Below are 45,433 nucleotides of genomic sequence, written 5' to 3'. Positions count from 1 at the left end.
GTCCACCACGCGCTTTTCCCACCCCCCCCCCCGAAGGAACCACCATGCCCGCCCAAAGCCCGCCCGGCGCAGCTCCCTCCGTACGGACGGCCTTCGTATCCGGGCCACGTCTGGTGGGATGGGCGGAACGCTTCGGCGCCTCCCACGGCGGCTATGTGCTGCAGGATGGCGATGACGGCCTGCGGCTCGCAGCGGCAGACGGCACTGTGGCGCTCCTGCAGGCGCCATGGCCGGCTGATGGACGTCCGGGCCGCGGCGCAGGACCCCTGGAGCGGCTGGCCGCACTTGCCTCCCAGCCGCGCCGGCTGGGGTTGCTGCTGGTGCGGCGGGGCGGCTACGGGCTGGGAGTGGCAAGTGAAGGAGTGCTCCTGGCGTCCAAGGCAGGCACCCGGTACGTCCAGTCCCGGACTGCTGCCGGCGGCCAGTCCCAGCAGCGTTTCGCCCGCCGCCGGTCCAACCAGGCCGATGCCCTGGTGGCGGCTGTTGCCCAGCAGGCGGCGGACGTGTTCCGCTCAACAGACTTTGAATACCTGGTGCCTGCTGGCGACCGCGCCCTGGCTGACCTGGTCCTCCAGGAACCCGTCCTGCGTGATTACGCGCGCCTGCCTCGCCTGCCCTACCTGGACACGGCCGAGCCCCGGGCCGCCGTGGTGAAGAAAGCCGCCGCAGATGCCTGCTCGGTGCGGATCACGGTGACGGATCCGGCGGCCTAGCCCGCCGTCCTGGATTCTCAGCAGCCGGTGAGGCCCCGCCGCGGGCGTTCCTGCCGGTAAAGGTAGCGGCCGGTTTCGCGGAAGCCGGCCTGGGCGTACAGCTCCTGTGCGCCGTGGTTGGCCGCCGTGACCAGCAGCCAGAAGCCGTCCACTCCCCGCGCGTCGCCGGCCTGAAGCAGGGACTGGAGGATCGCGGAGGCGAAGCCCCGGCGGCGCGCTGCCGGCAGGGTGGCCATGCCGTGCGCGCTGCCTGCGGGAAGGGCAAGGCGCCCGACGGCGGCGGCCCGGCCATCGCCGTCCCGCACCAGGGCGTACAGTGACGGGCAGCCCCGAAGGATCTCGCCGGCGACGGCCAGGGCGTCGTCCCCGCCACGGCCGTCCACCTCCCACCAGACCCGCAGCCATTCCTCCGATGGGTGGGGCAGCACCTCTACCCCCGCCGTCGGAGCGGCCCCCGAACCCCCGTCCGCCGCGCTGCCAGCAAGCACAAGGGACAGGATGAGCGTCTCGGACTGCCGGGTGAAGCCCTCGGCGTCGAGGAAGGCGTTCAGCGGCGCGTAGCCGGCCCCGTCGAATACCTGGAAGATCAGCGGCAGGCGGCGGTCCCGGTACCAGCGCCGGGCCCCGGCCAGGCTCCGGCGCAGCGCCTCCGGGTCCTCCCCCGGTTCCCGGGGCCAGACGGAGTTGGCCCGCTGGGTCACCCCCACGGCCGCCCGAAGTATCCAGTCGCCGGCATCGTGGCGTTCCAGTGCGGGCCAGGCAGCGTCCATCAACGACTCCAGCCGCGGTACAAGCTCCGGCATCCCCGCTCTCCTCCCGGCGGCATCACGGCCACCCCTGACGTCTACTTGCGGAAAAGCAGCAGCGGCTCCCCGGAGACCCGGGAAACCGCTGCTGTTGAGACCCAAAAGCTACTTGGCGCCGTCGTTCTTCGGGGCCTCGGCCTTCTTGGCTTCTGGCTTGAAGTCGACCCCGGCCTCCTTGCGCTGCTGCGGCGTGATGGGCGCCGGCGCGGCGGTCAGCGGGTCATAGCCGTTGCCGGTCTTCGGGAAGGCGATGACGTCGCGGATGGACTCGACACCGGAGAGCAGTGCCACCACGCGGTCCCAGCCGAACGCGATGCCGCCGTGCGGGGGCGCGCCGAACTTGAAGCCCTCGAGCAGGAAGCCGAACTTCTCCTGCGCGTCCTCGTGCGAGAGGCCCATGACCTTGAAGACGCGCTCCTGCACGTCGCCCTGGTGGATACGGATGGAGCCGCCGCCGATTTCGTTGCCGTTGCAGACGATGTCGTAGGCGTAGGCCAGCGCCGTCTCCGGGTCGGTGTCGAACGTGTCCATGAATTCGGGTTTGGGCGAGGTGAACGCGTGGTGCACTGCGGTCCACTGGCCGCCGCCGACGGCGACGTCACCTGAGGCCACGGCGGCCGCGGCGGGCTCGAACATCGGGGCGTCAACCACCCAGCAGAAGGCCCAATCGGCCGGGTTGATCAGGCCGGTGCGGTGGCCGATCTCCACGCGGGCGGCGCCGAGCAGCGCCCGGGACGGGGTCTTCTCGCCGGCGGCGAAGAAGATGCAGTCGCCGGGCTTGGCGCCGACAGCGTCGGCCAAACCGGCCCGTTCGGTCTCGTTGAGGTTCTTGGCCACCGGGCCGGCGAGCTCGCCGTCTTCCTTGAAGAGCACGTAGGCCAGGCCCTTGGCACCGCGCTGCTTGGCCCATTCCTGCCAGCCGTCCAGGGTGCGGCGAGGCTGGGAGGCCCCGCCGGGCATGACGACCGCACCGACGTAAGGGGCCTTGAAGACGCCGAAGCTGGTGTCCTTGAAGAACTCCGTCAGTTCGGTCAGCTCCTGGCCGAAGCGCAGGTCCGGCTTGTCCGAGCCGTAGCGTGCCATCGCGTCGTTGTAGGTGATGCGCTGGATGGGCGTCGGGATCTCGACGTCGATCAGCTTCCAGAGCGCCTTCACGATGCCCTCGCCGAGGCTGATGATGTCTTCCTGCTCGACGAAGCTGGCCTCGATGTCCAGCTGGGTGAACTCCGGCTGGCGGTCCGCGCGGAAGTCCTCGTCACGGTAGCAGCGGGCGATCTGGTAGTACTTCTCGAAGCCGCCGACCTGCAGCAGCTGCTTGAACAGCTGCGGCGACTGCGGCAGCGCGTACCAGGAGCCGGGCGCCAGGCGTGCGGGGACAACGAAGTCGCGGGCGCCTTCCGGCGTGGAACGGGTGAGCGTCGGGGTTTCGATCTCGACGAAGCCTTCACCGTGCAGCAGCTCGCGGGCTACCCGGTTCGCCTCGGAGCGCAGGCGCAGGTTGCGGGCGGGGCCGGGGCGGCGCAGGTCCAGGTAGCGGTGCTTCAGGCGGGCTTCCTCGCCGACCTCGACGTGCTCGTCGATTTGGAACGGCAGGGGGTCGGAGGTGTTCAGGACGGTGACCGTCTCGGCGATGACCTCGATTGCGCCGGTGGCCAGCGCCGGGTTCTCGTTGCCTTCGGGCCGCTTGGACACGGTGCCCGTGACCTGCAGGACGTACTCGTTGCGCAGGCCGTGGAAAACCTCTTCCTCGCGGACGACGACCTGGGCGACGCCGGACGCGTCGCGCAGGTCCACGAATGCGACACCACCGTGGTCACGACGGCGGCCCACCCAGCCGGCCAGGGTTACGGTTTGTCCAATGTGCTCGGAACGAAGTGATCCGAGGTCATGTGTGCGCAGCACAGCACGCCTTTCTGCGGGAAAACAGTGGGAAGTCTAAATATGATCGTTGCGGGAACGATCCCGTCCGAGTTTACCCGTTGGAAAGGTACTGCCACCGCATGAGCGACCCACAGCAGCTGGAGCGCAGGCTGGGAACCTTCGATGCCACCGCGATCGGGCTCGGGTCCATGCTGGGCGCGGGTGTGTTCGTCGTCTTCGCTCCGGCTGCGGCACTGGCGGGGAATCTGCTGGTCCTGTCTGTGCTCATCGCGGGGGTGGTGGCGTACTGCAACGCCGTTGCCTCTGCGGCCCTCGCCGCCACCTACCCCACCAGCGGGGGTACCTACGTGTACGGCCGGAAGCAGCTCGGCGAGTGGCCGGGCTTCCTGGCCGGCTGGGGGTTCGTGACGGGCAAGACGGCGTCCTGCGCGGCCATGGCATTGACGTTCGGCAGCTATGTTGCGAGCGGTTACGCGGTCCCGGTGGCGGTGGCTGCCGTGGTGGCCCTGACCGGCGTCAACCTGCTCGGCATTACCCGCACCGCGCTGCTGACACGGATCCTGCTGTGCATGGTCCTGGCCACGCTGGTGTTCGTTGCCATCGCCGCTGTGCTGGGCCCGCACGCCGGGGCGGCGCAGGCCGGGACGCCGTCGGGCAATCCCGCAGGGGTCCTGCCGGCGGCGGGACTCATGTTCTTCGCCTTTGCCGGCTACGCCCGCATTGCCACGTTGGGCGAAGAGGTCAAGAACCCCACCCAGGCCATTCCCCGGGCCATCCTGGCTGCGCTGGCAGCGGCGTTTGCCATTTACCTGCTGCTGGCCGTGCTCCTGCTGAACCACCTCGGGGAGCGGCTTTCCGCCTCCGGAGCCCCGCTGCTTGACGCAGTGGTGGACTCCCGCCTGGGAGCGGCCGCCCCGCTGGTGCAGGCGGGCGCTGCCGCCGCATGCCTCGGCGCCCTCCTGGCACTGATTACGGGGGTGGGCCGGACCACGCTGGCCATGGCAAGGGAACGCGATCTTCCGGGTCCGTTGGCAAAAGTGGGCGGCGCCCACACGGTTCCTTACGTGGCCGAACTCGCCGTGGCCGGCGTCGTCATCGTGCTCCTGCTGACCACCAACGTGATCACCGTGGTGGGCTTTTCAAGCTTCGGCGTGCTGGTCTACTACGCCGTGGCGAATGCGTCCGCGTTCACCCTGACGGCCCATCCCGGGTACGCCCCCCGCTGGCTGAATGTGGTGGGGTTCCTCGGCTGCGTCTTCCTTGCCTTCACGCTGCCGCCGGCGTCCGTCCTGACCATGGCCGCGGTGCTGGCTGCGGGGATGGCAGGGCGCTGGCTGGTGCTGCGCTTCCGGCGGCACCAGTCCAGGCCCTGACCTCCCGGGGCTTCAGTTCCCGGGCTGGACCGGGGCAGCAGCCGGCGCCGTTGTTTCAACCTGCACCGTGAGGTCCTCGACCGGCGGCATCCAGGTTTCCGGTGCAGCAAGCACCTGCTCACCGGTGCGGATGTCCTTCACCTGGTGCGTGCCGTCGTCGTCGGTGAACCAGACGAACGGGATCCCCCGCCGGTCCGCGAACTTGATCTGCTTGCCGAACTTCTCCGCCTTGGCCGCTACTTCGGTTGGAATTCCGCGGCTGCGCAGCAGGGCGGCAACGTCCTGGGCCGCTCCCCAGCTGTCGTCCTGGTTCAGGGCCACCAGCACCGCGGTGGGAACCGAACGGGAAGCCCTGGCAAGGTCCTGGCTCAGGATGCGGGATACCAGGCGGGTCACGCCGATGGACAGCCCCACGCCGGGGAATTTGCGGTTGCCCTTGGAGGCCAGTGCGTCGTAGCGGCCGCCGGAGCAGATGGACCCAAGCTGTTCGTGGCCCACCAGCACGGTTTCCACCACGGTACCGGTGTAGTAATCCAGGCCGCGGGCAATGCTGAGGTCGGCCAGGACCTTGCCGGGAGCGCGCTGTACGGCGGCATCGATGACCTGCTCCAGCTCGTACAGGCCTTCGTCCAGGAGCTCGTTGCTGACGCCCAGCGCCCGGACCTGCCCCACGAAGGACGTGTCATCGGTGCGGATGGCCGCAAGCTGCAGGGCTTTGGCAGCCTGGTCGTCGGACGCGCCCAGCTCTGACTTCAGCAGCTCGGCCACCTTGGCGGGACCGATCTTCTCGAGTTTATCGATGCTGCGCAGCACCCCGGCGGTGTCATCGAGCCCAATGCCGCGGTAGAAGCCCTCGGCGAGTTTCCGGTTGTTGATCCGGAGGCGGAAATCCGGAATGGGCAGGGCGCTGAGGGCCTCGGCGATGACCAACGCAATCTCCACGTCGTACCGGAACGGCAGATCGCCGTCGCCCACCACATCGATGTCCGCCTGCGTGAACTCGCGGGCACGCCCCTCCTGCGGCCGCTCGCCGCGCCACACTTTCTGGATCTGGTAGCGGCGGAACGGGAAGGCAAGGTAACCGGCGTTTTCAACCACGTAGCGGGCAAACGGCACCGTCAGGTCAAAATGCAGGGCCAGTGCGTTGGGATCGGCCTTGCCGCCCTTGACCGGGTTCTCGCCCTCATCGTCCTGGAGCCGGCTGAGTCCATACACTTCCTTGTCGATCTCCCCCTTGCGGAGCAGCTGTCCCACGGTCTCCACCGCACGGGTTTCGATGGACGCAAATCCATGCAGTTCAAAGACCCTGCGCAGGGTATCGAGCACATGCAGCTCCACCAGCCGCTCCTCGGGAAGCCACTCGGGGAATCCGGACAGGGAGGCGTTGCGTGCCATGGGAAAGGTTCTCCTTAGGGATGGAAGGCGCGGCGCAGTGGCAGCCACACCGTTTAAAGACGGCGTAAGGCAGCAGCACAGCCGGCCATGCATAAACTATGTGCGGCAGCCAGTTTATGCGTCATCCGTGTGCATCTCGAATGCGTCGGACCACTACAGCATGGCCGCCAACTCATGTGCCCGGCGGCCAACCGCGGGGCGCCAGCAGCCCGACGATGAGGAGGACCCTTGCCGGCCAGTCCACGCAGTGCCCGCGAAACGAAACGGCGCATCCAGCAGATGGAAGCCAAGCGTGACCTCCGGCGGGACCAGGAGAAGCGGCGGAAACGCGACAACCTCGTCGCCGCCGGCGCCGGAACTGCCGCCGTGGTGCTCGCCGTCGTCCTCCAGCTCACCGCGTTTGCCGGCAACCCCACCGAGGACGAGTACGCCACCGCGCAGGCAGGACTGACAGAGCCCTCAGCCTCCGCAACGCCCTCCGCCGCCGCAACCAACGGCCCGAACATTCCCGCAGCGGACACCGCCGCGGGCAAGACGTTCACGGGTCAACTGCTCCTGAACGGCAGCCCCCTCGGGGTGGAAGTGGACGGGACGAAAGCCCCGCAGGCCGCCGCCGTCTTCAAGTCCCTGAGCGACGAAGGCTACTTCAACGGGAAGACGTGCCACCGGCTCACCACCGCCGACCAGTTCGGCGTACTGCAGTGCGGCTCACCCAACGGCGACGGCCAGGGCGACCCCAACTACACCTGGGGCCCGCTGGAGAACACCCCCGCGGACAACATGTACCCGGCCGGCACCATCGCCGTGGCCCGAACCGGCAACAACGCCTATGGCAACGGGACACAGTTCTTCATTGTCTACAAGGACACTGCCATCCCGGCGGACTCCGCGGGCGGCTACACGGTGGTGGGCAAGGTGACCTCAGGCCTTGATGTGGTGGCCAACATCGCTGCCGCCGGCATCACCCCAGGCGCCAGCGACACGGACGGCGCACCAAAACAACCAGTCACGATAGACTCGTTTTCTCTGAAGTAGGAGCCGGGCCCGCAAGGCAACGGTGCAGTACGTGAGTATTTCCCTCCAAGCGAAAGACTTTTAGCGGTGACAGACAGTCAGAAATCCGACGAAACAGCAACAGGCGTAACCGAAGAGACGGCTCAGGCCGAGGAGGCGGCCACAACTGCTGACCAGTCCGGGCAGGCACCGGAGAACGCAGAGGCAGTCGCTGCCGAAGAACCGGCCGCAGACCAGGGCACGGCTGAAACGGGCACTGCGGAGGAGCACCCGGCGCAGGACGCAGAAGACCAGGCCGGGACCCCTGCCGCTCCCGCGCCCCGGCCGTCCGCGCCGTCGCCGGCTGCTTTCGCATCCCGTCCCAAGCCTGCTGCCGCTGCCCCCGCCGTGTCGCCGGTTCCCGCCGCGCCCAGCACCTCGGTTGCCGAGGCCTCCAAGTGGGGCCGGGTGGAAGGAGACGGTCACGTCTACCTGACCATCGACGGCGGCGAGCACCCCGTGGGACAGTACCCCGGAGTGAGCGGCGATGAAGCGCTGATCTACTTTGCGCGGAAGTACGACGACGTCGTGGCGCAGGTTGTCCTCCTCGAACAGCGCGTCAGCTCCAAAGCTCCCAGCACCGACATGCAGAAGACGGTCACACACCTGCGTGAACAGCTCGCCGAACGGAACATGGTAGGCGATCTCCGGGCAGCTGAGGCACGGCTGGACACGCTCGCAGGCCAGATCACCGAGCTGGAGAAGGCCGAAAAGGCCGAGCACGACGCCGTCCGCGCCGCCGAGCTTGCAGCGCGCGAGGCCATTGTTGCGGAGGCAGAGCAGATTTCCGGGCAGGACCCCGCCCAGACGCAGTGGAAAACCTCCAGCGCCCGCATGAACGAGCTGTTCGAGAACTGGAAAGCGGCGCAGAAGAGCGGCGTACGCCTTGGCCGCAGTAATGAGGACGCCCTCTGGAAGCGCTTCCGGGCAGCCCGGACGGTCTTCGACCGCCACCGCCGGGCCTACTTCTCCCAGCTCGACAGCAACAACTCTGCTGCCAAGGCGGCCAAGGAAAAGCTGATTGCGGAGGCTGAGGCGCTCTCCACCTCTACGGACTGGGGATACGCCGCCGGAGAGTACCGCCGCCTGATGGACCAGTGGAAAGCGTCCCCACGCGCCAGCCGCAAGGATGATGACGCACTGTGGGCCCGGTTCCGTGCCGCGCAGGATGTCTTCTTTACATCGCGCCAGGCTGCCAACGACGAGATCGACCAAGAATACTCCGCTAACCTCACGGTGAAGGAAGCGCTGCTGGCCGAAGCCAACGGCATCCTGCCGATCAAGGACCTGTCTGCCGCCAAGAAGGCGCTGCAGTCTGTCCGCGACCGCTGGGAAGAGGCCGGCAAGGTACCCCGTGCCGACATGGGCCGGATTGAAGCCGGCCTCCGGAAGGTGGAGGACGCTGTCCGCCACGCCGAGGAAGAGCAGTGGCAGCGCTCCAACCCGGAGCGGAAGGCACGCACCAACAGCGCGTTGTCGCAGCTCGAGTCCGCTATTGCCGGGCTCCAGGAAGACCTTGCCAAGGCTGAGCAGACCGGTGATCAGCGCAAGATCAAGGCCGCCCAGGAGGCTCTTGAGGCCCGCCAGGCCTGGCTTGACCAGATCCAGCGTTCGGCCAGCGAGCTGTCCTGAGTTTCCTGCACTGAGCTTGCTGCCCTGAGGCAGGCAAACAGGCCCGGCCCCGGTTATCCACATAACCAGGGCCGGGCCTGTGCCAGTTAACGGCGGCCCGGGCAGGATGGAGGCATGGCCTCACCATCAACTTCCTCCGCGGCCCGGCCGGGCAGGGACTCCTCCGCCCCGGTACCACGGCAGGGCTGCCCGGTTGCCGGCGCAGAAACGTCCGGCCCACCACGGTTTCCCGAGCTGTACGCGCCGGATAAACCCTTCGCTTGGCCGGAACTCCAATCACTGGCATCCGACGGGGTCCTGGCCCGCCTCCACCACCACGGCTACACCCTTCCCGGATCCCCCGCATCGCCGCAGCTGCGGGCACGGGCAGCTGCCGGTGCTGTGCCGGCAGCCATCAGGCAACGCGTCGTGGCCGGGCGGATGACGGCAGCCTGGATCTACGGCTGCGCCGCGGAACCGGACAGGATGGCGCTCCTGGTGGACGCAAAGCGGCGGGTGTCCGGCCTGCGGAATACGCGTGGCTGCACGCTCCACGAGGTGAAGCTGGGGCCCTTCGACGTCGTCAGTCTGGGCGGGCTGATGGTCTCCAGCCCATTACGGACGGCGCTGGACATCGCCCTGCACGTGGACACCGAGCGAGCCGTGCCGGCCATCGCCGGCCTGCTGGGCCGCCCGCAGCAGGACGTGCAGCTCCGGCTGCTGGTGCGGGCCATTGAAGCAACACCCAGGGTGCCCCACAAAAGGGCCGCCCTGGAGAAGCTGGCCCTGCTAGCTCCGGCGCTTGTTGCCGGTGGTCCGGTAGACGTCGAAGACCCCGTCGATCCGGCGGACGGCACTGAGGACGTGGCTGAGGTACTTGGGGTCGCCCATCTCAAACGCGAACTTTGAGATGGCTACCCGGTCCGTTGAGGTGTGAACGCTGGCTGCAAGGATATTGACGTGGTTGTCGGAGAGGACCCGCGTCACGTCAGAGAGCAATGACTTGCGGTCCAGGGCCTCCACCTGGATTTCCACCAGGAAGACGCTGGACTGGGTGGGCGCCCAGTCGACGTCCACGATCCGGTCCGGCTGGTCCTTCAGGTCCGAGATGTTGGTGCAGTCGGTGCGGTGCACGGAAACGCCGGATCCCCTGGTCACAAAACCCAGGATGGGGTCCGGTGGCACGGGCGTGCAGCAGCGGGCAAGCTTCACCCAAACGTCGCCCACGCCGCGGACCACGACGCCGGAGTCGGAGAATCGGGCCTTGCTGACCTGGCTGGGGATGCTGACCTCTTCGACGTCATCATCGGCGCCTTCGTTGCCGCCCAGGCTTTCGATCAGCTTCTCCATGACCGACTGTGCGGACGTGTGACCGTCTCCCACGCCGGCATAGAGGCCGGAGATATCGGTGTACTTGAATTCCTCCGCCACGGCGGCCAGGGCGTCGTGCGTCATGAGCCGCTGCAGCGGCAGGTTCTGCTTCCGCATGGCGCGGGTCAGGAGTTCCTTGCCGCGGTCGATCGCCTCTTCGCGGCGTTCCTTGCTGAACCACTGGCGGATCTTGTTCCGCGCCCTGGCGCTCTTGACGAAGTGCTGCCAGTCCTGGCTGGGTCCGGCGCCTTCTGCCTTGGAGGTGAAGATTTCCACCCAGTCGCCGTGGTTCAACTCGCTGTTGAGCGGGACCAGTTTGCCGTTGACCCTGGCGCCGATGGTGCGGTGGCCCACTTCAGTGTGGACGGCGTACGCAAAGTCCACGGGGGTGGAGCCGGCGGGCAGCGCCATGACCTCGCCCTTGGGCGTGAACACGAAGACCTCGCGGGCGTTGATCTCAAAACGCAGCGAATCAAGGAACTCCCCGGGATCGGAGGTTTCCTGCTGCCAGTCCACCAGGGAGCGCAGCCAGCCCATGTCGCCGTCGCGGGGGCTTCCGGGGCCCACCGCGGTGCGGTTGGGCTGGTCCTTGTACTTCCAGTGCGCCGCCACGCCGTATTCGGCCCGGCGGTGCATCTCGTGCGTACGGATCTGGATCTCCACCGGTTTGCCGCCCGGACCGATCACGGTGGTGTGCAGTGACTGGTACATGTTGAACTTGGGCATTGCGATGTAGTCCTTGAACCTGCCGGGCAGCGGGTTCCAGCGCGAATGCATGGTGCCCAGGGCGGCGTAGCAGTCCCGGACGGAGTCCACCAGGACACGGACACCCATGAGGTCATTGATGTCGTCGAAATCCTTGTCGCGGACAATCATCTTTTGGTAAATGGAGTAATAGTGCTTGGGCCGGCCGGTGATGGTGGCCTTGATCTTGGCGGCGCGCAGGTCTTCGGTGATCTGGTCGCGGATAACGCCCAGGCTCTTTTCCCGCTCGGGGGTCCGGTCCCCCACCATCCTGACAATCTCTTCGTACACCTTGGGATAGAGGGCGGCGAAGGACAGGTCCTCGAGTTCCCACTTGATGGTGTTCATGCCCAGGCGGTGCGCCAGTGGAGCGAAGATTTCCAGGGTTTCGCGTGCCTTGCGGGCTGAGGACTCGGCCGAGACAAAGCGCCACGTGCGGGCGTTGTGCAGACGGTCGGCGAGCTTGATCATGAGGACCCGGATGTCCTTGGCCATGGCCACGACCATCTTGCGGACGGTTTCGGACTGGGCGGCTTCGCCGAAACTGACCTTGTCCAGTTTGGTCACGCCGTCCACCAGCATGGCCACTTCCGGGCCGAAATCGCGCTTGAGGTCCGCGAGGGTGTAGGGGGTGTCCTCCACGGTGTCGTGGAGCAGGGCCGCCGCGAGGGTGGTGCCGCTGAGGCCCAGCTCCGCGAGGATGGTGGCCACCGCCACCGGATGGGTGATGTAGGGATCACCGCTCTTGCGTTTCTGCCCGCGATGGCTCCGCTCCGCGACGTCGAAGGCGCGCTGGATGAGGTCGAAATCCTCTTTGGGGTTATTGGCCCGGACGGTGCGCAGCAGCGGCTCGAGGATGGGCGAATACGTGGCGCCCCCGCGGCCGGTCAGGCGCGCAAGCCGGGACCGGGTACGTTCCCGCCGGCCGGGAAAGGTTGGCCGCGAACCCGAATTATCAACAGGGACCAGGGAGCCGGGGCGCGCTGGAGATCCCGCACCGGCCTGTACACCGGCAGGACTGATTTCTTCCTGTGCCGTTGGCGCCGACGCCGACCGTTCTTCCAATGAAGCACCCCTCACCACCGTTTAATTACTCCAGTCTATTCCCCCGGGGCGCCAGTTCCGTAACCGGAGCCGGACAGCCAAAAGCCGGGCAACGCAGAGGGTGCGTTGCCCGGCTTTTGAGGGAAATTCGGCTGCCTGTGACCGGCCGGTCAGGCGTTGGCTGGTGATGCCGGGGCCGACCGGTCCGCCGACCCTGCACGGCGCTGCTCCACCCGGCGTGCCTGCTTGACCAGGTCCGGTTCGCCCTGCCGGAGCCACGCGTACATCGGAGCTGCCACGAAGATGGTTGCGGCAGTGCCGATGAGGATCCCGACAAACAACGCCAGGGAAAGGTCGCGCAGGGTGCCGGCGCCCAGGAGACCGGCACCGATGAACAGGATGGCCCCCACGGGAAGGATTGCCACCATCATGGTGTTGATGGAGCGCACCAGGGTCTGGTTGACGGCAAGGTTGACTTCCTCGCCGAACGTCCGGCGCGTGGACGAGTCGATCCCGGTGGTGTTCTCACGGATTTTGTCGAAGACCACCACGGTGTCGTACAGCGAGTAGCTGAGGACGGTCAGGAATCCGATGATGGCCGACGGCGTGACCTCGAAATCACTCAGGGCATACACCCCTGCCGTGATGAACATGGTGACGGCCATGCCGGCCAGTGCCGAAAGGGACATCTTCCAGGTCCGGAAATAGAGGGCCATGAGTACCGCCGCGAGCAGCACGAAGACCACCAGGCCAATCAGCGCCTGCTTGGTTACGTCAGCACCCCACGTGGGGCCCACGAACGTGGAGGTCACCTCATTGTCGGTGACCCCGTAGGCGCCGGTGAGGCCCTGCTTGATGCGGAGGGTCTCGTCGTCGGTGAGCTTGTCCGTCTGTATGCGCATGGTGTTACCGGCCACGTTGGCAACGCGCGGGACGCTGCCGGCCACCACATCCGTCACGGCTTTCTCGCCGATGGAAGCATCCGTGGTCTTGACGTTCGAGACAGTGAACTCGGAGCCGCCGCGGAACTCGATACCGAGGTTGAAGCCGCCCTTGGCCACCGGAATGATGATGGACAGCGCCACCCCCACCGCAGCGATGATGAACCACAGTTTCTTGGCGCCAACGAAGTCGTAGGAGCGCTTGCCGGTGTAGAGCTCGTTGCCGAAAGTAGCGAAGCCTGACATTACTTGTTCTCCTTCGCGGAGGTCTTGGACGAGCCTGCCAGCTGTTCCTGCTTTTCTGCCAGGCGCCGTTCGGCGATGGTCATGCGGCGCTCTGCCTCGGCTGCTGCCCCGGCGTTCTTGCTGCGGACCACCACGGGCTTGTCCTCGGGAGTGCGGACACGGCCGGCCCCGCGGTACAGGGGTACGGCGCCCAGCCGTTCGGGATCCAGGCCGGAGAACTTGTGGCCTTCACCGAAGAAGCGGGTGCGCGCCAGCAGCTGCAGCGTGGGGTGGGTGAACATGAACACGACGATGAGGTCCGCGATGGCAGTCAGGCCCAACGTGAACGCAAAGCCACGGACGTTGCCAACTGCCACGAAGTACAGGACCAATGCGGCCAGGAGGTTGACGGCCTTGGAGGCCAGGACGGTGCGCTTGGCACGCTTCCAGCCGTTTTCGACGGCGGACACCAGGCCGCGCCCTTCACGCAGTTCGTCGCGGATGCGTTCGAAGTACACGATGAAGGAGTCGGCGGTCTGGCCGATGGCCACGATGATGCCTGCAACGCCTGCCAGGGACAGTCGGTAGTTCTCCGTCCAGCCCAGGATGGCGATGGCGAGGTATGTCAGGGCGCCGGCCACCACCAGCGAGGCAATGGTGACGAAGCCCAGGGCGCGGTACTGGAACAGCGAATAGACAACCACAAGGAGAAGCCCGATCAGGCCCGCCAGCAGCCCCATGCGCAGCTGTTCGCCACCGAGCGTGGCGGAAATCTGCTGTTCGCTCTGGATGTCAAAGCTGATGGGAAGGGCACCAAACTTCAACTGGTCTGACAGCGCCTTGGCTGTCTGCTCCGTGAAGCCGCCGGTGATCTGCGGACGCCCATCGGTGATCACAGCCAGTGACCGTGGAGCGGAGATGACCTGGTCGTCCAGCACAATGGCGAACTGGGACTTGGGGTCGGTGCCTGACTCGCCGCCGGCGGCCACGTAGAACTGGTTCAAGCGCTGGGTAACGTCCTTGAACTTGGCCGTGCCCTCGGCGTCGAACTGGATGTTGACCGCCCAGTCATTGGTCACGGCACCCTGGGCGCCCTGCTGCAGCTGGAAGGACGAGGTGACGATGTTGCTGCCCTTCACCTCCACAGGCCCCAGGATGTACTTGATGGCCGGGGACTTGTCGGTGGCAGGCTCGCAGGTGACCAGGGGCTTGGTGGGATCCGACCGCTGGGATTTCTCGGCCGCCGGGCTGTTGCAGTCCAGCGCTTCGAACTGCTTGTAGATCTCCGGGGTGATCCAGTTGGTGTCGCTGCTGTTGGCCGGCTCAGCCGTAGGTTTGGGCAGCTGGTCCTCAGGGGTCTGCGATTCCGGCGGCACTGCGGCGCCGTCGCCGTTGAGGAGGACGGGGCGGAAGTTCATGTCCGCGGATGCCTGGATGAGGTTCCGGGTTTCGGCGGACGGCGTGCCGGGAAGGCTGACCACCACGTTGCGCCCGGACTGGGTGCTGATTTCCGCTTCGGAGACGCCGGAGCCGTCAACGCGCTGGCGGATGATTGCCACGGCCTGGTTGAGCTGCTGTTCGTTAATGTCCGAACCGCCCTCCACCTTCGGCGCCAGGATCATCTGGGTGCCACCCTCAAGGTCCAGGGCAAGTTTCGGAGCCCAGCTGGCCTGCCCGGCGACGGTGCCGCCGGCCAGGACGGCCGTGAGCGCTGCCAGGAGTACGCCAAGCCAGACCAGGACGCGGAGTCCCGGTTTCTTGCGGCCAGTTCGTGCCATTGTCGATCTTTCTCTTATTCGCGGAAGAACCGCCGGCACGGGCTGTGGCCTGCGCCGGCGGTTGTCCGCAGCGGTAGAGGGAGGAAAGCGGCCGCGGGCCTAGCTGTCCTTCTTGCCCTCGTCGTTGAGGCGCTTCAGGGTTTCTTCCGGAGTCTCGGTGCCCATGGCGGTGCTGCCGGCTTCGGTGGCGGTCAGCGAGGATGCGTCATCCGGCACTACCGGCGAAGCGTCGGCGGGCTCGGCAGCGGGTTCCAGGGCAGGCTCTACAACCTTGGTGACCGCCTGGCGGTGAACAGTGGCCAGGTTGCCGGGGGAAAGTTCAAGGGTGACCTTGTTGTCGGCGTCGTCGATGTCCACGATCCGGCCGAAAAGGCCAAAGCTGGTCATGACCTCCACGCCCGGGGCAAACTTCGACTGGAGCTCTGCCTGCTGCTGCTGCGTCTTCTTGTTGCGGCGGAACATCATGAAGATGAAGACGCCGAGCATGACGAACAGGAGAATTGACATTGGATCCAAGGGGGAATTCCGTTCTTTTGCGTGGTGCTGCTGGTTTTCCAGCGACGTCGGCTTCGCTTCAGCCGGGGTGGTGGCGGCGCAGGCAGGAAGCCTGACGTTCCTTCCCCAAGCGGCGGGGGCGTCGGGGCCGCCCGCGAAACAAAGACCCGAACGTGCCGGGCGTCAGACCAGTCTAAAGGGAAAAGCTGGGCGGAGCCTGCTATTGGCTCTCCGGGGCCCAGTCCCCCGCCACTGGGGCGTCCCCGCCGGGCTCAAAAAGGTCCAGTTGCTCCTGGGCAAAAACGCCGGACGGAATGGCGTACCCCAGATGCGTCCAGGCCGGCGCCATGGCAATCCTGCCGCGCGGTGTCCGGCCGAGGAGGCCCTCGCGGACCAGGAAGGGTTCGGCTACGGTTTCGACGGTTTCCGTTTCCTCGCCCACGGCAATGGCCAGGGTGGAAAGGCCTACCGGTCCGCCGCCGAACTTGGTGATAAGGGCATCAAGGACGGCGCGGTCCAGCCGGTCCAGCCCCTTCTTGTCCACCTCATACATATCAAGGGCCGCGGAGGCGGTCCTGGCGTCAATTTGTTCCACGCCGTGCACCAGCGCCCAGTCGCGGACCCTGCGCAGCAGCCGGTTGGCGATACGGGGCGTGCCGCGCGAACGGCCGGCGATCTCGGCGAATCCGGCGGAGTTGACCTTCAGGTCCAGCAGGCCTGCGGAACGCCGCAGGACCAGTTCCAGTTCCGCGACGGAGTAGAACTCGAGATGCCCGGTAAAGCCGAAGCGGTCACGCAGGGGTCCGGGGAGGAGCCCGGCGCGGGTGGTGGCGCCCACCAGTGTGAACGGGGGCAGTTCCAGCGGAATGGCAGTGGCGCCGGCACCCTTGCCCACCACGATGTCAACGCGGAAATCCTCCATGGCCATGTACAGCATTTCCTCGGCCGGGCGGGACATGCGGTGGATCTCGTCGAGGAACAGGACCTCGCCTTCGGACAGCGATGACAGGATGGCGGCAAGGTCGCCGGCGTGCTGGATGGCGGGCCCGCTGCTGAGGCGCAGCGGCGCGTTCATCTCCGCTGCCACGATCATGGCAAGTGTCGTCTTACCCAGGCCCGGCGGCCCGGAGAACAGCACGTGGTCCGCCGTGCGCCCCCGCATCCGGGAGGCCTGCAGCACCAGCGACAGCTGCTTGCGCACCCGGTGCTGGCCAACAAAGTCATCCAGGTTCTTGGGCCGCAGCGCCGCTTCAATAGCGCGTTCCTCCGGCTCCTCCCCTGCTGCGACCAGCGAAGGTTCAGCCACGGGTGCCTACGCGGTTGCCGGCCCGTGCGCCGTCCTGGCCAAGCCACCGCAGCGTGGTCCGCAGGATTTCCGGCACGTTGCCCCGGAAGGAAACTTCCGGATCATCGGCGAGGGCTTTCTCGATGCTGGCGGAGGCATCCTTCTCGGACCAGCCCAGGCTGGTCATCGCCGCCACCACCTGGGGCTTCCAGGCGGCCTCGGCGGGCGTTGCGGCACCTGCGGCCGCCGGGGTGCCGTGCGGGACGAGCTTTCCGGCCAGCTCCAGCACGATCCTTCCGGCCACCTTGGGCCCGATGCCGGGAACCTTGGTGAAGGTCTTGCTGTCCCCGGTATGCGCCGCCACCCTGATGGCCTCGGGGTCGTGGACTGCCAGGACGGCGAGGGCAAGCCGAGGACCGACGCCGCTGACGCTCAGGAGGATGTCGAACACTTCCCGCTCATCGTCGGAAGCGAAACCGAAAAGGGTCAGCGAATCCTCGCGGACAATCAGTGACGTGAACAGCTGGCCCTGTTCACCCACGTGCAGCCGGCTGAGCGTCTGCGGTGTGGCGTTGACACTCATCCCCGCACCGTTGAGGTCAATCACGGCCGTGGACAGGCCTACGTGCGCTACGGTTCCGCGGAGGAAACTGATCAAGGCCGGGCTCCCGTTGTACCGCCGGCCTCATGGATGAGGGCCCGGCTATCCGAACATATCTACGAATACCCTAGCAAGCAGCAGGGACAATCAGCGTGCACGGCGCGCTTTTGCCTCTGCTTCCGCCCACGCCCGCTGGGCCGGCGTGAGGGATGAACTGCCGGGACCGGTGGTGGCAACGGCCGCACCGCTTCCGGCCCGCCATGCATGGGTAATGGCCAGCGCCAGCGCATCGGCCGCGTCGGCCGGGCGGGGCGGGGCGTCAAGGCGGAGAATTTTGGTGACCAGTTTGGTGACGGCATCCTTGTTGGAGGTTCCGCTTCCGGTCACCGCCGCTTTGACTTCCGACGGCGTGTGCAGCGCCACCGGGATTCCCCGGCGTGCCGCCGCAGCGATCACCACGCCGGACGCCTGGGCGACGCCCATCACTGTGCTGACGTTGAGCTGGGAGAAGACGCGTTCGACGGCGAGGACGTGCGGTTCGTAACGGTCCAGCCACTCATCGATGGCTGTGGCGATCACCAGCAGTCGGCGGTCAAGGCTCTCATCCGGGGACGTGCCCACGACCCCCACCGCCACCATGCTGGCCCGGCGGTTGCGTTCAACATCCACCACGCCGATGCCGCAGCGGGTGAGGCCGGGATCAACGCCCAGGACGCGGAGCGTCACGCGTGCGTCCCCGGAGCGGGCAGGCCCGGCCTCACGTCCCGCGGCGGTCTAGTTGGCAAAGCCGGACGTCACTCGGATTCCAGGGCGGCCTGGACGTCGTCGCTGAGGTCGGCGTTGCTGTAGACGTTCTGGACGTCGTCGAGCTCTTCCAGCGCGTCGGCAAGCTTCAGGAACTTGCGGGCGCCGTCGACGTCGAGTTCCACCTGCATGGAGGGGACGAACTCGACTTCATCCGTGTCGTATTCAATGCCGGCTTCCGCCAGCGCTTCACGGATGGCCTGCAGGTCCCCGGGTTCCGAGTGGATCTCGAAGGTCTCGCCGTTGTCCTTGACTTCTTCCGCACCTGCATCCAGGACGGCCATCAGGACGTCGTCCTCGCTCAGGCCGTTCTTGGGCAGGTTCACCACGCCCTTGCGGGTGAAGAGGTAGCTCACGGAGCCGGGGTCGGCAATGGTGCCGCCGTTGCGGGAGATGGCCAGGCGGACCTCGGAGGCCGCGCGGTTCTTGTTGTCCGTAAGGCACTCGATCAGCAGGGCCGAGCCCTGGGGACCGCGGGCCTCGTACATAATCTCGGTGTAGTCCACTACCTCGCCGGTGAGCCCGGCGCCGCGCTTAATGGCGCGATCGATGTTGTCGTTGGGGACCGAGGTCTTCTTGGCCTTGGTGACGGCCAGTTCAAGGCCGGGGTTGCCGGCGAGGTCCGGTCCGCCCATCCGGGCGGCAACTTCGATGTTCTTGATCAGCTTGGCAAACGACTTTGCGCGGCGGCTGTCAATGATCGCCTTTTTGTGCTTGGTCGTTGCCCATTTGGAGTGGCCTGACATGCTTTACGCTTCTCCTCTGATCATGCGGATAAAAAGTTCATGTACGCGTTTTTCGCCAGTCACTTCCGGATGGAAGGAGGTGGCCAGCAGCTGGCCGGAACGCACTGCCACAATTCTAGCCGTCCCGGGAAGCGATGCGGCGTGCGACGCCTGGCCGGGTTCCGCCGGCTCCACCTGGGCCAGGACTTCCACGCCCGGGCCCACCCGCTCCACCCAGGGTCCGCGGATAAAGACGGCGTGCACGGGTTCCACGCCGGACGCGGTGGCGCTGAACTCCAGTCCCTTGAAGTCAAGATCGGTTTCAAAGGACTCCCGTTGCCGGCCAAAAGCGTTGCGGCGGACGGTGATGTCCAGACCGCCGAAGGTCTGCTGCGGTGCCCCGGACAAGTCAGTGGCAGGATCCGCGATGTCTGCGGCCAGCAGGATCATTCCCGCGCAGGAGCCATAGACGGGCAGGCCATCGGCAATGTATTTGCGCAGGGGCCCGGCAAGTTCGAAGGCACGCGCCAGTTTATCGATGGTGGTGGATTCTCCGCCGGGAATGATGAGGCCGTCCAGGCCATCCAGCTCAGCCGGCCGGCGGACGGCGATACCCTGTGCGCCGGTGGCTTCCGCGGCGCGCAGGTGCTCGCGGAAGTCGCCCTGGAGGGCCAGGACACCAATCCGCAGGCCCGAGCCCACGCGCGCAGGATCAGCAGAAGGGGGGTTTGTCATCCTTCCAGCATACGGTCCCGGCCCTCCGGCTGTTGCCGAAGGGCTGCCGCCGGCAAAGGTTGCATGCCGCTGCTGGGATATATTCGAAACATGGTCTTCTTCAGTGTTCCGCTCGGCAAGCTGGTCCGCAGGGTCTCCCGGCTGCGCGGCGGCGGCTCCGCACTTCCAGGCCTGGTGGTGGAAAAAATCGACCCCGGTTTTATGCGGCGGACCCTCACCACCCTGCCCCACGGCGTGGCTGTGGTCAGCGGTACCAACGGCAAGACCACCACCACCAAGATGGTGGTTGAACTGCTGGAAAGCCAGGGCCTGAAGGTGTTCACCAACCGGACGGGCAGCAACTTCACCCGGGGCGTGGCAGCGGCCCTCCTGGGCGAAGTGGACTGGCGCGGCAGGCTGGACGCGGACATTGCGGTCCTGGAACTTGACGAGGCCCACGCCGTCCATTTCGTCAACAGCGTGCCGCCGCGCTACTGCCTGCTCCTCAATGTGCTTCGCGACCAGCTGGACCGCTTTGGCGAGATCGACAAGACCGCGCAACTCCTTCAGCACATCGCCGCCAAAACCACGGGAACGGTGGTCCTGAACCGCGAAGACCCGCGGGTTGCCAGGATCGCTGACACGCTGACCGGACAGGACGTCAAGTACTTCGGCCTCGACGATTCCCTGCTGGGCACCTTCCCCAATGACGATGACATGCGCGCCACTCCCGGCAGCCCCGCCCCGGCGGGCCTGCCCGCCAAGCCGCAGGCCGACGTCGTCCTCCGCACCGTGGGCGCGGACAGCGCCGGGTTTGAGTACGACGGCGGTACGGTCACCACGGCGATGAAGCTGCGCGGCGTGTACAACATCTTCAACGCAGCCGCCGCCCTCACACTCGCCCGCAGCATTTGCGGCGGCGGTGCTGCCACCGCAAACCACGAGACCCTCCTGCAGTCGCTGTCCCAGGTGGCTCCTGCTTTTGGCCGCGGCGAGAGCCTGACCGTGGACGGCCAGCCCCTGGACCTGGTGCTGGTCAAGAATCCCAGCGGCTTCCGGCTGGGGTTGAAGTCCTTTCCCGCAAGCGGCTACGCCACCATGATCGCGATTAACGACAACTACGCGGACGGCCGGGACATGTCGTGGCTCTGGGATGTGGAATTCGATTCACTCCGCGACGGCGGAGTGGAGCTGCTGACCGGTTCGCGGGCCTACGATATGGCCCTGCGGCTGCAATACGACGAAGTGCCCGTCGGCGCCGTGGACACCGATATCACGGCCGCCCTCGCCGCCTTCATCCGGGAAGGGCAGGGCAAACCCAAGCGGATCTTCTGTACCTACACCGCCATGCTTGCCATCCGCCGCGAGCTGTCCAAAATCACCACCGTGGAGGTCGTCTCGTGAGTCCGGCAGAAGCAACGGAAGCCCCCACCCCGTCCAAGGGCACCCTCCGCGTGGTCCAGCTGTACCCACGGGATATGAACATCTACGGCGACTGGGGCAATGCGCTGGTCCTGCAGCGCCGCATCCAGTGGCACGGCTACACCCCGGAGCTGCTCGAATACAACGTGGGCGATCCTTTCCCCGAGGATGTGGACATCATTGTTGGCGGCGGCGGGCAGGACAGTGGCCAACTGGTCATCCAGGACGACCTGCAGGCCCGGGCCGGACACTTGAAGGAGTTGGCCGAGGACGGTACGCCCATGCTGGTCATCTGCGGCCTGTACCAACTTTTTGGCCGGTTCTTCAAAACACGGACCGGCACCGTCATCCCCGGCATCGGCGTCCTGGACGTTGAGACCCAGGGCACCGATGAACGCCTGATCGGCAACGTCAAAGTCTCGACCACCGAGTTCGGCGAAGTCCTGGGCTACGAAAACCACAGCGGCCAAACCACGCTGGGCAGCGGTGTGCGGCCGCTTGGCACCGTGGCCAAGGGCACCGGGAACAACAGCAGCGACGGCCATGAGGGCGCACGCTACCGGAACATCGTTGCCAGCTACCTGCACGGTTCGCTCCTTCCCAAAAACCCTGCCATCGCCGACTTCCTGATCCGCACGGCCGCCGAGCGCAAGTTCGGCAGCTTCTCCCCCGGCACTCCCGACGACGCGTACGCTGTCCTGGCACGGGAAAACGCCGCCCGCCGGCCCCGCTAAGCCAAAGCAGTCCGCATTACCGCCACTGGAAATACTCCCGGTGGATGTTGAGACGGCGGACACCGGCTGCCCGGAACGCTTGACGGAACTGGCGCAGCATGGCGTCGGGTCCGCCCATGAAGACCGACAGCTTGCGTGGGTCTGTGGCCACCGCCGCGATGACCGCGTCCACGGTAAGCCGCCCGTCCCTTTCAGTATCGACAAGGTGGACCCTTAGCCGGGGATGCCTCCCGGCGATGGCGGTAATTTCTTCGGCGAAAGGCGACGGACCCGCAGAGGTCACAAATAGGTGGACGTCCTCTTCCAGTCCCCCCGGCTCTGAGTCCAGGGAACGGAGCCAGCTGAGGAACGGAGTGATCCCCACCCCGCCGGCGACCCAGACCTGGTGCCCGGTACCCCTGTGCCGGTCGAAGCGGCCATAGGGGCCGCCCACCACGGCAGGCATGCCCGGCTGCACCACGTCGGGCAGCCGTGTGGTGTGGTCACCCAGCGCTTTGACGGTGATGCTGATCCCGCCTTCCCGCGCAGGCCCGGAAATGGAGAAGGGGTGACGCTGCCAGCCGTCCGCAGTTTCCAGGTAGATCATGGCGAACTGGCCAGGCTTGAAGGCCAGGGGGCGGCCCAGGGGGCGAAGCGCCACCTCCACCAGGTCCGGCGCAACCGGGCGGACCCCCGATACCTGGTAATCGTGATGCGGCAGGAATCGGCGTGAGAGCAGCTCCCGGTAGGCGTAGAAAGCCAGCCCAGTTCCGCCGATGGCCACGTAGCTCCACCTAAGGGCGGGCGCTGCCTCAAACGCACTGGCGTCCAACAGTCCGTGGAGGAAGCCACACGCCACGAACAGCCCCGTAAGGCGGTGGAACCCGCGCCACCGCTCATAGCCACCCAGCAGCCGCACCACCAGGCCGGCCATCTTTGTCTGCAGCGCGGCGAGCACCACGCGGCGGACCGGCGCCGGCAACATGGTCCGCCACCGCGGCAGCACCGCCCACACCACCAGCGCGGCAAGGCCGGAAATGGCCACCACTGCCAGGGTCTTTCCCACGCTGGTTGCCTCCGGATTGGACGCAAGTTCTATGTGCGGCAACAACAGGACGGTGGCCGCGACAGCAGCCCTGCGGTGCCAGATGGCAGCATGGTCTATGCCCCCGAACACCGGTTCAACGTGCGGGAGGGTGCTGACCAGGACCAGGGCGATGGAGTACAGCAACACGGATTCGCCGCCGAACAGCTGGCCCACATGGCGGAGGACGGGTTCACCGTCCGGACGCGCGAAGTACCAGAAGATGCCGTAGGCCAGGGCCAGCACCGTGACGGCGCCCGGGCCCACCCACCGTAAGGGCACGCCCAGGGATGCTGCCGCCTGTGTCGTGGCACTTTTGCTCATGGACCGGTGGCCCCTTCGTCCTAGCCGAACCCGTGCACGCCTTCCAGCACGTGCGGAATGGGGCCCGGAGCGGACCCCATAGCGGCAATTCTAGGGATCTGACCTGGGAGGCAGCACCATTTCCATTAATTGAGAACCGCGCCCCGCTGTGAAAGGTTTAGCCCATGACCAACCCCCTCCTCACCACCAGTCCCCTGCCGTACGGGCTTCCGCCTTTCGAAGCCCTTGCGGCGGTTGAGTACGGCGAAGCGATCGAAGCAGGACTGGCCGCGCACCTGGCCGAGATCAAGGCCATCACCAGCAACACTATGCCGGCCACGTTCGACAACACGGCACTCGCCATGGAACGCTCCGGGCAGCTCCTCAGCCGGGCCGCCGCAGCATTTTTTACCCTGGTGTCCGCGGATGCATCCGCCGAAATCCGGGAACTTGAGACCAGGCTTTCGCCGCGCTTTTCAGCCCACCAGGACGAGGTGTATCTGGACAAGGCTTTGTACTGGCGCTTTGCCGCCATTGATACGGGCAGCCTGAACGCTGAGCAGGCCCGGCTGGTGGAGGAGTACCTCAAGGAGTTCCGCCAGTCCGGCATCCAGCTCGATGCAGAAGGGCAAGAGCGGTTGCGTGGCATCAACGCGGAATTGGCCCGGCTGGGTACGGATTTCGGCCAGCGGGTGAAGGAAGGGATGAAGGCAGCGGCACTGCTGTTGGAGGACGCCGATGAACTCGCGGGCCTGCCGGCGGACGATGTCGCCAGCGCCGCTGAGGCAGCCCGCGCTGCGGGGCACGGGGGCAAGTACCTGCTCACCCTGATCCAGCCCGGCAACCAGCCGGCCCTGGCCGCGCTCGAAAACCGGGACGTCCGCCGTCGCCTGTTCGAGGCATCCGTGGCAAGGGGCAGTGGCGGCGGAACCCTCGATGTCCTGGACCTTGCCAGGGAAACGGCGGAGCTCCGGGCGGAGAAGGCAGCACTGCTGGGCTTTGCAAACTACGCGGAACTTGTGGCTGACCGGCAGACGGCGCCTGACTTCGAGGCCGTCCGGACCATGCTGGCCCGGATGTCCCCGGCAGCCGTCCGCAACGCCGGCGCCGAGGCCGCAGCCCTGGCGGAGGCAGCCGGGCATCCGCTGGAAGCATGGGACTGGGCCTATTACTCGGCAAAGGTACGGCGGGAGAAGTACGACGTCGACGAACAGGCCCTGCGTCCCTACTTCGAACTCGACCGGGTGATCACGGATGGGGTGTTTTTCGCCGCCACGTCGCTGTACGGGGTCACTTTCCACGAGCGGCCCGATCTGAAGGCGTATCACCCGGACGTCCGCATTTGGGAGGTCAGGAACGCGGACGGAACCGGATTGGGGCTGTTCCTGGGCGACTACTACGCGCGGGAATCCAAGCGCGGCGGAGCATGGATGAACTCGCTTGTGGACCAGTCGGAGCTTCTGGGCACCCGCCCGGTGGTGATCAACACGCTCAATATTTCCAAGCCGCCAGCGGGTGGGCCGACGCTCCTGACCCTCGACGAGCTGCGCACACTTTTCCATGAGTTCGGCCACGCCCTGCATGGCCTGTTTTCCGATGTCACGTACCCCCGGTTTTCCGGTACTTCCGTGCCGCGTGACTTTGTGGAGTATCCGTCGCAGGTGAACGAGATGTGGATCCTGTGGCCGGAGGTCCTTTCCAACTATGCGCGTCACCACGTCACCGGAGAACCGCTTCCACGGGACGTCGTGGACAGGCTGGAGGAGTCCCGGCTCTGGGGTGAAGGCTTTGCCACCACCGAGTACCTCGGGGCAGCCCTCCTGGACCTGGCGTGGCACACGCTGGAGCCGGGCGACGTTCCGGATGATGCCTTGGAGTTCGAGGCAAAGGCCCTGGCTGCTGCAGGAATTGCGCACCCCTTGATCCCGCCCCGCTACCGCACGGGCTACTTCCAGCACATCTTCGCAGGTGCCGGCTACGCGGCAGGCTATTACTCCTACATCTGGAGCGAGGTCCTGGACGCCGAAACGGTCGACTGGTTCACGGAGAACGGCGGCCTGTCCCGCGCCAACGGTGACCGATTCCGGCAGGAGCTCCTCAGCCGGGGCAACAGCCGGGATCCGCTGGAGTCTTTCCGGATCCTGAGAGGCCGCGACGCCGGACTGGAGCCGCTGCTCAAGCGCCGAGGCCTGGAGTAACCCCATCGATTGCTGAGCACTTGTCGTTCTGAGCCCCGAAAACGACAAGTACGGAGCAATCGATTTAAAAAGGAACGACGCCGGTTCCCCCACCACGAAAGGTGAGGGAACCGGCGTCGTGGTTAGGTCAGTAAGCCCAACCCGAAGCGCCGGACGGTGCGGTCCGGCAGCGTGCGTAAAAGGGGCCCCGCCCCCCAACCACCTCCGGTATGGCGGCAGCGCGAGGCGGGGAATAGCACGCAGAGGATCGCGCCGTTCGGCGCGATCCTCTAATTGACGACTACCAGCCGCGCTCGGCCAGGCGGTGCGGCTGGGGGATCTCGTCGACGTTGATGCCCACCATGGCTTCGCCGAGCCCGCGGGAGGCCTTGGCGATGACGTCGGGGTCGTCGAAGAAGGTGGTGGCCTTGACGACGGCGGCGGCGCGCTGGGCGGGGTTGCCGGACTTGAAGATGCCGGAGCCGACGAACACGCCGTCGGCGCCGAGCTGCATCATCATGGCTGCGTCAGCGGGGGTGGCGATGCCGCCTGCGGTGAACAGGACAACGGGGAGCTTACCGGCAGCGGCGACTTCCTTGACCAGTTCGTACGGGGCCTGGAGTTCCTTGGCGGCGACGTACAGTTCGTCCTCGGGCAGGGCGGCGAGCTTGGCGATCTCCGAGCGGATCTTGCGCATGTGGCCGGTGGCGTTGGAGACGTCGCCGGTGCCGGCCTCGCCCTTGGAGCGGATCATGGCCGCGCCTTCGTTGATGCGGCGCAGGGCCTCACCGAGGTTGGTGGCGCCACAGACGAAGGGAACCTTGAAGTTCCACTTGTCGATGTGGTTGACGTAGTCGGCCGGGGTGAGGACCTCGGACTCGTCGATGTAGTCGACACCGAGGGACTGCAGGACCTGGGCTTCGACGAAGTGGCCGATGCGGGCCTTGGCCATGACCGGGATGGACACGGCGTCAATGATCTGGTCGATCATGTCCGGATCGGACATGCGGGACACGCCGCCCTGGGCGCGGATATCGGCCGGGACACGCTCCAGCGCCATGACTGCCACGGCACCGGCGTCTTCGGCGATGCGGGCCTGCTCGACGTTGACGACGTCCATGATGACGCCGCCCTTGAGCATCTCGGCCATGCCACGCTTCACGCGGCTGCTGCCCGTGACGCTGTTCGCGGAGGAACCGGCCTCGTTGCTTACATCAGGTGTAGACACAAAAACCCCTATGGGTAGACAGATGATCTTCGCCGGGCATGCGGCGGCAGCTGCCGGAGGTGCACGCACGGATTGCCGGGTCGCTTGACCGGGCACTTATATACTAGTCCCCCGCCGCGCGGCGGGCTTAATCATGCTTAATCAGCAGGTGTGGTTTCCGCCAAGGCCTGCCGCCGAACGGACACCACGCGCTGGGCTACGGTGATCAGGCTCGCGGCCGCCAGCAGGACCAGAGTCACCAGCAGCACCACAGCGGGCAGGCCAACGCCGGTCAGGCCGGTGACCACCAGGACGGAAACCAGCCGCTCTGCCCGTTCTGCGATCCCCACGTTGGCGGTGAAGCCCAGGGATTCGGCTTTGGCCCGGGCGTAGGAGACAACCATGCCCAGGACCAAACACAGCAGGGCGCAGACGGCGATGGCGGTGTTGTTTCCACCGGTAAAGAACCACACGGACACACCAGCGAAGAGCGCTCCGTCGGCGACGCGGTCCAGGGTGGAATCGAGGAAGTTCCCCCAGCGGCTCTTTACACCCTGCATCCGGGCCATGATGCCGTCCAGGACATCGGAAAAGATGAAGGCGGTGATGAAGAGCGTCCCCCAGAAAAGCTGGCCCAGGGGGTAGAACACCAGGGCTCCCGCAGCGACCCCGGCGGTTCCCAGAATGGTCACGGCATCCGGTGAGACGCCGATTTTCAGGAGCCAGCGGGCCAGCGGCGTAAACAGCGCGGTAAAGAATCCGCGGGCATGCTTATTCAGCATCCGTCTCCCCGGGCCAGGCGTCAGCCACCTGTTGCCGGACCTCGTCAAGGGTCTGGGTGATGGCTTTGGTCTGGGCAATGATGGGGAAGAAATTGCCGTCCCCGCCCCAGCGGGGAACGATGTGCTGGTGCAGGTGGGCGGAAATTCCTGCCCCACCCACAACACCCTGGTTCATGCCGAGGTTGAAGCCGGCCGCATTGGACACCTTCCGCAGAACCCGCATGCCAGTCTGCGTGAGATCCGCGAACTCTGCTGTTTCCTCAAGCGTGAGGTCTGTGTAGTCCGGAATGTGCCGGTAGGGGCAGACCAGCAGGTGGCCCGGATTGTAAGGAAACAGGTTCAGCACCACGTAGCACGTCCGCCCCCGGTAGACGATGAGCGCCTCTTCGTCCGTGCGGCCGGGGCCCACACAAAACGGGCAGTCGTTCTCGTTCTTGAACTGGTGCTGGCCCCCTTTGATGTAGGCCATGCGGTGCGGAGTCCACAGGCGCTGGAAGGCGTCCGGGACACCGGCGAGGGCAAAGTCGTCGGTAACGCCGGCATCGCCCGGATATCCTGCGCCTGTGTTCTCCTGCACTGTGCTGCTTCCGTTCGGCTAGCTGGTCCGGTTGCGGACGGCTTCGGTGATCCGCTTCACTGCTTCCGCCACGGGCACGCCGTTGTCCTGGCTTCCGTCCCGGAAGCGGAACGAGACTGCGCCCGCTTCTGCGTCGTCCCCGCCGGCGATCAGTACGAACGGGATCTTGTCCTTACTGGCGGTGCGGATCTTCTTGGGGAAGCGGTCCGAGGAAGTATCCACCTCAGCGCGGATACCCGCCGCCTTAAGCTGGCCGACGACGTCGAACATGTAATCGTTGAACGCCTCCGCCACGGGGATGCCCACCACCTGGACCGGAGCCAGCCATGCGGGGAACGCCCCGGCGTAGTGCTCGGTGAGGACGCCCATGAAGCGCTCCACCGATCCGAAAAGGGCGCGGTGGATCATGACGGGCCGCTGGCGGCTGCCGTCGGCGGCCTGGAATTCCAGTTCGAAGCGTTCAGGCAGGTTGAAGTCCAGCTGGATGGTGGACATCTGCCAGGTGCGGCCCAGGGCATCCTTGGCCTGCACGGAAATCTTGGGACCGTAGAACGCTGCTCCACCTGGATCGGGCACCAGCTCCAGGCCGGATTCCTGCGCCACTTCGGCGAGGGTCCTGGTGGCTTCCTCCCAGGTGGCGTCGTCCCCGACGTACTTCTCGGGGTCCTTGGTGGACAGCTCCAGATAGAAGTCGTTAAGCCCGTAGTCCTTGAGCAGGTCCAGGACGAAGGTGAGGGTCTTGGTGAGTTCGTCCTTCATCTGCTCACGGGTGCAGTAGATGTGGGCGTCGTCCTGTGTCATGCCCCGTACCCGGGTGAGGCCGTGCACCACGCCGGACTTTTCGTAACGGTAGACGGAGCCGAATTCGAACAGCCGCAGGGGCAGTTCGCGGTATGACCGGCCCCGGGACCGGAAGATGAGGTTGTGCATGGGGCAGTTCATCGGCTTCAGGTAGTAGTCCTGGCCGGGCTTGCGCACGGTGCCGTCCTCGTTGAGTTCAGCGTCCACGTGCATAGCGGGGAACATGCCGTCCTTGTACCAGTCCAGGTGACCGGAGACTTCGTACAGGTGGCCCTTGGTGATGTGGGGGGTGTAGACGAACTCGTACCCGGCCTCGACGTGCCGCTGGCGGGAGTAGTCCTCCATCTCCTTGCGGATGATGCCGCCCTTGGGATGGAAGACGGGCAGGCCGGAACCCAGTTCGTCCGGGAAGGAGAAAAGGTCCAGTTCAGAGCCGAGCTTGCGGTGGTCGCGGCGTTCGGCCTCGGCAAGGCGTTCCTGGTAAGCCTTCAAGGCGTCCTTGGTGGGCCAGGCGGTGCCGTAAATGCGCTGCAGTTGCTGGTTCTTCTGGTTGCCCAGCCAGTAAGCCGACGAGGAACGGGTCAGGGCGAAGGCGTTGGAGATGAGCTTGGTGTTGGGAAGGTGCGGACCGCGGCAAAGATCACACCAGACGGTGGTGCCTTCCTTGCGTTCCACGTTGTCGTAGATGGTGATATCCCCGGCACCAACCTCGACGTTGACGCCTTCGCCGGCCTCGGCGGCCTCGTTCTTCTTGCCCAGCAGTTCGAGCTTGTAGGGCTCGTTCTTCATGGCTTCGCGGGCCTCGTCCTCGCTGACCACGCGGCGGACGAACTTCTGGTTCTGGTTGATGATTTTCTGCATCATCTTTTCGAGGGTCTTGAGGTCCTCGGGGGTGAACGGCTCTGCGACGTCAAAATCGAAGTAGAAGCCGTCGGTGATGTACGGGCCAATGCCGAGCTTGGCATCGGGGCGCAACTGCTGCACGGCCTGGGCCATGACGTGGGCGGTGGAGTGACGGAGGACATTTAGGCCGTCGGCCGAATCAATGGTGACGCCTTCCACCTCTGCGCCTTCGGGAAGCTCCTGGTCCAGGTCCTTCAGTTCGCCATTGACGCGGGCAACAACAACATCACGGCGCTCAAAGAAGAGTTCCGCACCGGTTGTCCCGGTAGTCACCTTGGTCTCTTCGCCATCGACGAGAAGGGTGATCTGCTGGGCATCTGACACGGGTGTCTCCTATTCAAAGTTGAGGCTTCATAGCTTGTGGCATACGGGGACCACAGCCAGCCATCGTCAATGCTATCGGTTCCGGCAGGGGCCGACCAACGCGGCACACGGTGGCAGGGGGACTGCGGTCACCCGTTGAAACCGGTGATGGCGAGCGTCCTGCTGATGCCGTCCAGGGGATGCTGTCCATCCCGGAAGTCCTCCGGGATGGACGCCGGAGCGGAATCCTGCCCGGCTCCAGGAAAGGGCAGGCTCTCCGTCCGGGCCAGGTCCCATGCCATGTCCGCACTGATACTGATGCCCCGCGGCCCGGTCCTTCGGGTGGTCCCGCGGATCAGCAGCAGGCGGGTGCCAAACAACAGCGGCCCGGCGTTTTCCTGCGCCTCGTGGAAGAACACTGAATCCACGCAGCCAGTGCCGTCGTCGATGCTGATGAACACCACCCGCCTTCCGCCCCTCATGGGAGGAGTCTGGGTGGCTACCCGCACCCCTGCCACCAGGACCTCAGTACCGTTGCGGAGGCCGAGGAGTTTGTCGGCAGTGGTGACGCCCAGCTTTTCCAGCAGTGGCCTGTGGCTTTCCATCAGGTGGGAACTGACATCGACGGCCATGAGGTCCAGTTCCGCCCTGACGTTTTCCACCAAGGTGGGGGCAGGAAGTCCAGGTTTGATGTTGCGCAGTTCCACGTCCCCCAGCGGAAGGGACAGCTGCCCCTCCAGAACCTCCACGCCCTTCCGTGCGCCACTGCCTGACTGAAGCTGCTGCAAATGATGCACCAGGTCCGCCCGGTTGGCAGGGCCTCCGGATTCGCGGTGCAGGGAATCAAAGGCGCCAAGCTGCGCCAGGCGCCTGATGCTTGGCTTGCTGAGCCGCGAGCGCGCCCGGAGATCTGCCAGTGAATCATAGGGCTGTCCGGCGACGATCCGCTTCAGTTCAGCAGCAGACAGGCCGTAGATTCCGTTCAGGCTGAGCCTGATTCCCAACTTACCCTGGTCCTTCCCGGCTTCCACTCGTTCCACCCGGTACTCCCCCTGGCTGCGGTTGATGTCCAGCGGAAGGATGGGAATCCCGAGCCGCCGGGCTTCGGCAACCAGCAGCCTCTTGGGATACATTCCCGGGTCGTGCTCCCACAGGCCGGCCAGGAACGCTTCGGGATGATGGGTCTTGAGCCAGGCGGACTGGTAGGTGGGCACGGCAAAGGCTGCTCCGTGGGCTTTGCAGAACCCGAAGCTGCCGAAGGCTTTCAGCGTGCCCCAGACCTTGTCCACCACCTCGGGGCTGTAGTTCCGGGTCCGGGCCTCCTTCCGGAAGAACTCCTCCACCTTCCCTTCAAGCACCTCGTTGCCAAGGGCGCGCCTGAATTCGTCCGCCCGGGCCAGCCCGCACCCGGTCATGACGTTGAAGGTCTTGAGGATTTGTTCATGGAAGACCGTCACGCCATGGGTTTCCTGGAGCACGGGCTTGAGGTCGGGATGCGGGTACACCTCCGGGGCGAAACCGTGCCGGTGTTCCAGGAAGGGGCGCACCATGTCCGATTTCATGGGGCCTGGGCGGAACAGCGAGATGTCAATGATGAGATCGTTGAACTCCCGTGGCGCCAGTTTTCCGATCAATTCCCGCTGGCCCGGGGATTCGATCTGGAAACACCCCAGGGTGTGCGTGCTGCGGATCAGTTCATAGGTGGGTTCGTCATCGAGCGGGACGGCGTTGAGGTCGATCCGGCCGTCAGCGGCGATGTAATCCGGCCCGTTCCCGTCAGCACCTTGCGGGTGGCGGCCTGCTGCCACTACCTCTGCCTTGGAGGGATGGAGGCGGATCACCTCCCGTACTGCGAAGGCCATGGCACTCTGCATCCGGACGCCCAGAACATCGAGCTTGAGCATGCCCATGGGGTCCATATCGTGTTTATCGAACTGGCTCATGGGCAGGCCCAGGCCGCTGGGCTGGACCGGGGTGCGGTCAAGGAGAGTGGCATCGCCCAGGATGACGCCGCAGGGATGCATCGAAATATGCCGCGGCAGCCGGTCAAGCCGCTCGGTCAGGTCCACCAGCAGGTCCAGCTGCTGGTTTCCGTCGCCGTCCCGGTGCTCCACCCGGCCGGCGAATTCCCGGAGTTCGGGTTTTTCCACCAGCGCTTCGCGGAACTTCCGGGCTGAAAACCTCCACAGTTGCTTGGCGATCTCCCCCACTTCGTCGTCGTCCATGCCCAACGCCAGCCCGGCGTCCCGCACTGCACCGCGGGCACGGTACCCGTTCTGCATGCTCATCAGGGTGACCCGTTCAGAGCCGAAGCGTTCGAAGATCCGGTGGTAGACGTTGTGGCGTTCAGCGCTTTCGACGTCAATGTCGATGTCCGGAAGGGTGGCGCGGTCGTTGGAAAGGAACCTTTCAAAGATCAGGTCATGCTGGAGGGGGTTCACCTGGCTGACGTCGATCAGGTAGTTGACCAGGCTGGACGCTCCCGAGCCGCGTGCCGCTGCCCTGACCCCCATGTCCTGGATCATCCGCGATACCTCGGCCACCGTCAGGAAGTAGGAGGAGAATCCCAGGTTGCTGATGATCCCAAGCTCGTGGTCCAGCCGGGCCAGCATGTCCTGCTCAGCCCTGCCGCCAACTCCCGGAAAACGTCTGCCGATTCCAGCGTGGCAGCGCTGGATGAGTTCAGCGTGCGGATCCTGGCTGATGCCAATCACTGACGCTTCGGGCACGACCGGCCGCTTCCACCCCATGTCGGAGGTGGGGTCCATCCGGCAGAGGTCGGCGAGCGCCTCCGTCTGCGTCATCAGCTGTTTGAGGTCTGCGGCACCATAGCCGGCGGCAGAAATGATTTCCCTGCCAAGCCCCAGCATCTGTTCCGGTGTTTTCAGCCACCCCTGGCCGGTTGGCTGCAGGAGTGGTTCCCCTGCCAGTTCAGGGAGGGACTTCAGGGTCCGTGCAGAGTCCAGGACATCGGCTGTTGGCGCCCCATCCGCCGCGCAGTACCTGACGGCGTTGGTGAGGACTGCCGGCACGTGGTGTTCCTCGGCAAGCCTGAGCATGCGCACGGCATGGGCCGTGCTCAACGGCGTCCCGGGTGCGCTGAGCTGGGAGACGATCTCCGCCACCACCGTGCCTGCAGGCATTGCGTCAAGCCATTGCTTGAAAAGGGTCCGTGGCCGCAGGTAGCGGCGCCCGCCCATGGCGCGTCCTACGTCTGAGTCAGGGCCCAGCAGCACCGTCAACACCGGCTTGAGGGTTTGGGGGTCAAGGGTCCTTGAGGCGAGTTCGGCACGGGTGACAGCAACAGGGACCACTCCCCCGGCTTTTCCCGAGGTCCGTGCGTGGGCGTCCGAAACCAGCCTGCACAGGGCCCGGTATCCGGCGCCATTGTTGTGTCCGCGGGCCAGCACCACCACTCTTCCGGCTACCTGGGTGCGGTGGTCGCAGTCGTCGTCAAATACTGCAAGGTCCACCCCCACGATGGGGTCAATGTCCGCAGCCATGCAGGCTTTGAGGTGCTTGATGGTGCCGTACAAACCGTCCCGGTCGGTACAGGCAAGGGCCGTGGCGCCGTCGGCGGCAGCCGCCGAGGCGAGTTCTTCCGGCCATGAGACGCCGTAATGGGCGCTGAACGCCGTAGATACGTGAAGGTGGGTGAAGCTCATGCCGGTCTGGTCAGGCAGTTCTGTGGCGAAGGGCGTCATGGATCCGCATCAGCCGCCAGCGGTTGCTGCGGAGGTGGCGGGCCAGGTCAAGGGTGAGGGGTTCTGGGCTTTCCGCTTCAAGGTGCTGTGCGGAACGGGAGGGCATGCGCGCGGGAAGCACCTGGACGCGCCAAATTTCGTGGTCAACCACCCCGGGTCCGCTTCCCAGCGGAGCCCTGCTGTCCTCCGCCCACCATTGGCGGCGCTCATACCACCGGACCGGTTCGGCGCAGACGGTGTAGGACTCCCCTGCCCATGTCACTGATTCCGGCTGCCCCTCCGCGGTGCACACCACGTCAACGGACTCGCTGAACATGCCCACGTGCACCTCCCGGATGGAAACCAACATCGTTATTCGAATATGTATTCGAATAACTACAGTCTACGTCCCGCTGGAACCAAAACATAGGCGGGGGTGGACGGGGAGTTCGGCAGGGAGCAGGATGTTGGCATGAGTACCGATGACGCACTCCTGAAGCAGGCAAGCATCAAGACCCAGGACTCCACCCTGGTCGCAAGGTTCGATATCGACGGCACCATTCCGGGATCCGGTGCCTACGTGGTGGGGCTGATGGGAGCCTCGCCGGATTATTCAGCCCAGCGCCGGCTGTGCATCGAGTTCATGAACGGGGAGGCGATCGCCTGCTACGCGTTCAACCGGGACCAGGGAATCGAGGAGGATTACGACCTGTCCGGCATCTCACACTCAGAGAACAGCATCACCGGCAGTTTTCCCCTGACGGCTTTGAATGGGCTCGGGAAAGAGCACGTCCTGTCAGCCTTCAGCGAGGCGGACGGACGGGAGTTCCAGCATGGGGTGCCGGTGGAGGAAGCCCTTTAGGATTCCCTAGCTGTTTTCTTTATGGATCCGCAGTTCAAGTTCAATGAACGCGGAGATCATTGCCCGGTAGGTTGACTCGACGATGTCCGGGTCGATGTCCTTCTTCTCCGCAGCGGAGCGGACATGCTCGATGATCCGTTCCACCCGTCCGGGGGCACGCACTTCAGCGTCATCACCCTTCAGCGTGCCGGCGATCCTGATCAGCCGTTCACGGCGGGCGATGAGGGTGACAATCTGCTCGTCCACCTCGTCAACAGCAATCCGGACGGCAGCGAGCTGTTCCTTGTCGGCCCGGGCATCCCTATCGTTTCCTTGAATTGTCGCCATCATCTGACAGTATCGAAGCATGGAGCCCAGAGTCGACTTTATCTCCCTCGGTGTCCGCAGTGTGGCGGCCTCGCGCGCCTTCTACGTTGATGGCCTGGGCTGGCCCGTCCACAGCGAGGTTCCCGGAGAAGTTCTGTTTATCCAGGTAAACCACGGATTGGTGCTCTCCCTCTGGGACAGCCACCAGATGCAGGCTGAAGCAGGGACCAATGCCCCTGCCGGCGTTCCCTGCATCACGCTCAGCCACAATCTGGGAAGCCCGCACGAAGTGGACAGCGTCATGGAACAGGCCGCGGCGGCGGGGGCAGCCATCGTTGCCGAGCCCGTCACCAAGGCGTGGGGCGGCTACACCGGCTATTTTGCCGACCCCGACGGGTTTCGCTGGGAAGTGGCCTACAACCCCACGTGGTCAGTGGACGACGCCGGTTCGGTCACCGTGTGACGGGCAACAACCGTAGCAGCGGCTGCTAGAACAGGGCTTCCACCGGGCGGATCAGTTCCGGGCCGTTGTTCCGGACATTGCCCACTTCCCTGCCCACGGCTTCCACTTGCCAGTCAGCGGCCGCGTCCTTGACGCCTGCGCGGACCAGGTCGACGAGCGAGGCGGCATCATCGGCCTGCGGGTCCAGCCAGGCCTCCATCGTGGCCTTGTCCATGGGCAGCGGCACCCTGTCATGAAGCTCGGTCAGTTTCCCGAAAATGGTGGCTTCGGTCCCTGGCGGCGGGGTGTCGGCCGTGAGGATCGACGTCGACAGCAGCCACCGGCCCGGCTCCCCCTCCGGCACGGACGGGTCCTTCCACCACTCGTAGAGGCCGGCAAACACCAGCCCATGGCCTTCGCCGGGATGCACGTAGTAGGGCTGCTTGGATTTCCCCGTCCCCTGCTTCCATTCGTAGTACCCGTCAGCGGGCACGGCGCAGCGGCGGGACTGCACAGCCTTCCGGAAAGCCGGCTTCTCCAGCACCGATTCGCTCCGTGCGTTGATCATGCGTGAGCCAATCCCCGGGTCCTTGGCCCAGGAGGGAACCAGGCCCCAGCGGGCAACATGCAGCTGGCGCACCTGGCGGGGCGCCGCATCGTCCTGGACCAGCCGCTCCAGGACGATCGGGACGGCGTCGGTGGGTGCCACGTTCCACGACGGCGGGATGCTCACCTCATCGTCCAGCTCTGCGTCAAAGTCAGCCAGGAGATCCCCCACGGCCCGTGCCATCACGTAGCGTCCACACATGGCACCAGCTTTCCACGACCCGCCACAAACTGTCATCCAGGCCTGCCTGCAGCCATCCGGGACCGGGGAATACCGGCAGCCACGCTACGGTTGACGCTAAGGAAACCTTTCCAAGCGATGTATAGGAGATCCCTGTGGACTTCACTCCCGAATCCGGCACCATCACCATGTTTTCCACCACCTGGTGCGGCTACTGCAACCGGCTGAAGAAGCAGCTGGACGCACAGGGCATCGGTTACACGGAAGTCAACATCGAAGAGGTGGACGGCACCGCCGAACTCGTGGAGCAGCTCAACGGCGGCAACCGCACCGTCCCCACGGTCCTGTTCCCCGACGGAACCGCCGCCACCAACCCCTCCGCCGCCGAGGTCAAGAGCCGCCTGGCTGCCTGACCGTCCGCGACTGTACTGATGCGGGTCATGCCCCCAGGCTGCTGAAGGTAGCAGTTTCCAGGGTGGCATGGCCCGCATACGTTTCCAGGAGGGCCTGCTCGACGGCGGCCACATCCAGTCCGGGCACCAGGTCGTTGGCCGCCCCGGCGGTGGCAGGATCCCAGTCCAGGCCCAGCGCGGCGTAGCTGTCCGTCAGGACTTTGCGGATCGGGGCCGAGTCCTCCACCACGATCACCGAGCTGAAAAGCCAGCCGCCGGAGACTACCCGCTGGGCTGTACCAACCAGCTTGACCTTCCTGGAGCTATCGGCCGGATCAGTCCCGTGGACACTGAACTCGCCGGGACAGTACTCCCCGGGGATTTCACCCACGGCGGCGTGCACGCCAACACGGCGCAGCGTTTGGGCGAACAGGTCCCCGAAGTATCCGAACCGGGCCTTGGACCCGGCGACGGCGTCCGTGTCCGGTTCGATATGGTCCACTACCAACGTGCCCCGGTGGTAGGCGGCGGCGCGTCCACCGGCCCTGCGGACCAGCGGTTCGAAGCCGTTGTCCCGGCAGGCCTGGGCGGCGGCGTCGAATCCCGGCAGCCGGGTGTCCCGCTGCCCGAACGCCACGGTGGGCGCGGGCCGGTACAGCCGCAAGGTGGGGCCCAGAGCGCCGTTCCGTGCCCTTGCCAGCAGCTCCAGCCCAAATTCAAGGTCCCGGCCCGCGCCGAGCGAAACGTCCTGCCGCACCACGGTCAACGTGCTGGATCCAGTACCGGTGTGCTGCATTGGTGCGAAGCTCCCATGTCTTTCAGTGGCGACGGCTCTCAGCGTCTGCCGGGCTTAGGTGGCGTGGTGTGCAGTCCGCGGAGGGGCGGGCCATCCCTAGGGTACGCCCGACGGCGGCAACCGCCTTAACGCCCCCGGCGCCCCACCCACAGGGCATGCAGCAGCGGAACGGCCGATGCCGTCATGAGCACATTGCCCAGCGGCGGGTCATCGGGCCGGACAATGGCCCCTGCGAGCAGCAGTGCCCCGAAAACCACGGTGGAGGCTGACCGGCGCACGGCGCGGTCCAGCCGTGCGGCCTGGCGCTCCAGGCCGGGATCGGACACCTGCAGCGATCCCTCCTCCAGCCGGGCGGCAAGGGCGTCCAGCCGGCCCGGGAGGCGCAAGGCGACACCGGCGGCGTCGATGGCCTGCCGGGCCACGTCCTGCACCACGTTGCCCCGCTCGTTGCGCAGCAGCTGTGCTGCATAGGGTTCCACTGAATCCCAGAGATTAAACCGCTCGTCCAGGGCACTGCACACCCCGGAGGTCAGGGACATGGCCCGGATGATCAGGAGGAAGTTTTCCGGCAGCTGGAACGGCAAGGAGCGCACCACGTCACCGAACTCCACCGCAAAGTCGCGGAACTCCCGGGGGTCCACCTCCCGCAGTTCAGCAAATCCCATGCCGCCAAAGCGGGCAAAGAGCTGCGTCATGGCACGCTCCAGGGCCATGCTGTCAGCCGAAGGCATCAGGACGCCCACATCATCGATGGCCGCCACCAAACCCTTGCCGTCCCGCGCGGCGGCGGCGATCAGCAGCCTGCGAAGCCCGCTGCGCGTGGAAGCCGTCACTTCGCCCATCATGCCGAAGTCGATGAACGTCAGCTTCCAGGGAAGTCCCCCCGCACCGGGCGGGAGTGGGGTGACAAAGATGTTCCCCGGATGCGGATCGGCGTGGAAGAAGCCAGTGGTGAACAGCTGGTCGAACATGATGGACGCGAAGACCGGCGCCACGTCAGCGGGATCAATGCCGGCGGCACGGAGCGCCTGGACATCAGTGATCTTAATGGCGGTGACGTCCTCCAGGGTGAGGACCCGCCGCGTTGTCCGCTCCCACACCACCCCAGGGACTTCCACGCGCGCGTCCCCGGCGAAGTCGGCGGCAAACCGCTCGGCGTTGACGGCCTCGTTCAGGTAGTCGATTTCCAGCAGGCTGGTCTGGGCAAACTCCTCCACCAGCGCGGGCATATCGGCCCGGCGGGAAACCAGCCGGATGTGGCTGAGCCAGCCCGCCACCTTGCGGAGGGCGGCAAGGTCGACGTCAACGATGGCGCCGATCCCCGGCCGCTGAACCTTCAGGACTACGGCATCCAGGCCGGTATCCTCCGCATCACGGGAATCCAGCCGGGCCCGGTGCGCCTGGCCCAGTGAGGCGGCGGCTATAGGTGCGGGATCCACGGACGCGAAGACGCGGTCCAACGGAGCCCCCAGTTCCTGCGCTGCCAAGGCGGAGATAGCCGGAAAACCCACGGGCGGCACCTCGTCCTGCAGCCCCTCCAGCTCCTTCGTGATTTCCGGCGGCAGGACATCAAGCCGGGAGGACAGGAACTGGCCCACCTTGATCATGAGGCCGCCGAGCTCCACCGCGAGGTCATGGAAACGCCGGGCAAAGCGCCGCATCCGGCGTGACCGCGTCCGGGCGGACAGGCCGCCAAGTCCAATCCGCGGCAGGAACAGTTCATACCACCACGTAGTGGCCAAATTCCACGCAGCAAAGCGCAGGATCCGCCGGTAGCGGCCCCGGTGCTCCCGCAGGGGTGGAGGTTTTGCCCCGGACTGGACAGTGGACGCCACCCGGTCAGTCCTGGGCGAGGATGGCGTACAGGCGGCGGCGGGCCTCGTCCAGAACCGCCACCGCCTGGTTGACCTGCTCCTGGGTCCCCGTCCGCCCTACCTGGGCTGCGGCCTGGGCAAGTTCAATGCCGGCTTTGGGGAGCGAAACTGGGCCGCCGGCCATGGATCCGGCCGGATCCCAGGGGGCAGCCCCCTGGTGCGCGGACACTTCCGCCCGGCCGGCTTCGGTCAACGAGTAGATCTTGCGGCCGTTCGATTCCTCGGCCGTGATGGATCCTTCGTCCGCCAGGAGCTGCAGCGTGGGGTAAACCGAGCCTGCGCTGGGCTTCCAGCTGCCACCGCTGCGTTCCTCGATCTCCCGGATGATCTGGTAACCGTGCATGGGCTGTTCGGCCAGCAGTGCCAGAACTGCCGTCCGCACCTCGCCTTTACCGGCACGGGTTCCAGCCCGCTTCTCAAACCTGGACCGCAGTTCCTCGACGGCCTGCCACATACCGTCCATGTTGTTGGCGCCGAATCCGCCCGCAGGGTGTGAAGCACGCATCGTGAACTCCTTATGTCAGCTGTGAACGATACTCAACGATACTCAACGATACTCAGCGATACATGCCCGCACCAGAGCCGGAAGAGTCAGGACCTGCGAAGCGTCAGGATCTGTTCCGCCCGGCCAAACGGCCCCTGCAGGTCGTGCAGCACCGTGGATGTGAGTCCGATCCCGTCGCTGCCGAACGAAACAGCGTTATCCAGGCCCAGCCATTCACCCCGGGGCCTGCGGTACATGTGGATCTGCAGGTCCAGGTTGGGAAAGGCGAAGCTGCCTTTTCCGGGTGGAACCCTGGCCGCAATGCCGTTGGCGGTGTCCACCATGCCCATGAGGCGGGCCAGGTCACCACTGTCGGCACGATCGGTCAGGGGGTGGCCGGTACGGAGCCACACCTTGCCGGAGCCGGGCCGGTGTCCCTCGGCAACCCTCATTTCGAGGGACCGGATGTAGCCGCCGGGCCAGATGGCGGCGCCATCGTAGGGCTTGCAGTCGTCCGGACCGGGAATGGCGGGATCCTCAACGGCGGCGACCTCTGCGGTGTCACTGGTCAGCATGCGCCATCCCGCCGCCCGGATGGCAGTGCGGCCGCCGGCCACCAGTTCCGCCTGCACCAGTTCGATCGTCCGGCCGGGCCGCAGCGTGGTGGCCTCAATCCGGAACTCCCCGCCCGGGATCAGGCCAAGGATCTCGTAGCTGATGCGGGCCATCCGCATATCCCCGCGGGGTTCATGGCGTTCAAGGACATCTGCCATGAGGCCGGATGCCGGGGCCATGTGCTGCTCGTGGACGTTCCAGGCGCCCTGGGCGTGGATGGTGGAGCGGAACTGCCCGCCCCCCAGGTCCTGGTAATAGAAGTTGCCGTCGGCGAGTTCAGGCAGGTCTGCTGTCAAGGCTGGCCCCTTACGGAAGTTCAGTGAATTGCCACTAACTCTAGCTGCCGGACGGTGGCACAGCGCGGCACGGCGGCACCGCCACCGAAATGTTGGAGGGCGCGGGCGGCAATCGGACTAGAGTAGGGAACTGGTCCTGTCGGCAACCCTCAAAAGAGGTGTCTCATGCGCGTCATCAGCTACAACCTCCGCAAGCACAGCGCCAGCGGTGAGCTTCTCGCCCTGGCCCGGAACCATGACATCGATGCGCTGTGCCTCCAGGAAGTGGATGCCAGCGACCTCCCGGAAACCCTGGGCCCCCTGCGCCTCGCGGACGCCACCAAGGGCAACCGCCTGGGACTGGCCATCTACTACCGCAGCAGCCGGTTCACGGCGCTGGACACCCAGTCCTTCGCCCTGAAGAAGTCGATGCATGACAGGGTGCTGGCCCCGGCGCACGAACGGCTGATCGGAACCAGGGTCATGGACAACGAAACACAGCACGAGCTGGTGATTGGTTCGTTCCATGCAGCCCCCCTGACGGCATCGAACTCGCTGCGGCGCAAGCAGATCCACGCAGCCCATGCGGAGCTGCTCAGCATGGGACAGGGGCTGATGACCCTGATGGTGGGCGACTTCAACTACCCGTTCTTCACGAAGAACCTCGACATGCACATGAAGAACTCGGGCTACGCCCTCACCTTGAGCAACCGGCGCACCTACACGCGGTACAAGGTTTTCAAGGGACACTTCGACTTCGCCACATCGCTGGGGCTGGACATCGCCGGCGTGGAAACGCTGCCGCGCGGAAATTCGGACCACCTGCCCATCCTGGTGACCGCCGAATACGGCGAAGGCTACTGACGGCAGGCTGGCAGACCAGGAGGCCGTCTTACCAGGGCCCGCCCGGGTCCAGCTGAGCCAGCAGGTCCGGCCAGGACGCCGCGAAACCGGGATGCAGGTCCAGTTCCTGCACCTCCGGCACCGGGATCCACAGGAGGGCAATGCTCTCGGGGTCGCTGATCACCGGCTCAAAGGATTCACGGACCCGCACCACCACCGTGGTGTAGGACCAGTACCCGTGGTCCAGCACGGACGTGAACAGCACCTCGACACTCTCCGGCGGTACGGCAGCCTCCTCATAGGCTTCGCGGAGCGCGCCGTCCACCGGCGCTTCACCCTGGTGCAGGGCTCCGCCGGGCAGGCCCCACGTTCCACCGTTGTGGCTCCAGACCGCCCGGTGCTGCAGGAGCACACCCTTGGCGGGGTCCCAGGCAAGGACGCCGGCGGCGCCGAACCGGCCCCAGTACCGGCCGCGGTCCCCCTCCACCCAAGCGTCGCCCGGGTCCCGGGGACCGGTGCGCGGTGGCGGAGTGGAGGACATGCCGGCGGACGGAAAGTGATCCATGGCTCCAGTCTGACAGGTGAAGCGGCCGGACGCTGCCCGGCAGGACCGTCAGGTGCTGTGTCCGTGCTCGACGGCGAAATCGCCGCCGGGATACATGACCGTTTCATGCCCGTCGTCAAAGCGAACAACGTACGGCGGTTTTCCACCCTCGCCGCGGACCTCCAAAATCACGCCGTGCCGGTCCGATGACCCTACCGTCCTCCCGTGCACCACGATGCGGTCACCTTGGGCTGCCTCCATGGCAATCACCTCCCAGCCCTCAGGGTACGACTCCGTCACGCACGGAAACAGGGCATCATGGCATGATTCGGGCATGCCAATGAATCTGCTCCTGGTCGCCGATACCCACGTGCCAAAGCGGGCAAGGAGCCTGCCAAGGCAGGTGTGGGACGCCGTGGACCGCGCCGACGTGGTGTTCCATGCCGGCGACTGGGTGGAGGCGGAGCTGCTGGACGAATTCGAACGCAGGAGCCGGCGCCTTGTGGGCGTTTTCGGCAACAATGACGGCGCTGACCTGCGGAAGCGGCTGCCCGGGACTGCCACCGTGGTCCTGGACGGTATCCGCTTTGCCGTGGTCCACGAAACCGGCCAGGCAAAGGGCCGGGAGCTGAGGTGCCAGGCCCTGTACCCGGACGCCGATGTCCTGGTGTTCGGGCACAGCCACATCCCCTGGGATACGGTGACGCCGAACGGCCTGCGGCTCTTGAATCCGGGGTCGCCAACCGACCGCCGCCGCCAGCCGGCGTGCACTTTCATGGAGGCCGTGGTGGCCGACGGGCAGCTGGCGGAGGTCAGGCTGGTGGAAATTCGCCGCAGCTGAGTGCAGGGGCCGCTTGGCAGTGTGGGGAATTTCTGCCTAGGGTAGGAACCATAAGCATGCTTAGTTTCTGACGGGTCCCCGGGTCCCGCCGCCGGCTGCTTGAGAAACCCGGGCTGTCGACCAGCCCGTGTCCCGCACGAACAGGAGTACCACCATGACTGACCAGTACACCTTCCGTAATCCCGTCACTGCCTACGAAAAGATTTCCCCGCCCAAACAGCACCAGCCGGAGCCCGGGTTGGACGCGGAGCTGGCACCCAAGGCAGACCTTGGAGAAGAGACCTACCGCGGGACCGGACGGCTGGAAGGCCGCCGGGCAATCGTGACCGGCGCGGACTCCGGCATCGGGGCAGCAACGGCGATCGCCTTTGCCAGGGAGGGCGCCGACGTCGTGCTTTCCTATCTGCCGCAGGAGGAAGAGGATGCCTCGCGAATTGCCGGCCTCATAGAGGCGGCGGGCCGCAAGGCCGTCAAGGTCCCCGGCGACCTCAAGGACGCCGCTGTGTGCCGCGAACTGGTGGACACGGCAGTGACCGTCCTGGGCGGGGTGGACATCCTGGTCAACAACGCCGGAAAGCAGGTTGCGCAGGAGGACCTGCAGGACATCACGGACGAGCAGTTCGACCACACAGTGAAGACCAATGTGTACGCCATGTTCTGGGTGACCAAGGCCGCGGTCCCGCACATGCCGGCGGGCTCGACCATCATCAACACCACGTCCATCCAGGCCTACAACCCGTCCCCCACCCTGGTGGACTACGCCACCACCAAAGCCAGCATCAACAACTTCACCAAGGGCCTGGCCCAGCAGTTGGCCCCCAAGGGTATCCGCGTGAACGCGGTGGCCCCGGGCCCAATCTGGACGCCCCTGCAGGTCAGCAGCGGCCAGCCCAAGGAGGAACTGCCGGAGTTCGGCCAGTCCACTCCCCTGGGCCGCGCGGGACAGCCGGCCGAGCTTGCCCCGGCCTACGTTTTCCTGGCCTCGCCTGAATCCAGCTACGTGGTGGGCGAGACGCTCAACGTCAACGGCGGCAGCCCCACGCCGTAGCCCGCCCCGGCCTGCCAGGACGGGGCCGGAGGTCAGCCTTCCGCGTCCTGGCCGGCCAGAAGCGCGTCCGTGGCCGGGTCCGGTTCTCCGTTGAAGAACTGGGCCAGGACGGACTTGAACACTGTTTCTCCGGGCGCTGCCCGGAGAAACAGTGTCATCGAGGAACGGAGCTTCGTGGCGTCGATACCGCCGAAGATGTCCTCGGCGGACTGGTCCGCGTGGTTGGCCAGGGTCAGCGAGCACTCCAGGAGCCGTGGGCCCAACAGCTCGTGATCCAGGTAGGCACGGGCCTCCGCCAACGAGGACAGGGCGTACCTGCGGGACGTCTCACTTTGTCCCAGCCCGGCGATCTGCGGGAAGACGAACCACATCCAGTGGCCCGATTTCCTGCCGACCTGCAACTCGCCGAGCGCCCGCTCGTAGGTTCCGCCGCCGTTTTGGGCGGCCACAAAACGCTCAAGGTCAAACTGTTCATTCATGGGGATCTCCTTGGTGCGTTTTCACTTTGATAAGTCTTTTTCCAGGGCGTCTGCCGCCGCCCTGAGCTGGGGGTCGGGGTCTTCCCGCCACCGCGCCAGGACTACCCCTGCCCGCTGCCGTTCGCGTTCTCCCAGCCCGGCCAGCATCGGGACCAGCACGTCCGCAAGGAGGGGTGCGGTCAGGTCCGCCGCCTGGGCAGAGCGAAGGAAGCCTTCCAGGCGGGTCAGGTCCGAATGCCGGAGCAGGTGCACCCGTGACTGCAGCAGTACCACTGCGGCCAGGCGGCGCTCAAATACCGGGCGGGTTCCGGGCCGCGGCTGGCCCCAGAGTGCGGAGGCCAGCATGACGGTGCCATCGTGGTCAAGGTCTTTGAATTTGCGCAGCGCGTCCCTTACGGTCCCGCGGACAGCACCCACGGACGAACCATAGGAGGCCAGCAGGCCGCCAAACCGGTTTGCGACGTCGTCCGCCCGATACCAGGCGCCCTCGTTCTGCAGGGTCCGGTCCACGAATTCCGCCGCCGCGGACACAACATCCGCCGTACCGGTCACCGGCCGCGCCCGGAAGCCGCATGCCGGATGCAGTAAGGGGTCCACGGGCGGGCTTCCAACCTGCCCTCAGCGATGGGCTCCCCGCATACGGCACAGGTTCCATAGGTCCCCGCCGCCAGCCGGGCCAGGGCGGATTCAATCTGGTCCAGGCCTGCCGAACTTTGCTTCAGGAGTGCGGAGGCCTGTGAGAGTTCGAAGGCGATGGTGGCACCCTCGGGGTCGTGTTCATCGTCGACGTTGGAGCCCTGGCGCGCCGAGTTCGCTGCCTCGATGTCCGCCCGCAGGGCCGGCAGCAGGTCCAGGCGCCGCGCCCGCTCGTCTTCGAGCAGCACGCGGAACCGTTCGAAATCTGGCATGGGGACAGCCTAGCGGCTGTCAGTACCAGTTCCGCCCTACGGAGTGGTCCCATGCCGCACACGGCGAACCGTAGCGGTCACGGATGTAGCCGAGGCCCCAGTCGACCTGGGTGCGGTAGCTGGTGAGCCAGTCACTGCCGGCGCTGGCGTACTTTCCCGGCGGCAGTGCCTGGGCAATTCCGTAGGCGCCGGAATAGGTGTTGGTGGCGGTGGTCAGCCAGTTGGACTCCTTGGTCCACAGCCGGACCAGGCACGGGAACTGGTCCTGGCCCCAACCGTAAGCGGGCAGCCGGCCCGAGGCGTAGCTTTTTGCCCCGGCAGGATCGTTGACCGCACCGCCGGGAAGGGAAGGCACGACGACGACGGGCGGGGTTGGCTGGGGTGACTCCGGGGCGGCCGGGCCGGGGTCCGCGGGAGCGGGGC

At 66.0% G+C, this 45,433-nt stretch carries 44 protein-coding genes and 1 pseudogene; 14 read left to right on the top strand and 31 right to left on the bottom strand.

Features of this window, described 5'->3' with window-relative positions:
- The first annotated feature begins 44 nt into the window (after positions 1-44).
- Complete coding sequence (locus tag HNO81_RS16855; RefSeq protein WP_175319254.1) at positions 45-713, top strand: acVLRF1 family peptidyl-tRNA hydrolase; 669 nt, start codon at positions 45-47, stop codon at positions 711-713.
- Between the two features lie 17 nt (positions 714-730).
- On the opposite strand, the gene HNO81_RS16850 is transcribed toward HNO81_RS16855, so the two are convergent.
- A complete protein-coding gene (locus HNO81_RS16850; RefSeq protein ID WP_175319253.1) occupies positions 731-1,516 on the bottom strand; it encodes a GNAT family N-acetyltransferase in 786 nt (261 codons plus the stop codon).
- Positions 1,517-1,624: 108 nt separating this feature from the next.
- The gene (gene aspS / locus HNO81_RS16845) at positions 1,625-3,421 is read right to left on the bottom strand and encodes an aspartate--tRNA ligase (RefSeq protein ID WP_175319252.1); all 1,797 of its coding nucleotides are present in this window, start codon (positions 3,419-3,421) and stop codon (positions 1,625-1,627) included.
- A gap of 98 nt (positions 3,422-3,519) precedes the next feature.
- Here aspS and HNO81_RS16840 point away from each other — a divergent pair, with 98 nt between their 5' ends.
- Positions 3,520-4,773, top strand: a complete 1,254-nt coding sequence (locus HNO81_RS16840; RefSeq protein ID WP_175319251.1) for an APC family permease — start codon at positions 3,520-3,522, stop codon at positions 4,771-4,773.
- Between the two features lie 12 nt (positions 4,774-4,785).
- On the opposite strand, the gene hisS is transcribed toward HNO81_RS16840, so the two are convergent.
- Positions 4,786-6,168, bottom strand: coding sequence for a histidine--tRNA ligase (hisS, locus tag HNO81_RS16835; RefSeq protein WP_175319250.1), 1,383 nt, complete (start codon positions 6,166-6,168; stop codon positions 4,786-4,788).
- A 228-nt stretch (positions 6,169-6,396) separates the two neighbouring features.
- Between hisS and HNO81_RS16830 the strand changes: the two genes are divergently transcribed.
- The 3 genes from HNO81_RS16830 to HNO81_RS16820 all read left to right on the top strand — a co-directional run bounded on the left by HNO81_RS16830 (position 6,397) and on the right by HNO81_RS16820 (position 9,741).
- A complete protein-coding gene (locus HNO81_RS16830; RefSeq protein WP_175319249.1) occupies positions 6,397-7,203 on the top strand; it encodes a peptidylprolyl isomerase in 807 nt (268 codons plus the stop codon).
- Positions 7,204-7,269: 66 nt separating this feature from the next.
- Positions 7,270-8,853: a DUF349 domain-containing protein gene (locus tag HNO81_RS16825; RefSeq protein ID WP_175319248.1), complete on the top strand. Its 1,584-nt coding sequence runs from the start codon at positions 7,270-7,272 to the stop codon at positions 8,851-8,853.
- Between the two features lie 114 nt (positions 8,854-8,967).
- Complete coding sequence (locus HNO81_RS16820) at positions 8,968-9,741, top strand: type IV toxin-antitoxin system AbiEi family antitoxin (protein WP_175319247.1); 774 nt, start codon at positions 8,968-8,970, stop codon at positions 9,739-9,741.
- Here HNO81_RS16820 and HNO81_RS16815 read toward each other — a convergent pair.
- The 9 genes from HNO81_RS16815 to pdxT all read right to left on the bottom strand — a co-directional run bounded on the left by HNO81_RS16815 (position 9,622) and on the right by pdxT (position 19,580).
- The gene (locus tag HNO81_RS16815) at positions 9,622-12,012 is read right to left on the bottom strand and encodes a bifunctional (p)ppGpp synthetase/guanosine-3',5'-bis(diphosphate) 3'-pyrophosphohydrolase (RefSeq protein ID WP_217509528.1); all 2,391 of its coding nucleotides are present in this window, start codon (positions 12,010-12,012) and stop codon (positions 9,622-9,624) included. The two genes, HNO81_RS16820 and HNO81_RS16815, sit on opposite strands and share 120 nt — an antisense overlap.
- Before the next feature lie 149 nt (positions 12,013-12,161).
- A complete protein-coding gene (gene secF, locus HNO81_RS16810; RefSeq protein WP_175319246.1) occupies positions 12,162-13,178 on the bottom strand; it encodes a protein translocase subunit SecF in 1,017 nt (338 codons plus the stop codon).
- Positions 13,178-14,935 carry a protein translocase subunit SecD gene (gene secD, locus HNO81_RS16805; RefSeq protein WP_175319245.1) on the bottom strand — a complete coding sequence of 586 codons (1,758 nt, stop codon included), beginning with the start codon at positions 14,933-14,935 and terminating at the stop codon, positions 13,178-13,180. Before secD ends, secF begins: the two co-directional genes overlap by 1 nt.
- A gap of 99 nt (positions 14,936-15,034) precedes the next feature.
- Positions 15,035-15,442 carry a preprotein translocase subunit YajC gene (gene yajC / locus HNO81_RS16800; RefSeq protein WP_175319244.1) on the bottom strand — a complete coding sequence of 136 codons (408 nt, stop codon included), beginning with the start codon at positions 15,440-15,442 and terminating at the stop codon, positions 15,035-15,037.
- A 208-nt stretch (positions 15,443-15,650) separates the two neighbouring features.
- Entirely contained in the window at positions 15,651-16,736 is a 1,086-nt protein-coding gene (gene ruvB / locus HNO81_RS16795) for a Holliday junction branch migration DNA helicase RuvB (protein ID WP_175319243.1), read from the bottom strand.
- A complete protein-coding gene (gene ruvA / locus HNO81_RS16790) occupies positions 16,729-17,373 on the bottom strand; it encodes a Holliday junction branch migration protein RuvA (protein ID WP_175319242.1) in 645 nt (214 codons plus the stop codon). The genes ruvB and ruvA overlap by 8 nt, the downstream gene beginning before the upstream one ends.
- A gap of 90 nt (positions 17,374-17,463) precedes the next feature.
- Positions 17,464-18,042 carry a crossover junction endodeoxyribonuclease RuvC gene (ruvC, locus tag HNO81_RS16785; RefSeq protein WP_175319241.1) on the bottom strand — a complete coding sequence of 193 codons (579 nt, stop codon included), beginning with the start codon at positions 18,040-18,042 and terminating at the stop codon, positions 17,464-17,466.
- A 68-nt stretch (positions 18,043-18,110) separates the two neighbouring features.
- On the bottom strand, positions 18,111-18,866 hold the full coding sequence (locus HNO81_RS16780; RefSeq protein WP_175319240.1) for a YebC/PmpR family DNA-binding transcriptional regulator: 756 nt from the start codon (positions 18,864-18,866) through the stop codon (positions 18,111-18,113).
- A gap of 3 nt (positions 18,867-18,869) precedes the next feature.
- Entirely contained in the window at positions 18,870-19,580 is a 711-nt protein-coding gene (gene pdxT, locus HNO81_RS16775; RefSeq protein WP_175319239.1) for a pyridoxal 5'-phosphate synthase glutaminase subunit PdxT, read from the bottom strand.
- Positions 19,581-19,670: 90 nt separating this feature from the next.
- Here pdxT and HNO81_RS16770 point away from each other — a divergent pair, with 90 nt between their 5' ends.
- Both HNO81_RS16770 and HNO81_RS16765 read left to right on the top strand, forming a co-directional pair.
- Complete coding sequence (locus tag HNO81_RS16770) at positions 19,671-20,963, top strand: Mur ligase family protein (protein ID WP_175319238.1); 1,293 nt, start codon at positions 19,671-19,673, stop codon at positions 20,961-20,963.
- A complete protein-coding gene (locus tag HNO81_RS16765; RefSeq protein ID WP_175319237.1) occupies positions 20,960-21,715 on the top strand; it encodes a glutamine amidotransferase in 756 nt (251 codons plus the stop codon). Before HNO81_RS16770 ends, HNO81_RS16765 begins: the two co-directional genes overlap by 4 nt.
- 16 nt (positions 21,716-21,731) lie before the next feature.
- Here HNO81_RS16765 and HNO81_RS16760 read toward each other — a convergent pair whose 3' ends face one another.
- Complete coding sequence (locus tag HNO81_RS16760) at positions 21,732-23,102, bottom strand: hypothetical protein (protein WP_175319236.1); 1,371 nt, start codon at positions 23,100-23,102, stop codon at positions 21,732-21,734.
- 164 nt (positions 23,103-23,266) lie between these two features.
- Between HNO81_RS16760 and HNO81_RS16755 the strand changes: the two genes are divergently transcribed.
- Positions 23,267-25,279 carry a M3 family metallopeptidase gene (locus HNO81_RS16755; protein WP_175319235.1) on the top strand — a complete coding sequence of 671 codons (2,013 nt, stop codon included), beginning with the start codon at positions 23,267-23,269 and terminating at the stop codon, positions 25,277-25,279.
- A 280-nt stretch (positions 25,280-25,559) separates the two neighbouring features.
- Here the strand turns inward: HNO81_RS16755 and pdxS are convergent, their stop codons facing one another.
- The 6 genes from pdxS to HNO81_RS16725 all read right to left on the bottom strand — a co-directional run bounded on the left by pdxS (position 25,560) and on the right by HNO81_RS16725 (position 33,857).
- A complete protein-coding gene (pdxS, locus tag HNO81_RS16750; RefSeq protein ID WP_026264497.1) occupies positions 25,560-26,486 on the bottom strand; it encodes a pyridoxal 5'-phosphate synthase lyase subunit PdxS in 927 nt (308 codons plus the stop codon).
- A gap of 137 nt (positions 26,487-26,623) precedes the next feature.
- The gene (gene pgsA, locus HNO81_RS16745; protein WP_175319234.1) at positions 26,624-27,247 is read right to left on the bottom strand and encodes a phosphatidylinositol phosphate synthase; all 624 of its coding nucleotides are present in this window, start codon (positions 27,245-27,247) and stop codon (positions 26,624-26,626) included.
- Positions 27,237-27,824: an HIT domain-containing protein gene (locus HNO81_RS16740; protein ID WP_175319233.1), complete on the bottom strand. Its 588-nt coding sequence runs from the start codon at positions 27,822-27,824 to the stop codon at positions 27,237-27,239. The genes pgsA and HNO81_RS16740 overlap by 11 nt, the downstream gene beginning before the upstream one ends.
- A gap of 18 nt (positions 27,825-27,842) precedes the next feature.
- Positions 27,843-29,852 (bottom strand): threonine--tRNA ligase, encoded by a 2,010-nt coding sequence (gene thrS / locus HNO81_RS16735; RefSeq protein WP_175319232.1) that lies wholly within the window; start codon positions 29,850-29,852, stop codon positions 27,843-27,845.
- A 128-nt stretch (positions 29,853-29,980) separates the two neighbouring features.
- Positions 29,981-33,496 carry a DNA polymerase III subunit alpha gene (locus tag HNO81_RS16730; protein ID WP_175319257.1) on the bottom strand — a complete coding sequence of 1,172 codons (3,516 nt, stop codon included), beginning with the start codon at positions 33,494-33,496 and terminating at the stop codon, positions 29,981-29,983.
- Positions 33,497-33,506: 10 nt separating this feature from the next.
- A complete protein-coding gene (locus HNO81_RS16725) occupies positions 33,507-33,857 on the bottom strand; it encodes a DUF6504 family protein (protein ID WP_175319256.1) in 351 nt (116 codons plus the stop codon).
- A gap of 129 nt (positions 33,858-33,986) precedes the next feature.
- On the opposite strand from HNO81_RS16725, the gene HNO81_RS16720 reads away from it, so the two are divergent.
- Complete coding sequence (locus tag HNO81_RS16720) at positions 33,987-34,376, top strand: hypothetical protein (protein WP_175319231.1); 390 nt, start codon at positions 33,987-33,989, stop codon at positions 34,374-34,376.
- A gap of 6 nt (positions 34,377-34,382) precedes the next feature.
- Here the strand turns inward: HNO81_RS16720 and HNO81_RS16715 are convergent, their stop codons facing one another.
- Complete coding sequence (locus tag HNO81_RS16715) at positions 34,383-34,706, bottom strand: chorismate mutase (RefSeq protein ID WP_217509526.1); 324 nt, start codon at positions 34,704-34,706, stop codon at positions 34,383-34,385.
- A 16-nt stretch (positions 34,707-34,722) separates the two neighbouring features.
- Here HNO81_RS16715 and HNO81_RS16710 point away from each other — a divergent pair, with 16 nt between their 5' ends.
- Positions 34,723-35,145 carry a VOC family protein gene (locus HNO81_RS16710; RefSeq protein WP_175319230.1) on the top strand — a complete coding sequence of 141 codons (423 nt, stop codon included), beginning with the start codon at positions 34,723-34,725 and terminating at the stop codon, positions 35,143-35,145.
- A gap of 25 nt (positions 35,146-35,170) precedes the next feature.
- Here HNO81_RS16710 and HNO81_RS16705 read toward each other — a convergent pair whose 3' ends face one another.
- A complete protein-coding gene (locus tag HNO81_RS16705) occupies positions 35,171-35,932 on the bottom strand; it encodes an SOS response-associated peptidase (protein ID WP_175319229.1) in 762 nt (253 codons plus the stop codon).
- A 134-nt stretch (positions 35,933-36,066) separates the two neighbouring features.
- Between HNO81_RS16705 and HNO81_RS16700 the strand changes: the two genes are divergently transcribed.
- On the top strand, positions 36,067-36,324 hold the full coding sequence (locus HNO81_RS16700) for a mycoredoxin (RefSeq protein ID WP_175319228.1): 258 nt from the start codon (positions 36,067-36,069) through the stop codon (positions 36,322-36,324).
- A 25-nt stretch (positions 36,325-36,349) separates the two neighbouring features.
- Here the strand turns inward: HNO81_RS16700 and HNO81_RS16695 are convergent, their stop codons facing one another.
- The 4 genes from HNO81_RS16695 to HNO81_RS16680 form a co-directional block, all read right to left on the bottom strand.
- Positions 36,350-37,099, bottom strand: a complete 750-nt coding sequence (locus tag HNO81_RS16695) for a lipoate--protein ligase family protein (RefSeq protein WP_175319227.1) — start codon at positions 37,097-37,099, stop codon at positions 36,350-36,352.
- A 125-nt stretch (positions 37,100-37,224) separates the two neighbouring features.
- On the bottom strand, positions 37,225-38,934 hold the full coding sequence (locus HNO81_RS16690; protein WP_175319226.1) for an AarF/UbiB family protein: 1,710 nt from the start codon (positions 38,932-38,934) through the stop codon (positions 37,225-37,227).
- Positions 38,935-38,938: 4 nt separating this feature from the next.
- Complete coding sequence (locus tag HNO81_RS16685) at positions 38,939-39,478, bottom strand: PadR family transcriptional regulator (RefSeq protein ID WP_175319225.1); 540 nt, start codon at positions 39,476-39,478, stop codon at positions 38,939-38,941.
- 86 nt (positions 39,479-39,564) lie between these two features.
- Entirely contained in the window at positions 39,565-40,368 is an 804-nt protein-coding gene (locus HNO81_RS16680) for a thioesterase family protein (RefSeq protein WP_175319224.1), read from the bottom strand.
- Positions 40,369-40,533: 165 nt separating this feature from the next.
- Here HNO81_RS16680 and HNO81_RS16675 point away from each other — a divergent pair, with 165 nt between their 5' ends.
- Positions 40,534-41,211, top strand: a complete 678-nt coding sequence (locus HNO81_RS16675; protein WP_175319223.1) for an endonuclease/exonuclease/phosphatase family protein — start codon at positions 40,534-40,536, stop codon at positions 41,209-41,211.
- Between the two features lie 28 nt (positions 41,212-41,239).
- On the opposite strand, the gene HNO81_RS16670 is transcribed toward HNO81_RS16675, so the two are convergent.
- Together HNO81_RS16670 and HNO81_RS16665 are read right to left on the bottom strand one after the other, a co-directional pair.
- A complete protein-coding gene (locus tag HNO81_RS16670; protein WP_175319222.1) occupies positions 41,240-41,755 on the bottom strand; it encodes an NUDIX domain-containing protein in 516 nt (171 codons plus the stop codon).
- A gap of 48 nt (positions 41,756-41,803) precedes the next feature.
- Positions 41,804-41,995 (bottom strand): DUF1918 domain-containing protein, encoded by a 192-nt coding sequence (locus HNO81_RS16665; protein ID WP_175319255.1) that lies wholly within the window; start codon positions 41,993-41,995, stop codon positions 41,804-41,806.
- A gap of 73 nt (positions 41,996-42,068) precedes the next feature.
- On the opposite strand from HNO81_RS16665, the gene HNO81_RS16660 reads away from it, so the two are divergent.
- Together HNO81_RS16660 and HNO81_RS16655 are read left to right on the top strand one after the other, a co-directional pair.
- On the top strand, positions 42,069-42,575 hold the full coding sequence (locus HNO81_RS16660; RefSeq protein ID WP_175319221.1) for a metallophosphoesterase: 507 nt from the start codon (positions 42,069-42,071) through the stop codon (positions 42,573-42,575).
- Positions 42,576-42,729: 154 nt separating this feature from the next.
- Positions 42,730-43,623 carry a glucose 1-dehydrogenase gene (locus tag HNO81_RS16655; protein ID WP_175319220.1) on the top strand — a complete coding sequence of 298 codons (894 nt, stop codon included), beginning with the start codon at positions 42,730-42,732 and terminating at the stop codon, positions 43,621-43,623.
- Positions 43,624-43,655: 32 nt separating this feature from the next.
- Here the strand turns inward: HNO81_RS16655 and HNO81_RS16650 are convergent, their stop codons facing one another.
- The 4 genes and pseudogenes from HNO81_RS16650 to HNO81_RS16635 all read right to left on the bottom strand — a co-directional run.
- Entirely contained in the window at positions 43,656-44,102 is a 447-nt protein-coding gene (locus tag HNO81_RS16650; protein WP_175319219.1) for a DUF1810 domain-containing protein, read from the bottom strand.
- 21 nt (positions 44,103-44,123) lie between these two features.
- Positions 44,124-44,654 (bottom strand): DNA alkylation repair protein, encoded by a 531-nt coding sequence (locus HNO81_RS16645; protein WP_175319218.1) that lies wholly within the window; start codon positions 44,652-44,654, stop codon positions 44,124-44,126.
- Positions 44,651-45,010: a TraR/DksA C4-type zinc finger protein gene (locus tag HNO81_RS16640; protein ID WP_175319217.1), complete on the bottom strand. Its 360-nt coding sequence runs from the start codon at positions 45,008-45,010 to the stop codon at positions 44,651-44,653. The genes HNO81_RS16645 and HNO81_RS16640 overlap by 4 nt, the downstream gene beginning before the upstream one ends.
- 19 nt (positions 45,011-45,029) lie before the next feature.
- Positions 45,030-45,433: pseudogene (locus tag HNO81_RS16635) on the bottom strand (lytic transglycosylase domain-containing protein); the annotation flags it as partial.

Origin of the sequence: Pseudarthrobacter sp. C4D7, assembly GCF_013359725.1 — a bacterium.
Classification (GTDB): Bacteria; Actinomycetota; Actinomycetes; order Actinomycetales; family Micrococcaceae; genus Arthrobacter.
The sequence above is the reverse complement of the archived record's forward strand: the minus strand, read 5'-3'. Positions and strand labels throughout refer to the sequence as shown.

Excerpts from the sequence above, each read along its gene's own strand:
- HNO81_RS16855 (WP_175319254.1), top strand. The coding sequence starts at position 45 with ATGCCCGCCCAAAGCCCGCCCGGCGCAGCTCCCTCCGTACGGACGGCC.
- HNO81_RS16850 (WP_175319253.1), bottom strand. The coding sequence starts at position 1,516 with ATGCCGGAGCTTGTACCGCGGCTGGAGTCGTTGATGGACGCTGCCTGG.
- HNO81_RS16840 (WP_175319251.1), top strand. The coding sequence starts at position 3,520 with ATGAGCGACCCACAGCAGCTGGAGCGCAGGCTGGGAACCTTCGATGCC.
- hisS (WP_175319250.1), bottom strand. The coding sequence starts at position 6,168 with ATGGCACGCAACGCCTCCCTGTCCGGATTCCCCGAGTGGCTTCCCGAG.
- HNO81_RS16820 (WP_175319247.1), top strand. The coding sequence starts at position 8,968 with ATGGCCTCACCATCAACTTCCTCCGCGGCCCGGCCGGGCAGGGACTCC.
- secF (WP_175319246.1), bottom strand. The coding sequence starts at position 13,178 with ATGTCAGGCTTCGCTACTTTCGGCAACGAGCTCTACACCGGCAAGCGC.
- secD (WP_175319245.1), bottom strand. The coding sequence starts at position 14,935 with ATGGCACGAACTGGCCGCAAGAAACCGGGACTCCGCGTCCTGGTCTGG.
- yajC (WP_175319244.1), bottom strand. The coding sequence starts at position 15,442 with ATGTCAATTCTCCTGTTCGTCATGCTCGGCGTCTTCATCTTCATGATG.
- HNO81_RS16780 (WP_175319240.1), bottom strand. The coding sequence starts at position 18,866 with ATGTCAGGCCACTCCAAATGGGCAACGACCAAGCACAAAAAGGCGATC.
- pdxT (WP_175319239.1), bottom strand. The coding sequence starts at position 19,580 with ATGACAAACCCCCCTTCTGCTGATCCTGCGCGCGTGGGCTCGGGCCTG.
- HNO81_RS16770 (WP_175319238.1), top strand. The coding sequence starts at position 19,671 with ATGGTCTTCTTCAGTGTTCCGCTCGGCAAGCTGGTCCGCAGGGTCTCC.
- HNO81_RS16760 (WP_175319236.1), bottom strand. The coding sequence starts at position 23,102 with ATGAGCAAAAGTGCCACGACACAGGCGGCAGCATCCCTGGGCGTGCCC.
- HNO81_RS16755 (WP_175319235.1), top strand. The coding sequence starts at position 23,267 with ATGACCAACCCCCTCCTCACCACCAGTCCCCTGCCGTACGGGCTTCCG.
- pgsA (WP_175319234.1), bottom strand. The coding sequence starts at position 27,247 with ATGCTGAATAAGCATGCCCGCGGATTCTTTACCGCGCTGTTTACGCCG.
- HNO81_RS16730 (WP_175319257.1), bottom strand. The coding sequence starts at position 33,496 with ATGAGCTTCACCCACCTTCACGTATCTACGGCGTTCAGCGCCCATTAC.
- HNO81_RS16720 (WP_175319231.1), top strand. The coding sequence starts at position 33,987 with ATGAGTACCGATGACGCACTCCTGAAGCAGGCAAGCATCAAGACCCAG.
- HNO81_RS16715 (WP_217509526.1), bottom strand. The coding sequence starts at position 34,706 with ATGATGGCGACAATTCAAGGAAACGATAGGGATGCCCGGGCCGACAAG.
- HNO81_RS16710 (WP_175319230.1), top strand. The coding sequence starts at position 34,723 with ATGGAGCCCAGAGTCGACTTTATCTCCCTCGGTGTCCGCAGTGTGGCG.
- HNO81_RS16705 (WP_175319229.1), bottom strand. The coding sequence starts at position 35,932 with ATGTGTGGACGCTACGTGATGGCACGGGCCGTGGGGGATCTCCTGGCT.
- HNO81_RS16695 (WP_175319227.1), bottom strand. The coding sequence starts at position 37,099 with ATGCAGCACACCGGTACTGGATCCAGCACGTTGACCGTGGTGCGGCAG.
- HNO81_RS16685 (WP_175319225.1), bottom strand. The coding sequence starts at position 39,478 with ATGCGTGCTTCACACCCTGCGGGCGGATTCGGCGCCAACAACATGGAC.
- HNO81_RS16675 (WP_175319223.1), top strand. The coding sequence starts at position 40,534 with ATGCGCGTCATCAGCTACAACCTCCGCAAGCACAGCGCCAGCGGTGAG.
- HNO81_RS16670 (WP_175319222.1), bottom strand. The coding sequence starts at position 41,755 with ATGGATCACTTTCCGTCCGCCGGCATGTCCTCCACTCCGCCACCGCGC.
- HNO81_RS16665 (WP_175319255.1), bottom strand. The coding sequence starts at position 41,995 with ATGGAGGCAGCCCAAGGTGACCGCATCGTGGTGCACGGGAGGACGGTA.
- HNO81_RS16660 (WP_175319221.1), top strand. The coding sequence starts at position 42,069 with ATGCCAATGAATCTGCTCCTGGTCGCCGATACCCACGTGCCAAAGCGG.
- HNO81_RS16655 (WP_175319220.1), top strand. The coding sequence starts at position 42,730 with ATGACTGACCAGTACACCTTCCGTAATCCCGTCACTGCCTACGAAAAG.
- HNO81_RS16650 (WP_175319219.1), bottom strand. The coding sequence starts at position 44,102 with ATGAATGAACAGTTTGACCTTGAGCGTTTTGTGGCCGCCCAAAACGGC.
- HNO81_RS16640 (WP_175319217.1), bottom strand. The coding sequence starts at position 45,010 with ATGCCAGATTTCGAACGGTTCCGCGTGCTGCTCGAAGACGAGCGGGCG.